Source organism: Companilactobacillus kedongensis, assembly GCF_003946625.1.
GTDB classification, from domain to species: domain Bacteria; phylum Bacillota; class Bacilli; order Lactobacillales; family Lactobacillaceae; genus Companilactobacillus; species Companilactobacillus kedongensis.
On record NZ_RHOR01000014.1, the window covers coordinates 1 to 57074 of the forward strand.

General features: G+C 36.9%; 64 protein-coding genes, 1 other RNA gene, 1 pseudogene, 1 riboswitch and 1 other annotated feature. Of the genes and pseudogenes, 14 read left to right on the forward strand and 52 right to left on the reverse strand.

All coding sequences use genetic code 11. The features are described from left to right. The 34 genes from EKM60_RS08405 to EKM60_RS08570 form a co-directional block, all read right to left on the reverse strand. The coding region (locus EKM60_RS08405) for a transposase (protein ID WP_191988853.1) at positions 1 to 147 on the reverse strand (147 nt) is incomplete at its 3' end. A 185-nt stretch (positions 148 to 332) separates the two neighbouring features. Next, positions 333 to 1346, reverse strand: a complete 1014-nt coding sequence (gene tsaD / locus EKM60_RS08410; RefSeq protein ID WP_125714404.1) for a tRNA (adenosine(37)-N6)-threonylcarbamoyltransferase complex transferase subunit TsaD — start codon at positions 1344 to 1346, stop codon at positions 333 to 335. Between the two features lie 10 nt (positions 1347 to 1356). After that, the gene (rimI, locus tag EKM60_RS08415; protein ID WP_164508371.1) at positions 1357 to 1893 is read right to left on the reverse strand and encodes a ribosomal protein S18-alanine N-acetyltransferase; all 537 of its coding nucleotides are present in this window, start codon (positions 1891 to 1893) and stop codon (positions 1357 to 1359) included. Continuing rightward, on the reverse strand, positions 1877 to 2599 hold the full coding sequence (tsaB, locus tag EKM60_RS08420; protein ID WP_125714406.1) for a tRNA (adenosine(37)-N6)-threonylcarbamoyltransferase complex dimerization subunit type 1 TsaB: 723 nt from the start codon (positions 2597 to 2599) through the stop codon (positions 1877 to 1879). The genes rimI and tsaB overlap by 17 nt, the downstream gene beginning before the upstream one ends. A gap of 78 nt (positions 2600 to 2677) precedes the next feature. Further along, positions 2678 to 3202 (reverse strand): folate family ECF transporter S component, encoded by a 525-nt coding sequence (locus tag EKM60_RS08425; RefSeq protein ID WP_125714408.1) that lies wholly within the window; start codon positions 3200 to 3202, stop codon positions 2678 to 2680. Between the two features lie 60 nt (positions 3203 to 3262). Continuing rightward, positions 3263 to 3370: riboswitch (THF riboswitch) on the reverse strand. A gap of 49 nt (positions 3371 to 3419) precedes the next feature. After that, a complete protein-coding gene (locus EKM60_RS08430; protein WP_125714410.1) occupies positions 3420 to 4169 on the reverse strand; it encodes an acyl-[acyl-carrier-protein] thioesterase in 750 nt (249 codons plus the stop codon). After that, positions 4162 to 5034: a 16S rRNA (cytidine(1402)-2'-O)-methyltransferase gene (gene rsmI / locus EKM60_RS08435; RefSeq protein WP_125714412.1), complete on the reverse strand. Its 873-nt coding sequence runs from the start codon at positions 5032 to 5034 to the stop codon at positions 4162 to 4164. Before rsmI ends, EKM60_RS08430 begins: the two co-directional genes overlap by 8 nt. A gap of 13 nt (positions 5035 to 5047) precedes the next feature. After that, positions 5048 to 5404: an initiation control protein YabA gene (locus tag EKM60_RS08440; RefSeq protein WP_125714414.1), complete on the reverse strand. Its 357-nt coding sequence runs from the start codon at positions 5402 to 5404 to the stop codon at positions 5048 to 5050. 11 nt (positions 5405 to 5415) lie between these two features. After that, positions 5416 to 6369: a DNA polymerase III subunit delta' gene (locus tag EKM60_RS08445; RefSeq protein WP_125714416.1), complete on the reverse strand. Its 954-nt coding sequence runs from the start codon at positions 6367 to 6369 to the stop codon at positions 5416 to 5418. After that, positions 6369 to 6692, reverse strand: coding sequence for a cyclic-di-AMP receptor (locus EKM60_RS08450; protein WP_125714418.1), 324 nt, complete (start codon positions 6690 to 6692; stop codon positions 6369 to 6371). Before EKM60_RS08450 ends, EKM60_RS08445 begins: the two co-directional genes overlap by 1 nt. 2 nt (positions 6693 to 6694) lie before the next feature. Then, positions 6695 to 7345, reverse strand: a complete 651-nt coding sequence (gene tmk, locus EKM60_RS08455) for a dTMP kinase (protein ID WP_125714420.1) — start codon at positions 7343 to 7345, stop codon at positions 6695 to 6697. Positions 7346 to 7588: 243 nt separating this feature from the next. After that, positions 7589 to 7876, reverse strand: a complete 288-nt coding sequence (locus EKM60_RS08460; RefSeq protein ID WP_125714422.1) for a DUF2508 family protein — start codon at positions 7874 to 7876, stop codon at positions 7589 to 7591. Position 7877: 1 nt separating this feature from the next. Further along, on the reverse strand, positions 7878 to 8477 hold the full coding sequence (gene recR / locus EKM60_RS08465; RefSeq protein ID WP_125714424.1) for a recombination mediator RecR: 600 nt from the start codon (positions 8475 to 8477) through the stop codon (positions 7878 to 7880). Between the two features lies 1 nt (position 8478). Beyond that, positions 8479 to 8784 carry a YbaB/EbfC family nucleoid-associated protein gene (locus tag EKM60_RS08470; protein ID WP_404811409.1) on the reverse strand — a complete coding sequence of 102 codons (306 nt, stop codon included), beginning with the start codon at positions 8782 to 8784 and terminating at the stop codon, positions 8479 to 8481. Positions 8785 to 8817: 33 nt separating this feature from the next. Further along, positions 8818 to 10515, reverse strand: a complete 1698-nt coding sequence (dnaX, locus tag EKM60_RS08475) for a DNA polymerase III subunit gamma/tau (protein ID WP_125714428.1) — start codon at positions 10513 to 10515, stop codon at positions 8818 to 8820. 81 nt (positions 10516 to 10596) lie between these two features. Further along, positions 10597 to 10679: signal recognition particle sRNA small type (gene ffs, locus EKM60_RS08480), an RNA gene on the reverse strand. 43 nt (positions 10680 to 10722) lie between these two features. Then, positions 10723 to 11199, reverse strand: coding sequence for a nucleoside deaminase (locus tag EKM60_RS08485; protein ID WP_164508372.1), 477 nt, complete (start codon positions 11197 to 11199; stop codon positions 10723 to 10725). Positions 11200 to 11205: 6 nt separating this feature from the next. After that, positions 11206 to 11523: a hypothetical protein gene (locus tag EKM60_RS08490; protein ID WP_125714432.1), complete on the reverse strand. Its 318-nt coding sequence runs from the start codon at positions 11521 to 11523 to the stop codon at positions 11206 to 11208. 52 nt (positions 11524 to 11575) lie between these two features. Beyond that, positions 11576 to 12178, reverse strand: a complete 603-nt coding sequence (locus EKM60_RS08495) for a class I SAM-dependent methyltransferase (RefSeq protein ID WP_125714434.1) — start codon at positions 12176 to 12178, stop codon at positions 11576 to 11578. Between the two features lie 73 nt (positions 12179 to 12251). Then, entirely contained in the window at positions 12252 to 12620 is a 369-nt protein-coding gene (gene rplL, locus EKM60_RS08500) for a 50S ribosomal protein L7/L12 (RefSeq protein WP_057765941.1), read from the reverse strand. Between the two features lie 34 nt (positions 12621 to 12654). After that, positions 12655 to 13161 carry a 50S ribosomal protein L10 gene (rplJ, locus tag EKM60_RS08505; protein WP_125714436.1) on the reverse strand — a complete coding sequence of 169 codons (507 nt, stop codon included), beginning with the start codon at positions 13159 to 13161 and terminating at the stop codon, positions 12655 to 12657. A gap of 47 nt (positions 13162 to 13208) precedes the next feature. After that, positions 13209 to 13326 (reverse strand) — a sequence feature (ribosomal protein L10 leader region). Between the two features lie 30 nt (positions 13327 to 13356). Then, a complete protein-coding gene (gene rplA / locus EKM60_RS08510) occupies positions 13357 to 14037 on the reverse strand; it encodes a 50S ribosomal protein L1 (RefSeq protein ID WP_125714438.1) in 681 nt (226 codons plus the stop codon). 88 nt (positions 14038 to 14125) lie between these two features. Continuing rightward, entirely contained in the window at positions 14126 to 14551 is a 426-nt protein-coding gene (gene rplK / locus EKM60_RS08515) for a 50S ribosomal protein L11 (RefSeq protein ID WP_125593755.1), read from the reverse strand. A gap of 123 nt (positions 14552 to 14674) precedes the next feature. Further along, positions 14675 to 15217 carry a transcription termination/antitermination protein NusG gene (gene nusG, locus EKM60_RS08520; protein WP_125714440.1) on the reverse strand — a complete coding sequence of 181 codons (543 nt, stop codon included), beginning with the start codon at positions 15215 to 15217 and terminating at the stop codon, positions 14675 to 14677. 94 nt (positions 15218 to 15311) lie between these two features. After that, the gene (secE, locus tag EKM60_RS08525) at positions 15312 to 15497 is read right to left on the reverse strand and encodes a preprotein translocase subunit SecE (protein ID WP_125714442.1); all 186 of its coding nucleotides are present in this window, start codon (positions 15495 to 15497) and stop codon (positions 15312 to 15314) included. A 13-nt stretch (positions 15498 to 15510) separates the two neighbouring features. Further along, positions 15511 to 15660, reverse strand: coding sequence for a 50S ribosomal protein L33 (gene rpmG, locus EKM60_RS08530; protein WP_125714444.1), 150 nt, complete (start codon positions 15658 to 15660; stop codon positions 15511 to 15513). Between the two features lie 73 nt (positions 15661 to 15733). Then, positions 15734 to 16291, reverse strand: a complete 558-nt coding sequence (locus EKM60_RS08535; protein ID WP_125714446.1) for a sigma-70 family RNA polymerase sigma factor — start codon at positions 16289 to 16291, stop codon at positions 15734 to 15736. Between the two features lie 158 nt (positions 16292 to 16449). After that, positions 16450 to 17220 carry a 23S rRNA (guanosine(2251)-2'-O)-methyltransferase RlmB gene (rlmB, locus tag EKM60_RS08540; protein ID WP_125714449.1) on the reverse strand — a complete coding sequence of 257 codons (771 nt, stop codon included), beginning with the start codon at positions 17218 to 17220 and terminating at the stop codon, positions 16450 to 16452. Further along, a complete protein-coding gene (locus tag EKM60_RS08545; RefSeq protein ID WP_125714451.1) occupies positions 17201 to 17614 on the reverse strand; it encodes a Mini-ribonuclease 3 in 414 nt (137 codons plus the stop codon). Before EKM60_RS08545 ends, rlmB begins: the two co-directional genes overlap by 20 nt. Beyond that, positions 17607 to 19010: a cysteine--tRNA ligase gene (gene cysS / locus EKM60_RS08550; protein WP_125714453.1), complete on the reverse strand. Its 1404-nt coding sequence runs from the start codon at positions 19008 to 19010 to the stop codon at positions 17607 to 17609. Before cysS ends, EKM60_RS08545 begins: the two co-directional genes overlap by 8 nt. An 82-nt stretch (positions 19011 to 19092) precedes the next feature. After that, complete coding sequence (gene gltX / locus EKM60_RS08555) at positions 19093 to 20589, reverse strand: glutamate--tRNA ligase (RefSeq protein ID WP_125714455.1); 1497 nt, start codon at positions 20587 to 20589, stop codon at positions 19093 to 19095. After that, positions 20570 to 21778, reverse strand: coding sequence for a PIN/TRAM domain-containing protein (locus EKM60_RS08560; RefSeq protein ID WP_125714457.1), 1209 nt, complete (start codon positions 21776 to 21778; stop codon positions 20570 to 20572). Before EKM60_RS08560 ends, gltX begins: the two co-directional genes overlap by 20 nt. Positions 21779 to 21788: 10 nt before the next feature. After that, complete coding sequence (gene radA, locus EKM60_RS08565; RefSeq protein ID WP_125714459.1) at positions 21789 to 23159, reverse strand: DNA repair protein RadA; 1371 nt, start codon at positions 23157 to 23159, stop codon at positions 21789 to 21791. An 18-nt stretch (positions 23160 to 23177) separates the two neighbouring features. After that, the gene (locus EKM60_RS08570; protein WP_125714462.1) at positions 23178 to 23720 is read right to left on the reverse strand and encodes a dCTP deaminase/dUTPase family protein; all 543 of its coding nucleotides are present in this window, start codon (positions 23718 to 23720) and stop codon (positions 23178 to 23180) included. Positions 23721 to 23851: 131 nt separating this feature from the next. Here EKM60_RS08570 and EKM60_RS08575 point away from each other — a divergent pair, with 131 nt between their 5' ends. Continuing rightward, complete coding sequence (locus EKM60_RS08575) at positions 23852 to 24154, forward strand: GNAT family N-acetyltransferase (protein WP_125714464.1); 303 nt, start codon at positions 23852 to 23854, stop codon at positions 24152 to 24154. Next, entirely contained in the window at positions 24151 to 24837 is a 687-nt protein-coding gene (gene rpiA, locus EKM60_RS08580; RefSeq protein ID WP_125714466.1) for a ribose-5-phosphate isomerase RpiA, read from the forward strand. Before EKM60_RS08575 ends, rpiA begins: the two co-directional genes overlap by 4 nt. An 83-nt stretch (positions 24838 to 24920) precedes the next feature. On the opposite strand, the gene EKM60_RS08585 is transcribed toward rpiA, so the two are convergent. Further along, the gene (locus EKM60_RS08585; protein ID WP_125714468.1) at positions 24921 to 26090 is read right to left on the reverse strand and encodes an RNA-guided endonuclease TnpB family protein; all 1170 of its coding nucleotides are present in this window, start codon (positions 26088 to 26090) and stop codon (positions 24921 to 24923) included. A gap of 162 nt (positions 26091 to 26252) precedes the next feature. Here EKM60_RS08585 and EKM60_RS08590 point away from each other — a divergent pair, with 162 nt between their 5' ends. The 3 genes from EKM60_RS08590 to EKM60_RS08600 all read left to right on the forward strand — a co-directional run bounded on the left by EKM60_RS08590 (position 26253) and on the right by EKM60_RS08600 (position 32657). Then, entirely contained in the window at positions 26253 to 27596 is a 1344-nt protein-coding gene (locus tag EKM60_RS08590) for a C1 family peptidase (RefSeq protein ID WP_125714470.1), read from the forward strand. A 432-nt stretch (positions 27597 to 28028) separates the two neighbouring features. Then, positions 28029 to 30452, forward strand: coding sequence for a Xaa-Pro dipeptidyl-peptidase (locus EKM60_RS08595; protein WP_125714472.1), 2424 nt, complete (start codon positions 28029 to 28031; stop codon positions 30450 to 30452). Between the two features lie 123 nt (positions 30453 to 30575). Next, the gene (locus EKM60_RS08600) at positions 30576 to 32657 is read left to right on the forward strand and encodes a KUP/HAK/KT family potassium transporter (RefSeq protein ID WP_125714474.1); all 2082 of its coding nucleotides are present in this window, start codon (positions 30576 to 30578) and stop codon (positions 32655 to 32657) included. A 38-nt stretch (positions 32658 to 32695) separates the two neighbouring features. On the opposite strand, the gene EKM60_RS08605 is transcribed toward EKM60_RS08600, so the two are convergent. Together EKM60_RS08605 and EKM60_RS08610 are read right to left on the reverse strand one after the other, a co-directional pair. After that, on the reverse strand, positions 32696 to 33367 hold the full coding sequence (locus EKM60_RS08605; protein ID WP_125714476.1) for a 2,3-bisphosphoglycerate-dependent phosphoglycerate mutase: 672 nt from the start codon (positions 33365 to 33367) through the stop codon (positions 32696 to 32698). Positions 33368 to 33491: 124 nt separating this feature from the next. Beyond that, positions 33492 to 33707: a hypothetical protein gene (locus EKM60_RS08610; protein ID WP_225420961.1), complete on the reverse strand. Its 216-nt coding sequence runs from the start codon at positions 33705 to 33707 to the stop codon at positions 33492 to 33494. Between the two features lie 205 nt (positions 33708 to 33912). Between EKM60_RS08610 and EKM60_RS08615 the strand changes: the two genes are divergently transcribed. Beyond that, positions 33913 to 34665 (forward strand): DUF5067 domain-containing protein, encoded by a 753-nt coding sequence (locus tag EKM60_RS08615; RefSeq protein WP_125714478.1) that lies wholly within the window; start codon positions 33913 to 33915, stop codon positions 34663 to 34665. A gap of 277 nt (positions 34666 to 34942) precedes the next feature. Here EKM60_RS08615 and EKM60_RS08620 read toward each other — a convergent pair whose 3' ends face one another. The 5 genes from EKM60_RS08620 to nagE all read right to left on the reverse strand — a co-directional run bounded on the left by EKM60_RS08620 (position 34943) and on the right by nagE (position 40906). Further along, positions 34943 to 35335: a DUF956 family protein gene (locus EKM60_RS08620; RefSeq protein ID WP_125714480.1), complete on the reverse strand. Its 393-nt coding sequence runs from the start codon at positions 35333 to 35335 to the stop codon at positions 34943 to 34945. A 109-nt stretch (positions 35336 to 35444) separates the two neighbouring features. Further along, complete coding sequence (locus EKM60_RS08625; protein WP_125714482.1) at positions 35445 to 36356, reverse strand: PTS system mannose/fructose/sorbose family transporter subunit IID; 912 nt, start codon at positions 36354 to 36356, stop codon at positions 35445 to 35447. A gap of 16 nt (positions 36357 to 36372) precedes the next feature. Then, positions 36373 to 37182 (reverse strand): PTS mannose/fructose/sorbose transporter subunit IIC, encoded by an 810-nt coding sequence (locus tag EKM60_RS08630; RefSeq protein ID WP_125714484.1) that lies wholly within the window; start codon positions 37180 to 37182, stop codon positions 36373 to 36375. Positions 37183 to 37218: 36 nt separating this feature from the next. Further along, entirely contained in the window at positions 37219 to 38193 is a 975-nt protein-coding gene (locus EKM60_RS08635) for a mannose/fructose/sorbose PTS transporter subunit IIA (RefSeq protein WP_125714486.1), read from the reverse strand. A 727-nt stretch (positions 38194 to 38920) separates the two neighbouring features. After that, the gene (nagE, locus tag EKM60_RS08640) at positions 38921 to 40906 is read right to left on the reverse strand and encodes an N-acetylglucosamine-specific PTS transporter subunit IIBC (protein WP_125714488.1); all 1986 of its coding nucleotides are present in this window, start codon (positions 40904 to 40906) and stop codon (positions 38921 to 38923) included. Positions 40907 to 41321: 415 nt separating this feature from the next. Between nagE and EKM60_RS08645 the strand changes: the two genes are divergently transcribed. Then, positions 41322 to 43961 (forward strand): HAD-IC family P-type ATPase, encoded by a 2640-nt coding sequence (locus EKM60_RS08645; protein ID WP_191988855.1) that lies wholly within the window; start codon positions 41322 to 41324, stop codon positions 43959 to 43961. A gap of 42 nt (positions 43962 to 44003) precedes the next feature. On the opposite strand, the gene EKM60_RS08650 is transcribed toward EKM60_RS08645, so the two are convergent. Next, positions 44004 to 44735: a winged helix-turn-helix transcriptional regulator gene (locus EKM60_RS08650; RefSeq protein ID WP_125714492.1), complete on the reverse strand. Its 732-nt coding sequence runs from the start codon at positions 44733 to 44735 to the stop codon at positions 44004 to 44006. Between the two features lie 251 nt (positions 44736 to 44986). On the opposite strand from EKM60_RS08650, the gene EKM60_RS08655 reads away from it, so the two are divergent. The 4 genes from EKM60_RS08655 to pstB all read left to right on the forward strand — a co-directional run bounded on the left by EKM60_RS08655 (position 44987) and on the right by pstB (position 48561). Further along, positions 44987 to 45877: a phosphate ABC transporter substrate-binding protein PstS family protein gene (locus EKM60_RS08655; RefSeq protein ID WP_125714494.1), complete on the forward strand. Its 891-nt coding sequence runs from the start codon at positions 44987 to 44989 to the stop codon at positions 45875 to 45877. 72 nt (positions 45878 to 45949) lie between these two features. After that, the gene (gene pstC, locus EKM60_RS08660) at positions 45950 to 46879 is read left to right on the forward strand and encodes a phosphate ABC transporter permease subunit PstC (RefSeq protein WP_125676325.1); all 930 of its coding nucleotides are present in this window, start codon (positions 45950 to 45952) and stop codon (positions 46877 to 46879) included. Next, the gene (gene pstA, locus EKM60_RS08665) at positions 46869 to 47756 is read left to right on the forward strand and encodes a phosphate ABC transporter permease PstA (protein ID WP_125714496.1); all 888 of its coding nucleotides are present in this window, start codon (positions 46869 to 46871) and stop codon (positions 47754 to 47756) included. The genes pstC and pstA overlap by 11 nt, the downstream gene beginning before the upstream one ends. 10 nt (positions 47757 to 47766) lie before the next feature. Then, positions 47767 to 48561 (forward strand): phosphate ABC transporter ATP-binding protein PstB, encoded by a 795-nt coding sequence (gene pstB, locus EKM60_RS08670; protein ID WP_125714498.1) that lies wholly within the window; start codon positions 47767 to 47769, stop codon positions 48559 to 48561. Between the two features lie 41 nt (positions 48562 to 48602). On the opposite strand, the gene EKM60_RS08675 is transcribed toward pstB, so the two are convergent. After that, the gene (locus EKM60_RS08675; protein ID WP_125714500.1) at positions 48603 to 50363 is read right to left on the reverse strand and encodes a thiamine pyrophosphate-binding protein; all 1761 of its coding nucleotides are present in this window, start codon (positions 50361 to 50363) and stop codon (positions 48603 to 48605) included. Between the two features lie 230 nt (positions 50364 to 50593). Here EKM60_RS08675 and EKM60_RS08680 point away from each other — a divergent pair, with 230 nt between their 5' ends. Next, complete coding sequence (locus EKM60_RS08680) at positions 50594 to 52003, forward strand: amino acid permease (RefSeq protein ID WP_125714502.1); 1410 nt, start codon at positions 50594 to 50596, stop codon at positions 52001 to 52003. 15 nt (positions 52004 to 52018) lie between these two features. On the opposite strand, the gene EKM60_RS08685 is transcribed toward EKM60_RS08680, so the two are convergent. From EKM60_RS08685 to EKM60_RS08710, 6 genes are all read right to left on the reverse strand, one after another. Next, positions 52019 to 52345, reverse strand: coding sequence for a hypothetical protein (locus tag EKM60_RS08685; RefSeq protein WP_125714504.1), 327 nt, complete (start codon positions 52343 to 52345; stop codon positions 52019 to 52021). A 36-nt stretch (positions 52346 to 52381) separates the two neighbouring features. Beyond that, entirely contained in the window at positions 52382 to 52714 is a 333-nt protein-coding gene (locus tag EKM60_RS08690) for a hypothetical protein (protein ID WP_125714506.1), read from the reverse strand. A 105-nt stretch (positions 52715 to 52819) separates the two neighbouring features. After that, positions 52820 to 53065: a hypothetical protein gene (locus tag EKM60_RS08695; RefSeq protein ID WP_125714508.1), complete on the reverse strand. Its 246-nt coding sequence runs from the start codon at positions 53063 to 53065 to the stop codon at positions 52820 to 52822. Between the two features lie 62 nt (positions 53066 to 53127). Beyond that, on the reverse strand, positions 53128 to 53718 hold the full coding sequence (locus tag EKM60_RS08700; protein WP_125714510.1) for a hypothetical protein: 591 nt from the start codon (positions 53716 to 53718) through the stop codon (positions 53128 to 53130). 26 nt (positions 53719 to 53744) lie between these two features. Continuing rightward, positions 53745 to 54047 (reverse strand): PadR family transcriptional regulator, encoded by a 303-nt coding sequence (locus EKM60_RS08705; protein ID WP_225427032.1) that lies wholly within the window; start codon positions 54045 to 54047, stop codon positions 53745 to 53747. A 72-nt stretch (positions 54048 to 54119) separates the two neighbouring features. Beyond that, entirely contained in the window at positions 54120 to 54704 is a 585-nt protein-coding gene (locus EKM60_RS08710; protein ID WP_164508373.1) for an undecaprenyl-diphosphatase, read from the reverse strand. A 154-nt stretch (positions 54705 to 54858) separates the two neighbouring features. Between EKM60_RS08710 and EKM60_RS08715 the strand changes: the two genes are divergently transcribed. Together EKM60_RS08715 and EKM60_RS08720 are read left to right on the forward strand one after the other, a co-directional pair. Further along, positions 54859 to 55203 (forward strand): alcohol dehydrogenase catalytic domain-containing protein, encoded by a 345-nt coding sequence (locus EKM60_RS08715; RefSeq protein WP_125714517.1) that lies wholly within the window; start codon positions 54859 to 54861, stop codon positions 55201 to 55203. 42 nt (positions 55204 to 55245) lie between these two features. Continuing rightward, the gene (locus tag EKM60_RS08720) at positions 55246 to 55845 is read left to right on the forward strand and encodes a zinc-binding dehydrogenase (protein WP_164508374.1); all 600 of its coding nucleotides are present in this window, start codon (positions 55246 to 55248) and stop codon (positions 55843 to 55845) included. A gap of 44 nt (positions 55846 to 55889) precedes the next feature. Here the strand turns inward: EKM60_RS08720 and EKM60_RS08725 are convergent, their stop codons facing one another. Both EKM60_RS08725 and EKM60_RS08730 read right to left on the reverse strand, forming a co-directional pair. Then, on the reverse strand, positions 55890 to 56849 hold the full coding sequence (locus EKM60_RS08725; RefSeq protein ID WP_125714521.1) for a sugar kinase: 960 nt from the start codon (positions 56847 to 56849) through the stop codon (positions 55890 to 55892). 54 nt (positions 56850 to 56903) lie between these two features. After that, positions 56904 to 57074, reverse strand: a pseudogene (locus tag EKM60_RS08730) (5-deoxy-glucuronate isomerase); the annotation flags it as partial.

A 57074-nucleotide genomic window follows, 5' to 3' on the forward strand; every position in this document is an offset into this window, starting at 1 on the left:
CTTATAACTACAAAGTAATCGTATATAATCTTGTAAATCTCTTCGATATTGATTATATATAATTTTTCTCCTATACTTTGGTATGAATACAATATGGTACTTACACATCCATTTAGTATGTGCAAGGCTATTGAGTTTATTCGCCATTTCAAAAGTCCCCCTTTAATTTTTTAATGTTTGGCTTCGACACCTTCATTTTAAAACTATTGGGGGCTTTTTCGTATAACTATTAACGCCCACCCGCATAGCGGGTGGTTTTTTGTTTCGCACGCTTATGCGCACTCAACTGGGCCTAAAGGCATAATAAAAAAGACCGAGGCAGCCTCGATCTTCTAAAAATCTAAACTAGGATCAGCATTAATGGTTAAATCAGCGAAATCCTTCTTATCATATTGAATCTGAGCGATTGCACCGATCATAGCGGCATTATCGCCACACAATCTCAATGGTGGGAAAATCAGATCCATATCTAAATTACGTTCTTCAATGTCTTTCTTCAAACGTTGACGTAAGCCTTGATTAGCAGCAACTCCACCAGCAACGACTAATTGCTTAACTGGGTGTTGTTTCAAAGCCCTAAAGATTTTATTACTCAAGATATCCAAAACAGCGCCTTGGAAACTAGCGGCTAGATCATCTTTATTGAGTTCTTCATGAATTTGATCCGCATGATGAACACGGTTAATAAATGAACTCTTCAATCCACTAAAACTAAAGTCTAGATTATCTTCTTGAACCATGGCGCGTGGAAAATCAAAGATATCATTTCCTCTGGCAGCCATTTCATCAACTTTTTTACCGGCTGGATAATTGATACCTAACACACGACCGATTTTATCATAGGCTTCACCTACGGCATCGTCACGCGTATCTCCAAGTGTTTCAAATTCGCCAGGTGCACGTACCAAAACAATTTCTGTATGTCCACCAGACACTAACAGTGCCATGAATGGATATTGTAGGTCAGCAACTAAATTAGCCGAGTAAATGTGTCCTGCTAAGTGATTAGCTTTGATCAAAGGTAGATCATGCGCAAAGGCAACTGTCTTGGCTGCCATAATACCGATCAATAATGAACCGACTAATCCCGGACCATACGTCACAGCTACTGCGTCGAGATCATCGTAACCCACTTTAGCCTCGTCTAAAGCAAGCTCAATACAGTGAGTAACTTCCTCAACGTGATGACGACTGGCAACTTCTGGTACAACTCCGCCAAATCTTTGGTGACTCTTGATTTGTGTTGCAATTATATTTGATAAAATTTCCTTACCGTTCTTAATAACAGCGACGCTTGTTTCGTCACAACTACTCTCAAACGATAATATTAATGTATCTTTTTTCACGATTCTCTCCCTATAAATCGACCACCATCTCTAAAGCATCGTGATGATTTCTAAAATAATATTTCTCATGTATTGTTCGTGTCTTAAAACCAAAGGCTTTATACAAATCAATCGCGGACTCATTAGTAATATCCACCTCTAATGACATTTTATGAAAATTATACTTACGGCAAAATTCAAAAACTTGATTCAAGAATAAATGACCAATACCGTCTTTTTGCAATTCAGGCAATACCGCAATATTAGTTATATGTGCCTCTTTAGGATTACTTAATGACACACCAATAAACGCCACACAGTGGTTACGTTTGAGCAGTGACAAGTAGAGGGCATTCTTATTTCTAAGCTCAGTATCGACCACGTCTTGTGGCCAAGGAGCGGGTTTAGAATAAATGACTTCTTGAATATTCATATAATCATTTGAATCACTTAATTCAGCTTTTCTTAAAACTAGTTCCTGACCATTGATAGTTACTGACTGTTTGTCAAACGGATATTTATCGGGTAAACCTGAAGGCCAAAAAGTATCTTTAAACTTCTTCAACATAGGAAATATTACCATCTTTTTTATGTCCTTTTTGATACCAATCATGTTCAGCTTGCGTCAAACGCAGATAGTTAGGAACAAAGTTATCTATATCTGACACAGCAGGTTTATTTTCGGCCAACTTAGCTAATTTATCAGCTTCGGGCAAACTGTCTTTAGTATCCATCACCATTGCTTCAGGATATACATCTTTGATCAGGTCAGTTAAGTGTTCAGTGGCATTGATAAACTCTAGTTTATCAGATTCATATTGTTTTAATGTATCCAACAACTTTTCCATTGAAGTATGGTGATCTTCAATTAAATTAACCAGTTCACCATCTTGATATTGATACACTCCGGCAAAAGCATTGTCGTTTCTAGCATCCATCAAAGGAACTAAAATTTTATCCTCAGATCCATCAGCAGCCAAAACTTCCAAGCTTGACACTCCCACCAAGTTTTTCTTCAAAGTGAAGGCCAAAGTCTTTGCTACTGTTACTGCGATACGAACACCGGTATATGAACCCGGTCCTTGAGCTACAGCTATCAAATCAATCTCATCCATCGAAAGCTTTGAATCTTTTAATGCTTGCTGGATATCTGGCAACAAACTAACACTGTGAGTCTTCTTTTCAGTTGACTCGATCGAAGCCAAAACATCCCCATCACAAACTACAGCAACGGTCAAAGGCTTATTCGAAGTGTCAAAAGCTAATATTTTCATAAATATCCCCTCATTCTTAATAGCATTATTCTACCACAAGTTATTTAACGTAAAAAAAAAGACCTTCCGGTCTTCTTATTAATCAATTTTGTTAAATCTTGAATTACTGATCCATTTAAGAATTATATACAAGATCCCGGTTTGATAAACCAAGCTGATAGCCTCTTTTAACAGTCTTGGTGTTAGCAATACCCAAAATGGTGCATTAGAAATCATCTGAATCCACAATGTATTCATCAAAGTATTAACAATTACAACTACTAAAATAGTTGTGATCAAAACTCTAATGACCGTTACCTTCTTGTTATGAAGCATCGCACCGTAAATGATTCCCGAAACAATTGCCGAGACGGTGAATCCCCAAAAGAATGCGCCAGAACTCGGTAAAATTACCATCTTCATTATGTCTGCGATCGCCATTGCAATCGCAGCTTTATACGGCCCAAAATAATATCCGATCAGACCCATGGCCACAAAGCTGAAACCAACCTGCAACGCATTACTTCCTATTGAAAAACGGCTCAAAACCATTTCCAATGAAATTAAAATCGCCATCCACGTAAGTTCATGGACACTTATACTACTTCTACTCTTACTTAACATATTGACATCTCCTAGGAGGAGCTGCCACAGAATATAACTAGAGGCAAATTAACTATATAAAGTGGCGAATGCGGAAACAAAACCGCGAGTAGAGATAACTCTCTGACTCTTTGTCCAACGTTCACATTCCGTTCCGTCGGCACTTCACGCTTTGAATCCTACTCCAAAATTATTACCCCAATATACTAGCACAAGTGTTTATTTTTACAAAGACTTTTTATTTATCTTCCCAAGTCATCTTCGCAACGACATTTAAATCATTGCCATTTTGGATCCAATGTGTAGTTTCTAATCCATCATCACTGATTTTGGCAAAAACCTCCGGATGACTGTTGATATCTAGCTCTTTTTCGTATTTTATATCCATTGTCTTAACACGATGCTTTTCGACAAATTCAATTCCTAAAGAATCTACCATCCAATCAAAATAATATGAATTATTAACATGACGATTGACGTCAATATTGTAATAACCGATCTGTTGATCACGCTTAATATCATATTCCTTAGGCGTTTTAACTCTTGGGAAACGCTTGATCTTAGTGATTTCTTCTGCCCCGAACATATAGTCTAACTTGTCAGCAGCGCTGACCATCTTACGCTCATTAACATCAATAATAACAAAGGCACTTTCCAATTTGACCATATTATTTCCATCTAAATCATCGATCCAAAAGTCACGATAGAAGAAATACTTATTATAACTAGTTGCACGAGTTCTAACATTTAATTTCTGACCAAGTTGTGGCATTGACGTAACGTCCATATGATATTGGACAACGACCCATCCTAAACCACGTTTGACCATTTCTGAACTGTCTGAATCTGACTGGTGCAATTGTTTCTCCGAAGTTAATAACATTGCGTCAACTAAAGACGACAAGCGCATATCCCCCGTTAAATTAGCAAAGTAAAAGGGAAATTCCATCTCTTGTGAAAAAATTTGTTCCTCGGACAATTTATTCATCCTTTCCAATTCCGTGATACAGGTTATAAACAACCTGCTTCTTCAATAAATTCTGATTGGCGATATCTTTGATGGCTTTATTAGGTTTTTGTCCACCCTGAATCTGCAGATCAATAGCATTAATGATCTCGGCGTCAGTCATTTCAGCATTTTGTTCAATTGTTTTACCAGAAATGATAATAACGAACTCACCTTTAGGATCATGTTCTTGATAATAATCCAATGTTTGAGCAACTGTTCCACGCAAAAAGGCTTCGTGGATCTTGGTTAATTCTCTAGCCAAAGTTATCTGTCGATCCTCACCTAGCGACTCTTTTAGGTCAGTTAAAGTTTTAACCACTCGTTTAGGTGATTCATAAATAATTGACGTTTCGGCTCGGTTAGAAAGATTCTCTAATGATTCAGTTCTTTCTTTACCCTTCCTTGGCAAAAAGCCAAAGAAATAAAATGGCTGTGGCTCAATCCCTGATGCGATCAAGGCACTGATCGAAGCCGTGGCCCCTGGTAATGGAATAACTGAAATATCATGTTCAATAGCGGCCTTAACCAACTCTTTACCAGGATCACTGATCGAAGGTGTTCCGGCATCACTGACTTGAGCAATATTAGTTCCTTTTTCTAACTTTTCAATCAATTCTGGAATTCGTTGAGCTGTATTATGCTCATGAAAACTGATCAAATCGGTATCGATCTCAAAATGGGTCAATAATTTCATTGTATTTCTAGTATCCTCTGCAGCAATTAAATCAGCATCTTGCAGAGTTTTTACACTTCTAAAGGTCATATCATCTAAGTTACCGATCGGTGTTGGCACCAAAAAAAGGCAGCCCTTAGAATTGTCGACAAAACTTTTTTGTTCTCTCATTCAATTAGCTCCCTTACTTTACTTTTTTATTTTTCTTTTCATGATTCCCATAAATCACACCTTGGCAGAAGACACATTCTTCATCTTCTTTTCGATGTGAACCATAAAATGGCTGACAAACGTGGAATCCTTTCAGATACAACTTTTCCAAGTTTAATCTGGAAGTAGATAATCCGTTTGCTCCAAAATCTTTATCTTCATAACCAAGTTTCTCTAAATGTTTACGAAGATTTTGATTTTCCATCTCCAATTCTTCTTTTTCCTCTAAACTCTTTGACAACTGTTCTTTTAACGATTCTAAACGATCATTCAAATTATTTAATTGATTAGAGATAGTCTCAAACTCATCGTATAAATCATTTTCTGCCATAGTTTCACCCACTAATCCACAAATTTTAACGATAAATCTTCTAAGACTGCTTGAAAGGCGACATTACTTTTCCACATTTCTTCTGCTTTAAATAACTCATCCGAAAGATCAACAATCTTTTGAATACTCTTGTTAGCTAGAATATCCTCTTTAATCAAAAGTGCTTTTTTAAAATTATACCTAATTGATAATATATCACTAAAAATTTGATTCATCATGTCGAATACCAAATGTTGCTGGTCTTTATTCTCTACTAACGGCATGATATCAGTCTGTATATCAATAAAACTACTTATTTTTTGACGGTTACATTCTTTTAACCAATTGATAACTGCTGCGACCAATAATTGATAATTATCTCCAGTCATCCCTTGTAAGAATTTAATATCCGAAACTTTTAACGCCGTTTTAGCTTGGGCATCTTTATACCCAGCTTCCACCAATGTGTCAACTTCTTCATCGTTACTCTGATCTGACAAATGAAAAGTTTGAACACGGGATCTAATAGTTGGTAAAAGTTGTTTGGACGAATCGGCCAGTAAAATAATCATCAGATTACCTTCCGGTTCTTCGATCGTCTTCAATAAATTATTGCTGGCCGCATTAGTCATCTTTTCAGCAGCGTCAATGATCAAAATACGCCTTTTACCTTGAGTTGCCGTCATACTAGCTTCTCTCTTGAAAAACTTAATATCATCAACACCAATACTATTTTTATCCGTCTTGATCTCTAGCACATCAGGATTATCCCCTAACGCTATTGTTTTACAGCGCTGACAGGTTTGATCCGGTACGCCATCTTGTAAATTGCTGCAAAATTGACTTTGAGCAAGCCAAATAGCAACCTCATGTCTTACTTTTGAGGATGCTTTATCGATCAAATAAGCATGCGATAACATATTGGCTTGAATAACTTTTTGAAATTCATCTAGTGTTTTAGATTGTGTTTCCAATAATTCATTCATTAGAATCTGACAAGCTTATCTACAGGCAAGATAAAGCAAGTTGCTCCTCCAACTTGGACTTCTACTGGATCACTCATATTGACAGCTTCAGGCAGAATAAACGAAGGCGTTACGTATTGAGTTCTCGTATGACAATTTTCCTTGATAACATCTAATGCATCGTCAACTTTTTCATCCTCTACTCCAAGAATAAAAGTTGAATTACCAGATTTCAAAAATCCACCAGTTGAAGGTAATCTAGTTGAACGAAATCCATCTTTAACTAAGTGTGACTGTAATTGTTGACTATCTTTGTCTTGAACAATGGCTAAAATAAGTTTCATAATTATTTTCCTCCATTAAATGTCTTAGGAAATCTCTTGATTATTGCGTCCAATGCATCAGCTACAACCTTTTCTGGTGTCTGCTCAGCATTGATCGTAACAATTCTATCAGGATTTTCTTCGATCAATTTTTGATAAGTATCATGAACTCGCTGATGAAAGTCAATTTTTTCTTGTTCGAGCCGATCCATTGCACCCTCGTGATCTTTTCTGATCCTTGCTAGACCGACCTCTGGAGTAACATCAAAATAAATCGTCAAATCAGGCATTGTGCCATTAATAGCAAAGTTATTTATCTCGGCAACTTCTTTCGTACCAATTTGACGTCCTCCACCTTGATAAGCAATAGAACTGTCCACAAACCGATCACTTATCATAATTTTACCGTCTTTTAGAGCTGGTAAAATAACATCAATCAAATGCTGTCTTCTAGCCGCAGCATACAAAAGCGCTTCAGTTCTATCATCCATTTCTTGATCGTGAATACTCAAAATTATTTTACGGATTTTTTCTGAAATGGGACTGCCGCCAGGTTCTCTGGAAACAATAACTTCTTGATTAGTTTTTTGCTTTAGTAAAGGTAATAGTGAGTTCAAAGCTGTTGTCTTACCAGCTCCATCTGAACCTTCAAATGAAATAAAAATTCCTGACATTAATTGACCACTCCTAATATATTATTTCTATTTTACTTGAATCAAGAGATAAATCCAAGTTGTGAACTTAGAGTTTATAACAAAGCAGCACACCTCATCAGAAGTGTGCTGCTTTGTTTACTACTATAAACGAGCTGCGGGAGGACAAACATCTGTGCTTGCTACGAATATCAAATATGGCACAAATCGCCATCTTTGATATCCTAGGCAATGCTCAATGTCTGACAGTCCTCCCTCCGCTCTCTACCAATGTTTCTCGGCTCGACTAGGTTGTCTCAAAAATGTATCTTCTTCACCGAAGATAATATTAGTCGTCCTCTTAGCGGCGGCCCTTCTTCTTCTAGCTTCTAAATATAGATATTGGTATTTAATTCGATCTAATTTCATTTCATCTTGCGTATCCTGTGGAAGATCAAAGGAACTATTCATTAACTTTGATGAATTATTAATTTTTTCTTGTAATTCATGAGTCTTACCTAATAGTCGATCGTCTTCTTCTTTTTGGACGCTTACTTTTTTTCTACCAAACATATTAGATCTCCCTGCGGCCTTGAACGGCACTCTTTAGAGTCATTTCATCAGCGTATTCAATATCTGATCCAACGGCTAGACCATGAGCCAATCTTGTCACTGTAATACCGGCTGGTTTAACTAATTTAGCTAAATACTGTGCGGTTGCTTCTCCCTCTGGAGTAGCATTTGTTGCAATGATCAGCTCTTTGACTGAATCATTAGTTCTTAAACGATTCAACAATAATTTAATATTAAGGTCTTCTGGTCCAATACCGTCAACTGGTGACAAAACACCACCTAAAACGTGATAAAGTCCATTATAACTATTCATGTCATCAAGTACCATGATATCTTTAGGCTGTTCTACAACCAAGATCGTCGATTGATCACGACCCTCATCGGTACAGATCGAACAAACTTCATCAGTTGTGATATTCCCACAGATCTTACAATACCTTAAATCTGTCTTAGCAGAGATAAGATTGTCAGCAAATTCTTGGACACGATTTTTATCCATGCCTAATGTAAAAAATGCCATTCTGGTTGCGGTTTTCTTACCGATACCAGGCAACATCATATAACTATCAATTAATTTAGAAATTGGTTCTGGATATTTCATACTACATCAACCCGTTCGTATATTTTCCTAACTTAGCCTGTTGGTCCTTGGCAACTTCATCAACACCATTATTAAAAGCATCAATCAGCATATCTGTCAATGTATCGGGATCATCAGGGTCAATAACTTTTTCATCAACTTTGATATCTAAAACTTTGTGGTCACCGTTTAATTTAACAGTTACCAAATCATCAACTGATTTACCAACGTATTCAGTCTTCTTTAATTCTTCTTGAGCACCTTGCATTTCTTTTTGCATCTTTTGGGCTTGGCGCATGAGATTTCCCATGTTTCCCATTCCACCCATATTAGGCATTCCTTTACTCATAAATAGTTCCTCCTAGTCGTCTTTGATATCTACAATTTCATTACCGAAAAGATTCAACGCTTCATCGACTGCTGGATCTTTTTTAGGTTCTGCTTTAGATTCTACATTTTCTTTCTTTGGTAAATCAATATTATTAGAAATATATTCTTTTCTAATTCCTGGCCATTGATCTTTTGGTACCAATACGATCTGACAATCCTTTTTCAAAAGCGTACCAGCACTACTACTCAACTCATCCAAAAATTCAGTATCTTCTTGAACCTGTTCATACCAGAGTTCGAAATCAAATGCTACAACGATTCCATCTACACTGGCAGCCACAGGATCAGCAACTCTCATTTTAGCACGTTGCGTCACCGAAAGCTTACTCATTAAATCAGGCCAAATATCCTTGGCTACGGCTAAATCCTTCTTTGTCGCATTATCCAAGACTTTATAAATGGCGGTCTTATTAAGGTGACTAGTTTTCGATTTATGTGCGGCTCTCTTAGGCTTTTCAGGTTGTGCTTGCATATTGCCTGTGGAAAGATTCTTGATTTCTTTTTGAAGTCTTTCGACTTGTCCACTGAGCTTTTCCATTTCTTGGTTATCAACTTTAACTTCTTTAATGTCCGGCTGATCCATGACTTGTGGTTCACTGATTTTAACAGTTAAAATTTCCATATAAACGTCAGTCTGGTTAGAATTTTTTAAATTCTTCTGTGCGGCACTGACTTGATCAACAATATAAAATAAACGTTTATTGTCGAATTTGTCAGCTAGACTCAACAAATCCTTAGTCATGATCGTATTGTCCATCTGATCTGATAAATCAGAGTTGGAGTTATACAGAATAAGATTTCGACAAACTCGAATGATCATTTCAGTGAATCTAACTGCTGAACGACCACTTTCTAGGATCTTATACAGACTCTCTAGCGCTTGTGCCGACTCACTATTAGCGATAGCTGCCATATAGGCCGTTATCTGGTCATTACTCAAAGCTCCGGTAACTTCTTGAGCATTCTTCAAAGTTAGCTGATCATCGCCATATGACAGAGCTTGGTCCAGAATACTCAAAGCATCACGCATACCACCTTCAGCAGAAGCAGCAATGATATTCAAAGCTTCTTCATCATATTCAATATGCTTATCATTTAGAATATAAACCATTCGTTCCAAAATATCCTGTCTGGAAATCCTTCTAAAAGTAAAGCTCTGTGTTCTGGAAATAATTGTTGCAGGGATTCTTTGAGGTTCAGTTGTTGCCAAAATAAACATGACATTAGCTGGTGGTTCTTCCAAAGTTTTCAACAAAGCATTGAATGCGCCTTGTGATAACATATGGACCTCATCAATAATATAAACTTTAAATTTAGCTTCAGTTGGTGCATATTTTACCTTGTCACGAATATCACGAATTTCTTCAACACCATTATTTGATGCGGCATCAATCTCAATAACATCATTTAAACGGTTCTCATTTGCGGCTTGGCAAATTTCACACTCATTGCATGGTTCACCATCATGTGGATTCAAGCAGTTAACAGCCTTAGCTAATATCTTGGCACAGGAAGTTTTCCCAGTACCACGCGGTCCGCTGAATAAATAAGCATGACTGGTCATATTACTTGCGACAGCATTCTTCAAAGTCTGCGTTATCACACTCTGACCAATTACATCTGAAAAAGTTTGGGGACGCCAAACTCGATAAAGTGCTTGATATGCCATTTTGTCTCCTTAGTGAATAGAATAAGTAAATTTTACCACAAAAAAACTCCTAACCAATTATGATTAGGAGGCTAATATACATAACAAAAGGCACATGGTACAACTCACTTAGTGCTGCTTTCTTCCGAACCTGACACGATTCGCAAGAGCACCATTGCCCTAAGGCCTTGCGGCAATAACTATAATACTATAAATTTACTTTTTATGCTACTTTTTGCCACGGATTTTTCTAAAGAAATTTCGTAATAAATCACCAGTTTCTTCGGATTTAACGTTGGCTAACACCTCTGGCTGGTGATTATAGCGCGTTTCCGCCAACAAATTATTAATTGATCCGACTGATCCAGCTTTAGGATCACTAGCACCAAAAATAACTTCTTCAATTCGACTGTTGATGATTGCCCCAGCACACATTGGGCAGGGTTCTAAAGTCACAAATAAACTCATATGCTCTAAACGCCAACTCCCGACTTTTGCACAGGCAGCTTCGATTGCAATAATTTCAGCGTGTTTAATGGCATTTTGAGTCTCTTCACGTTCATTTGAACCCACAGAAACAACTTCCTTAGTGCGATTATCCACAATAACACAGCCGATGGGAACCTCAGCTCTAGTTTCAGCACCCTTAGCTTCTTCTATTGCAAGATCCATAAAATGATCAATTTCTTCTTCTGAAAGCTTCATATTGTTTTAATCAACTAAATCTTTAAACTTCTGCTCAATTACCTTTGGTAGTTTAAGAGTTTTCCACTCTATTTCAGATTTATCTTCACGAACTTTGTTGATAATATCAATCAATATCCTAACTTCTTCATCTGATAATGTGCCTACAAAGACCAAAATTTTCTCATTACCTCGAAAATAATCTTTGATGTACGACTCCAATTGAATTCTTTCTCTTTTAACTCGAAGAGCTCTGACAGCTTTCCAAATTAAGATAACAATTAAGAAAACTCCACCTGTTATTAAGGCTAAGATTATACCAATAGCAATTTGTTTTTTGTCCATTGTAAACACCTCCAGCATGAATATAACATATTTAATCTAATTTAAAAATAAATTAGTTTAAACAACTTTTTAAGATATAATATCCCTTATCTCGAGTGACAACTTCGACATTACCAAATGTCTCTTTCATCAATTTTTTAGCAGATGGTGCGCCTTGTTTCTTCTGCAAGACGATCCAAAGTTCTCCTCCATCGACCAAATGATCGATCGAATTCTTCAAAATATCAGTAACGACTTTTTTACCAGCACGAACTGGAGGATTAGAAACTACAAGTGCATATTTATCAGTGATCTTTTCATATGCATCTGATTCTAAAATATCCACATTCTTGATACCATTAGCTTTGGCATTATCACGAGCTAGATCCAAAGCACGTAAATTAACATCTGCCATCACAACTTGACGCTTATTTTGTTCTTTAGCAAGTGCCAGACCGATTGGTCCATACCCACAGCCAACATCTAAAATATTCCCAGCTGGTATTTCATCGAATTTGATCGATTCAATTAAAACTCGCGATCCATAATCAATCGTTTGTCTGGAAAAAACACCGCTGTCTGATGTGAAGGTCAAATTATGACCACGCAAAGTGAAATTGAATTTTTTAAATTCGTGTTCTAAATCTGTTGAGTTTTCAAAGTATTGATTAGCCATATTATTCTCTTTCTGTATTTTTAGATACAAAAAAAGTCTGGGCTAAACCCAAACTTTTTAAAATTTGAAATTATTATTTCAAAGTAACTGTAGCACCAACGGCTTCAAGTTTTGACTTCATGTCATCAGCGTCTGCCTTAGCAACGCCTTCCTTGATAACCTTAGGAGCACCATCAACAAGGTCTTTTGAGTCTTTCAAGCCAAGTCCAGTGATACCACGAACTTCCTTGATAACCTTAACCTTTTCTTGACCTGCTTCTGTAAGTTCAACATCAAATGAATCCTTTTCAGCAGCAGCGTCGCCACCAGCAGCAGCACCTGCAGCAACAGGAGCAGCAGCTGTAACGTCGAATTCTTCTTCGATAGCCTTAACAAGGTCGTTAAGTTCTAGAATTGAAGCATCTTTTAAATCATCGATAATCTTTTGTGTATCTAAAGCCATTATTTTGTCCTCCGAATTATGTTTGTTTTTTTAATTAAGCAGCTGGTTCGTCGTCTTTCTTTTCAGCAACAGCTTTAACAGCCAATGCGAAGTCGCGAACTGGAGCTTGTAATACAGATACCAACATAGAAAGCATACCTTCTCTGTTTGGTAGTGTTGCAAGGGCTTGAATTTCTTCAAGAGATGCAGCTTTGCCTTCAATGATACCACCCTTGATTTCAACGGCGTCAACATCCTTAGCAAATTTAGCAGCAACTTTAGCAGGTCCAACTGGATCTTCTTCAGAATAAGCGATGGCTGTTGGGCCAACGAAGAATTCTTCGAGACCTTCTAGTCCAGCTTCTTCAGCAGCACGTCTCAAGACAGTATTCTTGATAACTTGCATAGTAGCACCTTGCTCACGTAATTCAGCACGCATTTCAGTAGCTTGTTCAACAGTAAGACCTAAGTAGTCAACAACAATAACTGACTTAGCGCCCTTAAGGTTCTTAGCAACTTCTGTAACGAGTGCTTCTTTTTGTGCTAGTTTTTCTTGCTTCATTATTACGTTTCACCTCCACAATTTATTTTAGTTAACTCTACAAATTTCGGCTAAAAATAAAATCTCTGCGCCCGAAGGACACAGAGATTATTTAACAATCTTCTGGCCTCGGCAGGATATTAAGATTTACATCACCTGAGTCTTCGGTAGAAATCAACTATTGTACATTATCATTATTTTGGTTATAAGTCAACATTAAGCGTTGATTGTTAGACCAGGGCCAAATGTTGATGTCATATTAACACTAACAATATAGTTACCCTTAAGTGATGCAGGACGTGCTTTAGCGATAACGTCGTAAAAGGCGTTAAAGTTTTCAGCAAGCTTGTCTGAATCAAATGAGATCTTACCGATAGGTGCGTGGATCAAACCATTAGGATCTACACGGTAAGTAACTTGTCCAGCTTTAACATCATTAACTGCCTTTGTAACATCCATAGTTACAGTACCAGTCTTAGGGTTTGGCATTAAGCCTTTAGGTCCAAGTACACGACCTAAACGACCAACTTTAGCCATCATTGGTGGTGTTGCAACAGCAACATCAAAGTCTAACCAACCATCTTGAATTTTTTCAACAAGGTCGTCAGAACCAACGATGTCAGCACCGGCAGCTTCAGCAGCCTTAGCTTGTTCACCTTCAGCGAAGACGATAACCTTTTGTGATTTACCTGTTCCGTTAGGTAGAACAACGGCACCACGAATTTGTTGATCAGCTTGTTTTGGATCAACGTCCAAGTTAACAGCAACCTCAACGGTTGCGTCAAATTTTGCGTAATCTACTTTTTTAAGTAAGTCAATTGCCTCAGTAGCAGTATAAGTCTTTGTCTTATCTACTTGCTTGAGAGCTTCAATATATTTTTTTCCATGCTTAGCCATGCTAAGTTCCTCCTTGCTTTGTGGTCTATTGGGGATTTTCCCCTCCCACTTGTTAAGAATACTTTCGTATCCCTGTAAACTGCTATGTCTAGTCTTCTACTTCAAAGCCCATACTTCTTGCAGTACCAGCAACCATACGCATTGCAGATTCAACACTTGCAGCGTTTAGGTCTTTCATCTTGGTTTCAGCAATTTCGCGAACTTGGTCTTGTGAGACTTTGGCAACTTTCTTAGTGTTAGGTTCGCCAGAGCCTTTTTCAACGCCAGCAGCTTTCTTTAATAGAACAGCTGCAGGTGGTGTCTTTGTAACGAAATCGAATGAACGATCTTCATATACAGAGATAACAACAGGAATGATCATTCCCTTTTGATCTTGTGTACGTGCATTGAAATCCTTTGTAAATGCAACGATATTGATACCAGCTTGTCCTAAAGCAGGACCAACTGGTGGAGCTGGAGTAGCCTGACCAGCAGGAATTTGTAATTTAACTACGTTAGCAACTTTTTTAGCCACGGTGCATACCTCCTTGTTCCGTGATGTGGTCATATTGAGAATAAATATTTTCTCTCCCACATGTATGATAAAAACATACCGTCTTATAATATCATCAATTATTTACTATATCAATGATGTTTTTTATTTTTCAACGGCATTAAAGTCAACTTCGGCACTTGTCATACGTCCGAACATGTCAACATCAACTTTTAATTTGCTGTGATCAGCATCAATTTCTGTAATTTTACCAGTCATATTAGCAAAAGCACCATCGATGATCGTAACCGTCTCACCAACTTCAAAGTCATTACCTTGATCTTTAATGCTAATACCTAGGTCATTTAGAATATGGTCAATTTCTTCTGGTAGAAGTGGTGCAGGTTTACTACCTGAACCGTGACTTCCAACAAATCCTGTAACACCAGGTGTATTACGAACTATAAACCATGATTCGTCACTCATAACCATTTCAACTAAAACATAACCTGGGAAAGTCTTCTTCATTTCTGTCTTAGACTTACCATTCTTTACTTCTGTTTCTTCTTCTTCTGGCACTACTGCACGAAAAATGTAATCCTCCATACCCATTGATTGAGCACGTGATTCCAAGTTTTCTTTAACTTTATTTTCGTAACCTGAGTATGTATGTAGAACATACCATTGTTTATCTCCAGCTTCAGCCATAATTTCCTCCAAAAAATCAAAATAAAAAAACTCCGAAATAATCCGAAGTTTTCGCTTAGTTCAATAGTAGCAAATTTCTCAATTAGTTACAAACCTATTTGCCCATTAAGAAATGTTGTAGTAGTGATAGCATGCCCCAATCGATCAGAGCTAAAAAGGCAGCATATATTAATGATGTAGCAATAACTGTCCATGTATCACGTTTGTTTTCTTTAAATGTAGGCCAAACAACAAGTTTCATTTCTTTTTTGACACTACCGAAAAATTTAAATAATTTCATTTAGTCCTCCAGTTTAGCGTGTTTCTTTATGTAATGTATGTTTTCCACAATGCTTGCAAAACTTCTTAACTTCAAGACGTTCCGTTCTATTTGGATTTTCAGAGATTGTGTAATTTCTTGATCCACAAACGCTGCAAGCTAGTGCTAATTTTCTTAGTCCCATTGAATTCTCCAGAATCTATGCAGTTTATTATCCTGTTAATTGTAGCTTTTTAAATATCAAAAGTCCAATAATTTTAGTGTAACTGACTTTTGATCTTGGTTTTACAACGACTAGTCGCTCTGACCATTTGTTCTTTACTGCACTGAGCGGATAAGCATGCATCTTCCAATCCGATTTTACCCAATAGAAACTGTAATGCCAACGCTTCTCGGTGACTCAAATCATTAAAATAACCTTCCAAACAGTTGACCAGATCGACCATTTTTGTGTGTTGATTGGAGATAAATGATTGATGATCTTCGACCAAATATACTTCAAATGAATGTGTATTCTGATTAGCTTGACGTTTATCAGTATTCTCCCTGCGAACAATATCAATAATGTGATTCTTAAATCTCATTTTAAAGAAACTGCCAAACTGTGATCCGTTACTGCCATTGAAAATCATACATGTTTCATGACAGACGATGAATGCTTCCTGATACCAATCGTTGCGATCATAACCGTGGATATAATATTGCTGAAATAAATTTTCTATCATTGGTTTATAACGTTTGATCAATTTTTGCAAAGAATCAGAATCATTTCCCCGCTTAACCATCGAAATCAGATCAGTCTCAGATATGTTCATAAAAGTTCCCCTCTTCTATGAACGATTTTTCTATTTAAATTTATCATTGGACAGTTAACAATATAAGAGAACGCTAGTTCATTAAAACTTCGTTAGACTAGATACTGAATTGATTATTTCAAAATATAAAAAAGCCAGATCCCAAAAGGATTTTGACTTTAATGTCTTGAAGCAAATGCTTGATACAATAAGACACCAGTAGCAACACTGGCATTTAAACTTTGAACATGTCCTACCATTGGAATACTCAAAGTCTGATCAACTTGTTTTTGCACGAGAGGTGAAACACCCTTACCTTCGTTACCGATAACCAAAGCAACTGCACCTTTAGCATTCCAGTTACGATAGTTGTCACCTTCCATAGCTGTACCAAAGACCCAAACATTCTCTTTCTTTAGGTCCTTGATAGTATTGACCAAGTTAGTCACACGTACGACTGGAACATGCTCGATCGCACCAGTCGAAGTCTTAGCGACAACTGAAGTCAAACCAGTTGAACGATGTTTAGGCACGATAATTCCGTGAACACCGACTGCATCTGCCGTTCTCAAAATTGATCCCAAATTATGTGGATCTTCAATCCGATCCAAAATCAAAATAAATGGATCTTCATTCTTATCTTTAGCAGCTTTAAAAATATCATCTAGCTCTGCATATTGATATGGCGCAATGTATGCGGCCATACCTTGGTGATTTCCACCATTGGTAATATCATCTAGCTTTGCCTTGGGAACTTCTTGCACGATCAATTTGCTGCGTTTGCCCAATTCAATAACTTCACCGATATGTGAACTCTTAAGTCCCTTTTGAACCAATACTTTATTGACACGTTGTCCCGCTGTTGGTGACTTTAATAGCTCAACAACTGAGTGATGTCCAAAAACTAATTCACTCTCTTCATTGTCATTATCATTCGAATTGTTCTGCATCAGTTTCCCCCGATTCTACTTTTTTAATACACCAAAGAATTAATTCTTCCAAACGTTTTTGATCTTTCTTTATATCTAAATAACCGATCAAAGCTTCAAATCCAGTTGACATGTGATATGTCAGAACACCGGTATTCTTAGCTTTAGTATACTTTTTTGCATTACGGCCATTCTTATAGATCCTGATCTCTTCATCAGATAAAATGTTTTCTTCTAACATCAAATTTATAAGTGCCGCCTGAGCCTTGGCCGAAACATAGTGTTTAGCCTTTTGCTGCAACAGATTTACCTTAGTGATATTCAGATCTAATAGATGTCTGCGAATATAAACCTCATAAGCAGCATCCCCTAAATATGCCAAAGTAACACCGTTTAATTGTTCAATTTTAACCATTAATGTGCCACCGTGTTCCCTGTGGAGTGTCTTCAAGAATGACACCCATTTCTTTTAATTTATCTCTTAATTGATCACTCGTTGCGAAATCCTTGTCTGCACGTGCTTGATCACGTCGATTGACCATCTTTTGGATCTCATCTGACAAATCTTGTTGTTCGTCAAATTTGATACCCAAAATACCGCCCAACAATGCCATTTCATCCAAAATAGCTTGAGCACTATCAGCGTTGATCTCATCTTGAGCACTGTAATTATTTGCTAAACTGACCAACTCAAAAATCTCAGTTAAACCATTTTGAACATTAAAGTCATCATTCATGGCTTCTTTGAATTTGTCAGAAATAACTGCCACTTTACTCTTGATATCATCGGCAGCACCACTAGCATCGTCCAATCTGAATTGCAAGTTATTGTAAGCTGTCTTGATCTTCTCAAGATTATCAGCTGCCTTTTGCAAATTAGATTGTGAATATTCCAAAGGTCTGCGGTAATGAGTTGAAGATAAGAAGAAACGCAATACTTGTGGATCTACTTTCGTTACAAGATCATGCACAGTAACAAAATTGCCTAGTGACTTACTCATCTTTTCGTTATTCTCAACCGTAACAAAACCATTATGCATCCAGTAATTAACAAATTTCTTACCAGTCTTAGCTTCACTTTGAGCCAACTCATTCTCATGGTGAGGGAACTCAAGATCTTGTCCACCACCGTGAATATCAAAGGTGTCTCCTAAATATTTAGTCGACATAACTGAACATTCAATATGCCAGCCCGGACGCCCTTCACCCCAAGGTGAATCCCATTTTATTTCATTAGGCTTAGCCTTTTTCCAGAGAGCAAAATCTACTGGATCTTGCTTCTTATCAAATTCAGCTTCACCGATATGTTCACTAGCACCTTGAACTAGTTGATCGATATCTTGATCTGATAATTCTCCATAATGTTTGAATTTACGAGCGCGATAGAAGACATCCCCCTCTGATTCATAAGCATAGCCTTTTTCAATCAAGTCAGAAATAAATTCAATAATTTCTTTTATATTATCTGTCGCACGTGGATTAATAGTAGCTTTTTGAACATTTAACTTACCTACATCTTCATAAAAGGCTTTGATAAATTTGTCAGCTACGGCAGGTACAGTCGTACCCTCACGATTTGCTTCTTTGATCATCTTGTCATCAACATCAGTAAAATTAGATACAAAGGTTACTTTGTAGCCTAAATACTCTAAATAGCGGCGAACCGTGTCAAAAGCTACGATCGATCGAGCATTTCCAATATGAATATAGTTATAAACCGTTGGACCACAGACATACATGTGAACCTCATTTGGGATGATCGATTTAAATTCTTCTTTTTGACGTGTCAACGTGTTGAATATCTTTAGCATGATTTCTCCTTCCCGTATTAACTGTTAAAAAAAAGAGGTCGAGGCAAATTGAGCCTTCAACCTCTTTTTTATTTATTCAAATTTAGTCCATTTGTGACAAAGTAGTATCAATATTAGCTAGAGCCTTTTTTCGACCAACTAATTCGATAGCTTCAGCAATTGCTGGACCATGCATTGTACGTGTGGCAGCGATTCTTGCTGGCATATAAAGTTTTCTACCTTTAACACCCGTATCTGCACGAACTGATTGGATAGCAGCCATGATTCTTGATGCTGTGAAGCGATCTAGTTTCTCAAGTTTAGTACGTAAGTCTTCGATTGCTGGACGAGCGTCATCGTCTGCTAATTCTTTTTGTTCATCGTCTGTCAAAACATCTGGTTGATTGAAGAAGACGTCTGATAGTTCAACGATTTGTTGTGTAAAACTCATTTGTGGCATATACAATTCTGTTAAATGTCTTACCCATTGAATAGTATTTGTATCAGGGTTTTCTGGAATACGTTTTGCTTCGATCAAGTTTTCAAGTGTTAAGTCTGTGATTTCACTAACATCAGCAGTCTTAACATATTGATTATTGACCCATTCCAATTTCTTTTGATCAAATTTAGCCGGTGATTTACTCAAACGATTTTCATCAAAGATCTTGATAAATTGTTTACGTGTGAATAATTCATCTTCACCAACTGGTGACCAGCCTAATAGAGTAATGAAGTTAAACATAGCTTCTGGCAAATAACCTAATGCACGATATTGTTCGATAAATTGTAGGATCGACTCATCACGTTTACTTAGCTTCTTACCAGTTTCAGTATTGATGATCAAAGTCATGTGACCGAATCTTGGAGCTTCCCAGCCAAGTGCTTCATAAATCATCAATTGTTTTGGTGTGTTAGCAACGTGATCATCACCACGGAGAACATGACTGATTTCCATCAAATGGTCATCAATAACAACGGCAAAATTATACGTTGGCATACCGTCACGTTTTTGGATGATCCAATCTCCACCGATAGTATCGGAATCGATTGAAACTTTACCCTTAACGATATCATCCCACTCGTAATCTTTACCCTTTGGAACATGAATTCTGACAACTGGCGTTAAACCGGCATCTTTAGCTGCTTGGATCTTAGCTGCCTTTTCTTCTTCACTCATACCAGCAAATTCATATTCATAGTGAGGCATTTCTCCGCGAGCTTCTTGATCCTCACGCATTTTAGTTAATTCTTCTTCAGTCAGATATGATTCGTAAGCTAGACCTTTATCAAGTAATTCTTGGATATATTTTTGATAAATTTCTTTTCTTTCAGATTGACGATAAGGACCGTAATCTCCACCGATATCAGGACCTTCATCCCAATCGACACCTAACCATTTAAGGTTTTCTAGTTGGCTTTGTTCTCCGCCTTCAACATTACGTTTTGTATCTGTATCTTCGATACGGATAACAAAAGTCCCCTTATGTCTTCTTGCAAACAAATAATTAAAGATTGCAGTTCTAGCGTTACCAATATGCAAGTGTCCTGTAGGACTTGGTGCATATCTAACTCGTACTTTACTATCTGACTTTTTTGCCATTTCTATTGACTCCCCTCTTATTTTGCGAATTATTCTTAGGATTTTTCTTTTCCTTTGAACCATTCTTGGTGCTTCCTTGGATACCATTCATAGAATGCTTAGGTTTTGCAAAAATCATTTTACCAGCATCTGTTTGCAGTGCACTAGTTACAACAACGTCGACCTTTTTATCAATGAAATACTTTCCATCTTCAACGACGACCATCGTTCCATCTTCTAGGTACGCAACACCTTGTTCTCGTTCAGTACCCTCCTTTATTACATTAACAGTCATTGTCTCTCCTGGCAAAACCATAGGTTTTAAGACTTTGGCTAGTTCGTTAATATTCAGGACTTGAACATTTTGAAATTCACTCACCTTACTTAAATTATAATCATTTGTAATTACAGCGCCACCAATTTCTTTAGCTAATTTAAGTAATTTCATATCAACTTCAGGAATATTATCATAATCTCTCGTTGTTGTTTCATAATTTATTGTTTGATCCATCTTGATCTCATTTAAAATATCCAAACCACGACGTCCACGTTCACGCTTTTGATTGTCACTGGAATCAGAGATCAATTGCAATTCATGAACCACAAAATCAGGGATCATTAACTTTCCTTCAAGGAAACCTGTCTGTGCTATTTGATGAATTCTTCCATCGATAACGACTGATGTATCAAGGATCTTATAGGGATAAAAATCTTTTTTAGATTCACGGCGAGTAATCTCACCATTGAAATCCAATCCCTCATTTTTATCATTATTTTTACGCTTGCTTATAGAAAAACTACGCCAATCATTTCTTCGACTTGTTCCCATTCTAAATCCGACAAATCCGAAAATGATCATTAGAATTGGGGGAATAATATTAGCGAACATATTATGCATCATATAGAAAGGAATCGAAATGATGTTTGCTAAGATGAGTCCTCCAATCAAGAAGAGTGCCCCAAAAATTATCCAGCCGGGTGAGCGTGAATTAAGGTACTTTTCAATTCTAGTATTTAGGTCAGATATCGGCTTAACAAATAAGAATGATAATAAATATAAAATAACTCCACCAATAAGTCCGTCAACATAACCGTTGTTTAACCAATTGATATCTGCCATACCAGTAACGATCCATAGCGCTGGCAAAAATGTTATACCAAATGCTATCCCAAGCAATGCGAAAATAGCGTTAATTAATATTTTTCGCATAGAAAACCTCCTAGTTAAAAACTTTATTCATTGCTTCTGTAACTGTAGAAACTCCAATAATTTGTATTGTATTATCCTTCGACCAATCACCGAGATTGTTCTTTGGAATAAAAATCCGTTTGAAACCTAATTTTTCAGCCTCATTAACTCTTTGATCGATCAGATTTACTCGTCTAACTTCTCCAGTTAGACCGATCTCACCAACAAAGCAATCTGTTGCTGGAATACCAAGGTTTTTATAACTTGATGCAACAGCCATAGCCAACGCCAAATCAATCGCTGGCTCATCTAATTTTACACCACCAGTTGATTTTAAATAAGCGTCTTGGTTTTGCAACATCAAGTTACCACGTTTTTCTAAAACAGCCATAATAACTGACACTCGATTATGGTCTAATCCCGTGGCTGTACGCTTGGCATTCCCAAAAATGGTTGGAGAGATCAAAGACTGGATCTCAACTAAAATAGGTCTAGTTCCTTCCATAGATACAACAACAGCTGAACCGTTGGTATCAGTTAATCTTTCCTCTAAGAATATTTCAGAAGGATTATCGACCTCGATCAAGCCTTGAGTCCTCATCTCAAAAATACCGATTTCATTAGTTGATCCGAAACGATTCTTAACTGAACGTAAAATACGATAACTATGGTGAGTATCGCCTTCAAAGTACAAAACTGTATCCACCATATGCTCCAAAACTTTAGGCCCAGCAATAGCTCCACCCTTGGTCACATGTCCAACAACAAAAACTGTAATATTCTGTTGTTTAGCAATATTCATCAATTCTGCTGTAACTTCTCTGATCTGCGACACACTACCGACCGCTGAAGTAATTTCTGGTTCATCCATTGTCTGAACTGAATCAATAACTAGATAGTCAGGTTTAATATCATTGATAGTTTCCCTGATGTAGCTCATATCAGTCTGCGGATAGACAAATAGATCATCCCCATTGATTCCTAAACGATCAGCACGCATCTTGATCTGCGAAGCACTCTCTTCACCAGAAACGTACAGAACTTTACCACCAGCGTCTTGTAATTGACCTGAAACTTGCATCAATAAAGTCGACTTACCAATACCAGGATCACCACCGATCAAAATCAATGATCCAGGTACGATGCCGCCACCTAAGACTCGATTAAGTTCTGACATTTTAGTTTTAACACGTTCCTCTTTTGAAAAAGAAACATTATTCAAACTGATCGGTTTCGACTCCAAATCACTTGTTCGACGACTAGGAGTAGCCTGAGCAACTTCTTTATGCTCGATTTCCTCTACCATCTGATTCCAAACACCACAGTTTGGGCAACGTCCCAAATATCTTGGAGAAACGTAACCACAATTTTGACAAATATATTTTGTTTTTGGTTTAGCCACTAAAAATTCCTTCCTTAACTAAATTCCAGATGAACCAAATCCGCCTTGTCTTTCTTTAAGACCGCCTTCATCATCATCAGTTGTTAGATACTTGATGAAAATGCCTTGAGCTAAGCGTTCACCCTTCTTGATTTTGTAATCCACAGGGAAGAAATTGATCAATTGAACAAACAATTCTCCCTCGTTTCCTTCATTATTATAGTAGTCAGCGTCAACCACTCCGATTCCATTAGGAATTGAAAGTCCTCGCTTCAACGGATTACTAGAACGACTGGCAATTATCAAAACCTCATCATCTTGCATATAAGCCTTAATTCCGGTTGGAACCAAAACTGGTTTGATAGATTTTTGAACTTTGTCTAATTCTAGATCTTCTATTTTACCCTTGTTAAATAAAAATTTTAAAACATTTAGTACTCCAAATTTCCAGATTGAAGGAACTACAAAATCGGCTGCACTCTCGATATCATACCCAGCAGCGTTTTTAGTCTGTCTCTTTGGCAAATTAATTCCCTGTTCACGATATTTCTCGACAATTTCAAAACCGCGTTTTTTATTCAAAATTTCAACCTCACCAAACTATTAGATACATAAAATGATAGCATTCTAATGGATATAAAACTATCCTGAACACTGACTTTCCTTCATTAATACGGTAATATTGAATTAAAAGTTTTTAAAGGGGGCTGTTTATGGAAATAAAGTCAGAAACTAATCGTTTTTACATCGAGGAAAACGATATTTTAGTTGGCGAAGTTGGGATCACCAAAATCGATGACTCCATAATTTCGATCGATCATACCTTTGTCAATGAAGACTATCGTGGTCAAGGACTGGCTAAAAAGTTATTAGACGCTGCTTTAGAATATGCAGAATTGAATGATCTAAAGATAGTTCCAGTTTGCTCATATGCTAAGGCGACTTTTAAAAGCACTCCAGAGATCCAGCACTTCTTAACTAAAAACTATCAAGAACTTCTAGGAGGAGAAAAATGAATCAAGATGAACTTAAAAAAGCTGTCGGTATTAAGTCAGTAGACTTCATTCAAAGTGATTCCGTCGTAGGATTAGGTACAGGATCAACTGTTTATTATATGATTGAAGAACTCGGCAAAAGATACCAAAATGGTGAGATCAAAAACATCGTTGGTGTAGCTACTTCATCACGTTCTCAAAAACAAGCTGAATCATTAGGTATTCCAATGAAGGACTTAAATGAAGTTGATCATATTGACTTAACAATTGATGGCGCTGATCAAATTGATAAAAATTTCCAAGGAATCAAAGGTGGCGGTGCTGCTCATTTGCTAGAAAAAATGGTTGCTACTAACTCACACAAGAACATCTGGATCGTTGATCAATCAAAACTAGCTGACGAATTAGGCAGTTTCCCACTTCCAACTGAAGTCATTCCGTTTGGATGTGAGAAGACCTTTGCTGATCTCAAAGCCGAAAACTTGCAACCAGAGTTCCGTTTGGACGAAAATGGAAAACGTGTATTAACGCATAATAAAAATTACGTAATCGACCTCAAGATGGGATCAATCAAACATCCACATCTTTTGGCTGATTGGCTAGATCACCAAGTGGGTATCGTTGCCCATGGATTGTTCCTTGACCTAGTTAACACGATTGTTGTCGGTTATGACGATGGTCCAAAAGTAATTGAGTGCAGGTGAATTACTCGTCACTAAAGTAACGAACTTCTAGGAACACTCCTAACTTGCCAACTGGCATTTCAACCAATTAGTAGAGGCTAGAGCTATTTTACTAAGGCTTGTCCCAAGCCTTTATTAAGAATGTTTTTACTGGCGTTAATATCACGATCGTGATGTACATGGCAATTTGGACACGACCAATCACGTACATCTAATTCATGTTTACCGTCATCATAGCCACAGTTTGAACATATCTGACTGGTCTTATATGGATCAATGACAACTAGTTGTTTGTCATACCAAGTACATTTGTACTCCAACATCAGGCGCAGTTGGCGCCATGATTGGTTGGCAATTGCACGTGCAAGATTATGATTTTTCAAGAGATTATTAGTCTTGATGTCTTCAATAACGATCGTATCGTAGTCGTGGACTAATTGAGTTGTGATCTTATGTAAGTAATCTTTTCTTTGATTACTTATCTTCTCACTGTATTTGGCCACCATGATTTTAGCCTTTTGATAGTTCTTATATTGATCGAGTGATTTTGGCTCAATAAGTCCATATTTCTTTTGTTTATGGATATCCTTGATAGCCAGTAATCTTCTTCTGGCCAATCTCTTTTCCCAATAGTGTTTCTTACGTTCTAGGTTTTTATCGAACCTGACCGTAGAATATTTAACACTATCAGACGTTATCAAGAGATCAGATACACCAACATCAAGACCAACTTGCCTTTTAGTCTTAGAGAATACTTGGTTCTCGCATTCAACTAAGACGACAGCATAATACTTGTTGGTAGTTGACTTACGTATTGTCACCGCCTTGATTTTGCCTGATATCTTTTGGCCAGACTTGTACCTTACTGATCCAAGTTTTGGCAAACGGATCACATGTTTGTCGGTCAAAGCTATATTGTTACTTATAAACTTGCATTGATAGCTCTGCTTAGGAAACTTCTTACTTTTAAATTTAGGTTGTTTCCTAATATGCTTGAAGAAGCCTTTGAATGCTTCAATCAAGTCATGATCCGTCGCTTGTAAAGCTGTGCTTTCAGCCAGCTTTAACCAAGAATATTCCTTCTTTAGTTGTGGAAGCAGGTAGTTAAGACTATATGCACTTAAGAATGTGGATTCAGGATTGTTTTCATATCTTTGTTGGATCATGTCTAACATTTGATTCCAAACAAAACGATTAGCGCCAAAGTTCAAAGCAATATGTTCAATCTGTTCTTGATTCGGATATATCCGAAGTTTAATACCTTTTAGTACCATATTTATCACCTCTTTTCTAATTTTTATTATACTAGAAAAGAACATACGTTTGTGCCGAAAAAATAAATAAAGAGAAGTTGCTCAAGATGATGATTCATCTATTAAATGAATTAACGAGGTTTCTCATCTAGCAACTCGTATAAAATTAGAGGGAGAAATTTTATGACAAAAGAAATAACATCACAAGAATTAGCCAAGTTTCAAGAAAATTTTGAACAAACTCCTGGATCTTCAGCTATCAAAAATTCCGTTGTAAATAATGGTCTCTACAAATCAAGTGAAACAATTGCTTCTAAAGTAGCGATGGACCCTATTTTCTCAGTTGATATTGATACTGGTGCCGTTGCCGATCAAAAACAATCTGGACTCTGCTGGGTCTTTGCAGCCTTAAATACAATGAGACATCCCCTACAAAAAGATTTCAAGATCAAAGGTTTTGAATTATCTGAAGGATACATGTTGTTCTGGGACAAATTAGAGAAATCTAACTTCTTCTTCCAAAACGTGATCAACACTGCTGACCTACCCGTTGGCGACAGAAAAGTTGACTTCCTAATGACAACACCACAACAAGATGGTGGACAATGGGATATGGTCATGGCACTTGTTCAAAAATATGGTGTCGTTCCTAAGAGCGTTATGCCTGATACTTTCAGCAGAACTAAGTCAAACGAACTCAATACTGTCTTGAATACTAAACTCCGTAAAGATGCTATCATTTTGCGCGACTTAGTTAACAAGAACGAATCAGAAGCAGATATTGAACGTCAAAAGAACGAAATGCTAAGTGAAATTTACAAGATCTTAGTTTATACAGTCGGTGAACCACCTGCCAAATTTGACTGGGCTTATCGTGATGACGATAAGAAATATCACAAGGAATCAGATATCACACCACAAGAATTCTTTAAGAAGTACGTTGGCTGGGACTTAGATAACTACGTTTCAACTATTAATGCTCCAACTGATGATAAACCTTACAACCACGTTTATACCGTTGAAATGCTAGGTAACGTTGTCGGTGGACGTCAGGTACGTCACTTGAATCTTGAAATCAATGACTTCAAGGACTTGGCCGTTAAACAATTGCAAAGCGGTGAAGTAGTCTGGTTCGGTAGTGATGTTGGACAAAGCTCTGATACAAAAGTCGGAATCATGGATACAAATATCTATGACCTTGAAGGACTTTTAAATACTGATCTTGGACTTACTAAGGCACAACGCCTTGATTACATCGAAAGTATGATGACACACGCTATGGTTATCACCGGTGTAGACCTTGATGAAAACGGCAAACCACTCAAATGGAAAGTCGAAAATTCATGGGGTGAAAAAGTCGGTACTAAAGGTTACTTCGTCATGAGTGATTCATGGTTTGACGAATATGTTTACCAACTCGTTATCAACAAGGATCTTCTTAGTGATTCCCTAAAAGAAACTTTTGATACTGAGTCTAAAGATCCTAAGGTTCTTGCACCATGGGATCCAATGGGCGCATTGGCATAGGTTTTGATTTCCGCCGAAGCGGGTGAGTAATTCCACCTGTTACGCGAACGTTCCGAGCCTCGGTCTCGAAACTCGATTTTGAGCTTTGCTTCGCAAATCTCAGAATCGTCGGTGGAGTAAAACTCCACTTGCACAACTGGCTCCATTACTCACCCACTTCGGCTATATATCCTTATAAATATAATAGAAAATAAAACTCCGTAGTTATACAGATTTAATAATAAATCTTGTATCTCTACGGAATTTTTTTATTTTTATTAATTAAATTCAGTGACCAAACAGCAGGCTAACTCCCGATCACTCATAGCAGACACAATTATCAAAACACCATCGACCCATTTTTTGACAACTTCACAAATCAAATAGTAATTGTGAATTAATTATCTTATACTGAAGACATGAGTCATAAATAGATTAAGGAGATGTTTTGTTATGCGTAATAATCAATTTGCTATTCGTCCCACTGATTTTGATACTCAAATTAAGGAACTGAAAGAAATCAGATTCTTAAACAAAGACAATGAGGCTGAGACTAGTCCAAGCAAACTTTTAAAGAGCTTTTTAAAACTTGGTTATCCCGAGATAAAATCTGACCAAGCATTTGCTCACAGATTGCATTCATTGCAAGCTACTGAAGATTTAGATGTTTACGATTATTTAGAAAACAACGAACAAGTATCTGTACCTGCCCTCTATAATATTGCTCTTCAACTTTTACAATTTAATCCTGATGTGGACTTTACTTTTTCTGATCCACTGGAAGCTATGAAAAAAATCCAACTCAAGGTCTCCGATCACAAAACTGATAACTTCGATCATGATGAGATTATTTCAGCTTGGTATTGGCTCTTAGCTACCCATACTAAAAATGGCCAATCCTTCATTGACAGATTGGCTACTCAAGGATATTTTGTTCCATTCTACAAAGATACGACTAAGCAATTGCTTTTCAACGGTAAAACATTGCCTGTCTTTGATCCACATAAATTGATCCGTGAAGTCGTCTATGTTGAATCATCACAAGACACTGATAACGATGGCAAATTAGACTTACTAAAAGCCGAAATAATCCGTCCTGCCCAAACAGAAAAAGGTCTAAAAGTTCCAGTTCTCTATACTGCTACTCCTTATCTACAAGGCACAAATGACGAGACAGGTTTGGAAATGACTCACAATGTCAACGTTCCTTTACGTCACAAGGAACCAAATGATACTAAATATGAAGACATTGAATATCACACACCTGACGAAAAGCTACCCGACAAACGTCCTATCAACGGTAGTACAACGGAAACTGAAGAAGGATTTATCAAAGATCTCTCTTACAGTTTGAATGACTACTTCTTAGCTCGTGGATTTGCTGTGGTTTACGCTTCAGGAATTGGTACTAGCGACTCCGATGGTATGCGCACTACTGGTGGTCCAGAAGAAACTACTTCTACGATTGCCATCATCGAATGGTTAGCTGGAAATCGTGTTGCTTTCACAAATCGTGTCGACAATATTGAGATTAAAGCTTGGTGGTCAAACAAATCAGTTGGTATGACTGGCCGCTCTTATCTAGGCACATTAGCCACTGCCGCCGCAACTACTGGTGTTGAAGGTCTAAAGACTATCGTTACAGAAGCTGCTATCTCTAGTTGGTACGACTATTATCGCGATGGCGGACTCGTTATTGCCGCTGGCGGATTCCCTGGTGAGGATGCTGACGTTTTAGCCGAAGAAACCTTCAGCCGTCGCCTAAACCCTGGTGATTTCCACCGTATTAAAGAAGCTTGGGATGAAAAATTGATTGAATTGAATCATGACCAAGATCGTGATACTGGTGATTACAACACTTATTGGGATGCTAGAAATTACCACAAGAACTTTAAGAATATTAAAGCTGATGTCTTAATGGTTCACGGACTAAATGATTGGAACGTTAAACCAAGAAATGTTGAAAGACTTTGGAATGGTATCAAGAATAACAACATTGTTCAAAAAGCTATCCTTCATCAAGGTCAACATATCTACATCAACAATTTCCGTTCGATCGATTATACAGACATGATCAACTTGTGGATGACACATGAATTGTTAGATGTCGACAATCAAGCTGAAAAGATCTTGCCAGATGTCATTATTCAAGACAATATCAAGCCTGAGACCTGGGATACTTACGACAACTGGAGTGACCCTGAAAACCCTCGCAAAGTCTTCAATTTGGCACCTAATAAACTGGCTGACAAGCCTTCTGATACAACCGTTTCCTTCAAGGATTCTCTACCAGATGATCAATACTGGGCATATTCAAAAGACAACGATGTTTGGCAAGCTGATCTCCTAAAAGATGACAGTCCTCTAAATGACAATCGTTTAGTTTTCAAAACTGATAAATTATCAGAAAACATGACTTTGGATGGAATTCCAAAACTTGATTTAACTGTTTCATCTAATCAAGATCTTGGTATGTTAAGTTTCCAATTAGTTGATTATGGTAAGGCAAAACGTCTCAACGTCTCTCCTTCTGTTCTGACACCAAATGGTATCGATGAAACATTTGACTGGAGAAAAGATGATCTCAGAGAATTTGAATTAGGTAAAGAAACGTCCTCAAAGATGATCACTAAAGGACATATCAATCTTCAAAATCGTCACAATCCATATAAGTCTGATGAATTAATACCCGACAAATTCTACGACCTCAGTGTTTCATTACAACCCAACTTCTATCACCTACTAAAAGATCACCAATTAGGCTTGATTATATACGCAACTGACTTTGGCATGACAGTCCGTGGCAATCAAGATTTGAAATATAGTTTTGAATTAGAGAATGCAAAACTATCAATTCCACTTCACAAACAGAATTAATACCAGACTTCAGTAATCCTCATCAACAAAGCGCTTACTAACTAGACCAAAATTAAAAGGTTTCATGTGCTCTTTTCTAATGTTATAATCACGCTTGAACTGTTTATTTGGAGATTATTTATAATGGAAAAACGTGAATTGAATTCTTTAAAAAATAATCCTCGTTCAAAAATGAGTTTAGCGGGATTTCTGATTGCCTTAGGAATTGTCTATGGAGACATCGGGACCTCGCCTCTATATGTTATGCACTCATTAATGGTGGGGAATGGTGGATTAAGTAAAATGTCCACCAATTTTATTTTAGGTAGTGTTTCCTTAATATTTTGGACACTGACCATAGTAACCACGATCAAGTACGTTTTGATTGCATTACGTGCTGATAACCGTGGTGAGGGTGGTATCTTTGCCCTCTATACTTTAGTTAGGAAGCGTGCTAAATGGCTGATAATTCCAGCTATGGTCGGAGGGGAAACCTTCTTGGCCGATGGAATGATGACACCAGCTGTTACTGTTACGGCTGCGATTGAAGGTTTAAAGGGGATAGCCTTTAACAACAACGTTCTGATTCATAATCAGACACAAGTTATCATCATTACTTTGATAATCTTGTCGACGTTATTCTTCATTCAAAGATTCGGAACACAATTAATCGGTAAAGCTTTTGGACCGATCATGTTAGTCTGGTTCGCCTTTTTAGGCTTAATGGGACTGTATAATATCTCCTTTGATTGGACTATTATTCGTGCCCTAAACCCTTACTACGCTTTTGAATTATTGCGCAGCCCGATCAATATTCGTGGTGTCTTCATTTTAGGAAGTATCTTCCTAGCCACAACTGGTGCTGAAGCTCTGTACTCTGACATGGGACACGTTGGCCGTTCTAATATTTATACTAGTTGGCCTTTTGTTAAAATCTGTCTCTTGTTAAGTTATTTAGGTCAAGCTGTTTGGTTGTTACGTGTCAAAGATAGCGCTGCTATGCAGGCAATGGATTCAATGAATCCGTTCTATCAATCAATGCCTGGCAATTTACGTATCTTTGGTATCTTCCTATCAGCTATGGCCGCTATCATTGCTTCACAGGCTTTGATCTCTGGATCATATACCTTAGTTTCAGAAGCTATCAAACTGAGAATTTTCCCACGTTTGAAGACTTACTACCCTACTAATTTCAAAGGACAGTTATATATTCCAACTGTTAACACAATTATTTGGGTCGTTTGTATGTTTATCGTTGTTTATTTCAAAAATTCCGAGAACATGTCAAATGCTTACGGTTTGGAAATCACGATCACAATGCTGATGACGACTATCTTGCTCCATCAATGGTTATTGATGAAACGATTCAATCGTCTATTAACATCCTTAATCATTGGCTTCTTCTTTGTTATCGAGAGTATCTTCTTTGTAACAAACAGTAGTAAATTCATTCATGGTGCCTATATCACAATGTTCATCGCCGCTGTTTTGATCAGTGTAATGTTCATCTGGAGATACGGTGACCGTCTAATGGATGACAATACCTTTAGAAGCCACTTCGCATCATTACTAGCTTTCAAACATCAATTAAATGATCTTAGAAAAGATCCAAGTTATCCGCTTTACACAACTAACCTGGTTTACTTGACTAAAGTTCACGATGGCTACCGGATCAAGAAAAATATTCTTTATTCGATCTTAGACAAACGGCCAAAGCGTGCTGAAGTCTACTGGTTCGTAACAGTAAATGTTACTGATGAACCATATACTGCAGCGTACAGCGTTGAAACTTTTGATACTGACTACATGGTCAGTGTTCAATTGTATCTTGGCTTTAGAGTTGATCGAAAGGTTAACGTCTATCTAAGACAAGTCGTACAAGATCTTATGGCTAGTGGTGAGATCAAATCACAACCGCAAAAATATACCACCATCCCTGATCGTCAAGTTGGTGACTTCTCATTTGTTCTTATCAAAGAAGTTCTCTCGCCTGACACTAAGATCAGCAATGTTAAAAAAGGTATTATCAGACTTCGTCTATTACTACAGAAATTCATTTCTCCTGCTAACTGGTTTGGATTATCCTACAGTGACGTATTGGAAGAACGTGTTCCGCTAGTTCTAGGCAAAGTATCATTAAACCGTCTCAGATTAGTTAGAAAAGATAGCTCAGCATTACGAGATATCCCAATCGACCAACCTATTGATGACGATGATGATGAATAAAAAAATGGACCGATTATTTAAAATAATCGGTCCATTTTTTATTCCATTCGATTTGATTTAATAATATTTAGCTTACTATCCAATTCATAAATCAGTGGTTTACCATTAGCAACTTCTACACCATCAATATCTTTATCACTAATGTCTTCAAGATATTTGATCAACGCACGGATAGTACTGCCATGAGCCACTACCAATTGATTTTTGCCCTCTAAAAGACGTGGTGCAATCGTATCAACATAGTAAGGTATAATCCGCTTATAGGCTTGAAACAAGCTCTCAGACAGCGGCATAACCCTTGGATCGAGATATTTGTATGGTCCCACATTTTTATCTGGTTTGGCTAACTTAGGTGGCATCGTGTAATAACTTCTGCGCCACAATCTAACTTGTTCAACACCATATTCAACACGCGTCTCATCTTTGTTCTGCCCACGCAATGCTCCATAGTGTCGTTCGTTTAAGCGCCAACTCTTAGTGATCGGCACATAATTGATATTAAGATCATCTTGAATCAAATAAGCAGTCATAATAGCTCGTTTTAAAACAGACGTGTGTACGTGTTCGATCTCTATACCTTGTAATTGTTTTGCAGCTTGATGTGCTTGCTGCTCTCCCATTTTGGTAAGGTCAACGTCGCTCCAACCAGTGTAACGATTTAGGGCATTTGCAATACTTTCCCCATGTCTTACCATAATTAGTTTTACCATATTTGTGATGTTACCAACTTTCTTGAAAGATACCTATTATATATTATCACAATCGTTATTTTCATTTATTAATGAAAATAAAAAAATCGCCCCAAAGGCGACTTATGTATATTATTCTTCTGTATTATTTAGAGACTGCTGGCTTAGCAACAACTCTAATGGGCTGAGCTACATCAATAGTATCAGAGAATCTATTTGTAATATAATCCCTCATACCGTCACGTGCTTCTTTCTTAGAAACGTTGTGACAGACGCGCTTCTTAGCAATTCGCTGGCCTTCTTTATTCAAAAACTTGCAAGTGACCTCATAGTCGCCATGATTACCAAAAAACAACATCATTGTTGACCCCCTTTTATATTGATAGAAACCCCACATGTTTCGACCAGATATTTATACCATTTTTTAAGAGGGCGTTCAATACTTTTTGTCTTTTTTCCTCGAAAAATATTTTTCTACTTTTAGTTAAAAAATTATGACAAAATGACTATGATAATTACTATCAACTAAGTTACTATAAGGGTATATACTTTGGGGGTTTTAGACCATGAATAGACGTCACCAAAAAAATAATTCTAACTTAACTCGTCGCGCATTCCGCAACCGTAAAAAGCCTTTCTACAAGAAGAAAAGTTTTATTACCATCATTTCTCTGCTGTTGATCTGCTTGATCGGTGGTGGAATTTACTTCTTTAACAACAGTAAATCAGATGCTACTCCAAAAGTTGAGAACAAAGCTTCCAGCAAAAAAACTGATATAAAGCTAAAAAAAGTTACACCTAAGAAAAAAACTACTGATAAGCCAAAGAAGCAAGATCCACAAACTGTAAAAGACGAGACAAAAGCTGAAGAAAAAAAGGACGAAACTAAAAATGCTGGTTCTGATGATAAATCGATCAAGAATGCTGGGACCTACAATGAACTCTCATATACTAGCGATTGGTTCGCTTTCAAGCTGTCAAACGACGTAAAATTAGTTAAGGATGCCAATGGTGACGCAGCGTTAATGATCAATTACAATTACACCAATAAAACACAGTCACCTCAAAATCCTTCTCAGATCCAATCTAAGTACATGATCCTAAAACAAGACGATCAACAATTATCAGCGACTCAAGCTACCGGTGATTATGCTGGTATTGTTAATTCAAGCAATAACGACCAAGTACAACCAGGAAAAAGTTTTGACGGCGCACTCTTAGTTAAAGTAAATAGTACTGATGACGACGTTATAATGTCATTCTTGAACATTCAAACTAACCAGCCAATTCAAACAACGCAACCATTTAAGCTCAGTTAATACTTTTAAACATAGCTAATAGGCTCTAGAAAAGACGATCAACATTATCTTGGACAATTGGTCGTCTTTTTTAATACTCTCTTAAAACGTCAAATATTAAGCTTTTGGAATATGGTGAATTATTTTCAAAAAACACTTGCTGTGGAACGCGTTTCATAACTTAAAATAAAGCTTGTAAGGTAATCGAGTTACTTACACCCTTCTTATTCAAATGACCATTCAAATTGGTCCAAAATAAAAAACGTCTATCGAATAAAAATTGATAGACGTTTTTCTATTATTTCTTCTTGTTTTTCTTTTTACGTGTGAAAAGATTCTTAACACCACGTTTAACAACATCATTGAAACTTAGCGATTGGACAATGTCTTTCGGTGCAATGTACTTTCTGATGGTTCTAAGAACCTTTTTAGGATCTTTGGAAGAGAATGCATACATTCCGTTTTTCTTTGTTTTCAAAGCATAGCGAGGTATCCATTTACCCTTAAAAACTATGGAAACAATAACCTTGTCGACTTCTTTCCAGGGAATTTGAATATAATTTTTAGCGTCTCTATCACTATAAAATTCAAATCCTCTGTCACCGACCATGATCTTGCCGTACTCCGACATACCAACGTGTGAAGTACCATCTATGACAAGATCAGACTTTGTATTGATTGACTGGACCATTTGATTTACTCCATTCTTTCTCTAATTAATTGTCATTATACACCTATGAATTTTTTGGTAAAAAAAAAGATGAACTCCAAAGAGTCCATCCAATTTATTAACCCAATTATTACATAACGTGGAGTACGTGTAGGATAACACCGACAACGAACAAACCAAGAATGATAATGATTGGTGAAACTTTCTTCTTTAGTAACCACATACATAAGAATGTTAGTAGTAAAGCAGCTAAACCAGGTACTAAACTATCTAAGTTATCTTGTAATGTTGTAACTTTATGTGCAGTCAATGATAGACCTGCTTTTTGTTGGATCAATGCTTCTTTGACACCTTGTGCACCTGCTGGTAAATGAGCCCAGTCGATGAAGGCACCTTTGTCAAGTTTAACTGATGAAACAGTCGGTGTGAACTTAACAACAACCCAACGGTTGATCAAGGACCCTAGGATAAACATACCTAGAATTGAAGCACCTTTAGTAATGTCTTGTAGCAAACCACCAGACATATCTTCTGTGATCTTTGAACCGGCCTTGTAACCAAGTTCTTGTGTATACCACATGAATCCCATACGAATAGCATTCCATACAACGAAGTAAATGATTGGTCCTAAGATATTACCTGTCATAGCAAGTGATGCTGCTAGAGCACCAACGATAGGCTTAACAGTGAACCAGAACACTGGATCACCAATACCAGCTAGAGGACCCATCATACCAACTTTAACACCTTGGATAGCAACGTCGTCAACGGGTGCGCCGTTAGCACGTTCTTCTTCAAGGGCCATAGTAACACCTAAAATAGGTGAAGCTAAGTAAGGGTGAGTATTAAAGAATTCCAAGTGACGCTTCAATGCTGATGCGCGGTCTTCTTTAGTAGAATATAATTTTTTAAGTGCTGGGATCATTGAATATGCCCAACCACCGTTTTGCATACGTTCGTAGTTCCATGAACCTTGAATGAAGGTTGAACGCCACCAAACGGCTATACGATCTTTTTTAGATAACTTTAATTCTTCAGCCAATTTTTCTTCCTCCATCCTAGTAATTGTCTATTATATCGCCAACTGGATCACCGGTATTTGAACCACCGCCGTCATTTGATCCGCCGCCAGTTTTTTCAAGCTTAAGATAAATGAGTGCCATAGAAATACCAATAGTACCAAGTGCGATCAATGTAAGATCTGTAACAGTTGCTAGAACGAAACCAATAGCAAAGAATGGCCAAACTTCTTTAGAAGCCATCATGTTGATAACCATTGCGTAACCAACAGCAACAACCATACCACCACCAACGGCAAGACCGTCAGTTAACCATGAAGGCATAGCATTTAGCATACCTCTAACAGGACCAGCACCGATTGCCAAGATCATAGCGGCAGGAATAGCGATACGGATACCTTGTAAACAGATAGCAACAATTTGCCAGAATTCAATTTTTCTAAAACTACCTTCTTCGGCAGCCTTATCCATAATATGAACAATACCAGTTGTAATTGTACGAACAATGATTGTTAGTAACAAACCGGCAACAGCCAATGGAACAGCGATAGCGATAGCAGATGAAACACCTTTTCTACCTTCGCCACCAAGAACAAGAATAATTGCGGAAGCAACAGATGCCAAAGCAGCATCAGGAGCAACAGCAGCACCAATGTTTGCCCAACCAAGAGCAATCATTTGTAGTGAACCACCTAAAATCAAACATGGTATTAGGTTACCTGTAACTAATCCGATTAATGTACAGGCGATAACTGGCTGGTGGAAGTGGAATTCATCCAAAATACCTTCCATACCAGCTAGAAATGATACTAAAACGACTAATATCATTTGAAAAATGTTCAAGTCCATGATTATTAATCCTCCAATTTTCCTCTGATAATTATTTTACTTTTTCTTGTTAAGCTCTTCTTGAGCCTTATTCAAGATTGAATCCATGTTGTCTTTTGAGTCAGCGGGAACTTTACGAACATCAAATTCTACGCCCTCTTTTTCAAGTTTCTTGAATGTATCAATGTCATCTTGGTCAAAAGCCAAAACCTTGTTAGGTTGAACTTTACCAGTTGAGTGGGCCATTGAACCAACATTGATTTCCTTCAAAGGAACTCCCCCCTCGACAGCACGTAATGCATCTTGTGGGTCTTCAAATAGTAACAATGCACGTTGACCACCGAAATGTTTGTCATCTTTGGCGATCTTGATCATTTGATCAACAGGAACAACGTGGGCTTTAACACCTGATGGAGCAGCTTGTTGGATCAACTTTGTACGAAGTTCATCCTTAGCTACGGCATCAGAAACAACGATAATACGTGTTGGGTTTGTTGTTTTTGTCCAAGCAGTTGCAACTTGACCATGCAATAAACGTGAGTCAATACGTGCAAGAACATATTCAAATGATCCTGCTCTACCGGCACTACCAGTAGATTTAGCAGCTGCAGGTTTTGCAGCCTCTTTTGGTTGAAGTGCTTCAGGACGAACCTTAACACCTTCTTTTGCTGTTTCAATAATATGAGCAGCAATTTCGTGCGCGCTGTCCATAGACATGCGTGATGCATATGCTTCGATCAACATAGGTAAATTCAAGCCGGCAACAATTGCCCACTTGTCTTTATGTGCTTCAAACAAGTTATTAACTTGGTTGAAAGGTGTACCACCCCAAAGATCGACTAAGAATAATACTTCGTCTTGGTCATCGAAAGATGCAATTGCAGCTTCCAGATTAGCTTTTAAGTCGTCTGGGCCTTGACTAGGCATAAGTGTAACGGCTTTGACGTTTTCTTGCTCTCCAAAGATCATTGATCCGGATTGCAATATACCGTCGGCAAACTTACCATGACTAGCAATGATAATCCCTACCATCTTTAATCCTCCTTATGAATTAGTGACTAAAGCGCTTACTTAAACTAAACAATGATAGTCCCTTGATAAAAATTAAAATGGAATAATTTCGTAATAAGGCACTTTAATCGAGCTCACCCTTCTTTGTGAACCCTTACATAATATCATTTTTTCTGAAAAAAAACACCTTTTTATATAAAAAAATATAAAACGTAATGAATCTTTAAGGTTTTTTAAATTTTCTTTTTTTGATAAAGCGATAATAATTATCATCTAAAAAGGCTCTAAATCAAGCTATCACTTACGCACCAGTGGTTTAGACCAATGATGTACCAAGGGATTGACGGTTTTTTATATAAATTGCACAGATAATGAAAGCGAATTCATTTGCTACTTTTTTCATAGTATTTCTAATTTCTACCTATTGGATTAAAGTCTTTTCAGGCTATTAATTTATTCAGCCCTTGCCAACTTCATTATTTCAATATGGTCAATTAAATAAAGCCAGTCCTACAGTGTTTATCTTGTAATTACATTTTAAGCTTTTCACCCCCACTTGCTGAAACTCAAGCGTCACAGTAAAATCAACTAAAGTTAAGAAATAGTCTTCACTAGCCTGATTCAATGACGTTTGGTTTTGTAATATCTTTATATCATAAAATAATCAGACAAGTTTGCCACGTTTTTTGATTATTTAATTACAGTAAAAAGGCCCCAATCGATATTTTCGATTAAGGTCTTTTGCTATTTACTTAGTAGTGATTTTTACGACATCGTCGTCTTTGGTAACTTGTCGATCTAAATTTTTAAATTTCATCATGGAGACAACTGACATATTAGTAACAATAACCATCATGTCAGTTTTCTTTCCTGCTGCAATTATGGCATCAAGATCAACTGATGCTAGTAGATCACCATGACGAACCGCTTGTCCATCAGTTACTTTAACATCAAATGGTTCACCCTTTAATTGCACAGTATCGATTCCCATGTGCAAAAGGACTTCCAAACCATCTTCAGTTTTGATTCCCATTGCATGTTTAGTTGGGAAAATGGTTGTGATCGTTCCATCGACTGGTGAAACTATTTGTCCATCAGTTGGAACAACTGCATATCCATCCCCTAACATTTTTTGTGAGAATGTATCATCTGGAACTTGTTCAATATCTTCAAGTTTTCCATTAGCTACACTATAGAAGGTTTCTGTTCCTGATTTAACATCAGAAACTGGTTCTTCTTTAGCTGGTTCAGACTTTTCTTCTGATTCTGTAGTTGATTTAGCCTTAGTCAAAGGTGTTTTTGCATCATATAATTTTGTTAATGCATCAGCTACGAATTGTACTTCTGTTCCTATAATAATTTGAATGTTGTTCTTATCTAAAATATTAACTCCGGCAGCACCTGAAGTTTTAATAAGTGATTGATCTGCTTTATCAGTATCAAATAATTGTAAACGTAAACGCGTTGTACAATTATCGATTACTTTAATGTTCTCATATCCACCAATTCCAGCATAAACTTTCTTAGCTACAAGTGAATACTTATCGTCATTATCTGAAACTTCAACTTCATCAACAGCATCAGTATTTAAAGGTTCACGTCCCGGTGTCATTAAATTGAATTTCTTAATAGCAAAATTAAATCCGAAGTAGTAAATAACTGCCATAAATATTCCTTGCACTAGTAACATCAAAGGCATGTTGGCAATCGGCATATGAATACTCAATAAGTAATCGACCAAACCTGCACTAAATGTAAATCCGGCTGTCCAATGCATAAAAGCAGCAACGCCAAGTGAAAGTCCTACAAAGACTGCATGTAGAACATATAGTGGCCATGCCACAAACATAAATGAAAACTCTAATGGCTCAGTAACACCCGTAAAGAATGAAGCAAAGGCTCCGGCCATCATCAATCCGGCTGTCTCCTTTTTACGTTCTGGTAAAGCATTACGATAAATTGCATATGCACCAGCTGGTAATCCAAACATCATAACTGGGAAAAATCCAGCTTGATACATTCCGGTAACACCTTTAACACCCTTGTTAGCCCAGAAATTACCAATATCATTGATACCAGCGACATTGAACCAGAAGACTTGATTAAGTGCTTGATGTAATCCAGTTGGGATCAGCAATCTATTGAAGAAACCATATAATCCAGCACCAACGGCACCTAAATTAATAAAGAACTTACCAAAGTTTACGAGTGCATCATAGATAGTTGGCCAGGCAAACAATAATACTGCACTTACTAATAACATAACTAATGAAGCTATAATCGGTACTAATCTTTTTCCACTAAAGAATGAAAGTGCCATTGGCAACTTAGTTTCATGGAAACGATTATACAAAGCACCAGCAGATAGACCAGCAATGATACCTACTAGTACATTACCAGAGACAAAGTTAAATGCTGGATCAACTGATTTAACACTTATACCCATCAACAATGAAACATTAGCTGGAGTTAAAATTCCAACTGGAATAATGTAGGCAACCAAACCTGCTAAAGCAGCTGCTCCATCTTTATCCTTGGACATCCCAAAAGCCAATCCAACCGCAAATAATAGTGCGATTTGATTAAGTATCGCAACACCTCCAGCCTGCATAAACTGAGCAAGACCCCAGCTTTGTGGCATTAAGTGTCCGATACCCTGTAAAAGAGCTGCGGCAGGAAGTACCGCAACGGGTAGTTGCAATGAACGCCCCATTTTTTGAAGATATGTTTTCATTTTCCTATTTTCCCCTTACAAAAAACATTTTATATCAATGAAACCAATAATAATGGTCTACCTGTTACTTTGCAAGTACAAATTCTTTATATCAGTTAATGTAAGTGGAGTATAGGCTTTCATAATCTAGATAAATAATCTGATTACAATAATTGGTATATTCCAAAAATCATATTAAACATAAATCAATATCTCCATATTTGTCATGTATAATAATTAGAATCTAATCAATATATTAAAATTGACATAATAGATAAAACCTGTTATTTTATTATTAACATATTTTAAGGAGTGAATTGAAACTGAAGGCTAATACCGACACTGTCATCATTAAAAGTTAATCACGTTTGTTTGCGGCGCACTGCTATATATTAAAGCAGCCGTCTTTTTTTTACACAAAAAACAGGAGATGAAAATGGATAAAAAATATTATCAAAAAAATTTGGAAGAATTACAAAAACAAACAAAACTTAAAGATTTCAAAGATGGCTTAACATCAAAAGACGCTAAAGCACGTCTTGAAAAATTTGGTCCCAATAAATTGGAATCAAAAAAAACACCTAAATGGAAAATCTTTTTCCGTCAATTTAAAAGTATGGTGATCTATGTCCTATTGGCTGCAACACTGATCACACTCTTGATGGGACATTATTCCGACTCAATAATCATCGGTATGGTGGTTATTATCAATGCCTTGATCGGTTACTACCAAGAAAATAACGCTTCAAATGCTTTAGAGAAGATCAAGGAAATGCTGTCCACTGATGCCACTGTCTATCGTGCTGGTGCCAGAAAAGACATCCCTGCTGAAGAAATCGTAGTTGGAGATGTAGTCTTCTTGGAAGCTGGTGACAATGTTCCGGCTGATCTTAGGATTGTCGACTCAGATAACTTACGCATTCAAGAATCGGCTTTAACTGGTGAGGCAAACTCGGTCGAAAAAACTACTGATGCCTTAACTGGTGACAAAGTGGCTTTAGCCGAACAGACTAATATGGCCTTTGCATCGACAGCCGTTACTAATGGTAGTGGCTCTGGTTTAGTTATTGCGACTGCTGAAGAAACAGAGATCGGTAAGATATCACAAGAAGTAAGCTCCGTTAAAAAACGTAAAACTCCATTGATTCAAGTTATTGACCGACTGGGTACCAACGTATCCTACTTTATTGTCTTTGCTTCAATCGTAATTTTCTTGATAGGTTTGTTCTTTGAAACCTATTCATTATCAGTTCTTACTTTGGCCGTTGTTTCAATGATGGTTGGTGCCATCCCCGAAGGTTTGCCTGCTACGACCTCAGTTATTTTGGCAAAAGGTGTTAGCGATATGGCCAAGAATCACAACACTATTGTCAAAACTTTACCCGCAGTTGAAACATTGGGTTCTGTTGACGTTGTGGCTACAGATAAAACTGGTACTTTAACAAAAAATGAAATGACCGTTACAGATATTTTGATTGATGATAAAACTTATTCTGTATCGGGAACCGGTTATGAACCAACCGGCCAAATTAACTTAAATAACCAAAAGGCAGAAATTGATCCTAAACTAAAGCTGTTTTTAGAGGCTGGATTCCAGGCTAATGATACTGACTTACTATATGAAGATAATAAGTGGATCATTAATGGCGAGCCAACTGATGGGGCCTTCTTAACCCTCTATCAAAAAGCTCTCGGAACAGTTAACGATTATACAGAATTGGATATTTTACCATTCGATTCTGACTACCGATACATGGCAAAATTAGTTAAGGATAGCTCTGGTAAAAAATTCTTATTTGCCAAAGGTTCTCCAGATAAATTGTTAAAAATGACTAATGATAAAAACTTCGACTACGATTATTGGTTAGATAAAGTCTCTACTTACTCAGCTCAAGGTAAACGTGTCATAGCAGTTAGCTATGAAGAAGTACCTGAAAATATCAATGAGATAACTCACGAGCAGATCACAAATGGTATGAATTTCTTAGGACTTGCTGCCATTATCGATCCACCTCGAGAAGAAGTCATCGATGCGCTAAAGGTAATGAACGACGCTGGTGTTCAAGTTAAAATGATCACTGGTGACAGCGCTATTACTGCCAAAGCAATCGGTGAACAATTAGGTTTATCTGACGAAATAAATGCTATTACTGGTCTTGAATGGGATCAACTGACCGATGAAGAAAAAATTCAGGCAGCTGATAGTAATCAAGTCTTCGCCAGAACTACTCCTAGTAACAAGCTTGAAATTATTGATGCTCTACAAAAGAACAATAAAGTCACTGCTATGACTGGTGATGGTGTCAATGATGCACCTGCTCTTAAAAAATCAGATATTGGTGTAGCTATGGGTATCAAAGGTACTGATGTAGCTAAAGATTCAGCCGATATGGTTTTAACAGATGATAACTTTGCTACTATGTCCACAGCCATTAAAGAAGGTCGAAGAATCTTTGATAACATTAAGAAAAGTATTCTTTACCTCTTACCTATCTCCTTCTCTGAAGGTTTGATCGTAGCGTACGCTGTTCTTACTAAGAGTGAAATACCTCTTCATCCAACACAATTGCTTTGGATCAATATGGTCTCAGCGATTACGATTCAATTTGCTTTAATTTTTGAACCAGCAGAAGAAGGTATCATGAAGCGAGCTCCTCGAAAGACCGGTGCCAAATTCATGAACAAACACGATATTTTCCAAATGGCTTACGTGGCTATCTTGATTTCTGGTGTCAGTCTGATCGTTGACGCATATCTTAACGCTCAAGGCGTTGGTGAAGTCATCTCAAGTACAACCATGGTCAACGTCTTAGTTATTGGTAAAATATTCTACCTATTCAATATTAGAACTAAAAAGCTTGCTTTCTCTAGAGACTTTTTCTCTAATTCCAAGGCATTCCTATTTATTGGATTGATGATAATCCTACAGTTAATTTTAACTTATGTACCATTCATGCAAGGTGTCTTCTACACTGGCAATATTGGACTAAAAGAATGGGGATTTGCCGTAATCGGTGGATTCATCGTTCTGATAGTTGCCGAAATCGATAAAATGATCCGCATGAAGTTAAACTAATTTTGAGTATTTAAAAAGCCAAGTCGCTAGACTTGGCTTTTTTTAATTTCCCGAAACTAATGGATAATCATTATCTAAAATATATCCGAATCCTCGAACTGTTTTGATCCATGTTGGTGACTGCGGATTTTCTTCTAGTTTATCTCGCAAGTGACTAATATGAATATCAATTGTTCGTGTCGATCCGGCAGCATCATAACCCCAGACGCCCTCAAGTAACTGATCACGACTGAGTACTTGGCCTCGATGCTGCATTAAATACCAAAACAAACTAAATTCCTTGGGAGTTAACCCAATATCATTTCCCTCATGTATAACACGATAATGTTTGAAATCAACTGACAAGTCATCGCATTTGATCAACTTATCATTCTTTAACTCTGGTTGCTCTGGCTTATCATTACGAAGTTTATCGTATAACCAGAAGAGTTGACGTATTTTGGCTATAAATTCCGTAAAATCAAATTTCTCTAGGAAATATGCATCGATCTTCAAATCATACAAGATCTCTTTTTCTTTCTTGTCATGCTTCTTTGCTATTACAACTATTGGTCCTGTTATCTTGTTACGTAAAGTTTTAACAGTTTCAATTGTTGACGATATATCTATTGTAGATAAATCTATGATCAATCCAGCAACATCATTTTCATTTACAATTTCAATTGCTTTCTCGTGGTCCATTACATTGTGTACAAACCAATTTTGACCATTACAATAGCGGTTAATTTCTAAGAACAAAGGCAATCTGTTGCTTAACAATATCAACGGTCGCATCCAATACTTCCTTCCAGCATTCATAATTAGCTATGGCCAGCCAAGTAAATTGATTATAACAGCATAATTTCATTTAGGTCACCTGATAAGCGTAAATTATCCATTGTATTTTTATATATGCTAATACAACAAGATAAATACAAAATTTACTCTTTCTTTACAATAAATAGACAAAAATAATATAAGTTTAAGTTACTTTATAAGAGCTTGATAACAGAGCAATAATATATTTTTTGTTAAGGGGTTTCTTTATGAAAAAGAAAACAATTATTTCATCATTACTTGCGCTAGGCGCTTTAATGGCGATCACGACTGGATGTAGCAATAGTTCAAGTGCTACTAAATCATCTTCATCTGAAGTATCAGGTAAGATCACAGCCGTTGGATCGACTGCACTTCAACCATTAGTTGAAAAAGCTGCCGGTGATTTCCAAAAGGATAACAGCAAGATCAATATTACTGTTCAAGGTGGAGGTTCTGGTACAGGACTTAGCCAAGTTCAAGATGGATCAGTTAAGGTCGGTAACTCAGATATCTTTGCCGAACAAAAAGATGGTATCGACGCTAAGAAACTTGTTGACCATAAAGTTGCCGTTGTTGGTATGGCACCAGTAGTTAATAAAGATGCCGGTGTTAAAAACGTTACTATGGATCAATTGAAACAAATCTTTACTGGCAAGATCACTAACTGGAAAGATCTTGGTGGAAAAGACGAAAAGATCACCGTTGTTAACCGTGCTGAAGGTAGTGGTACAAGAGCTACATTCGAATCAGCTGTATTAGGTGGGGAAAAAGCCGTTAAGTCACAAGAACAAGACTCAAACGGTACTGTTCAAAAAATCGTTTCTACAACACCAGGTGCTATTAGTTACCTAGCCTTCTCATATATCAACGACAAGGTTGAAGCACTATCGATCGACGACGTTAAACCAACAGACGATAACGTTGCTGATAACAAATGGAAAATCTGGTCATACGAACATATGTATACAAAGGGTGATCCTAAAGATGCAACAAAGAAATTTATCAACTATATGAAGTCTGATGATGTTCAAAAGAAACTTGTTAAAGACATGGGCTACATCAGTACAAATGATATGAAAGTACAAAAAGACGCAAAAGGAACTGTTACAGACAAATAATTAATTTAAAAAGAGCTTTGACTCCACAGTTAATTAGTCGAAGTTCTTTTTTTCTGTCCTCAGGAGGATTTCATGGACGATATTCAAACTAGATTACAAAAAAGTTCTCGAGCAACACGTCAGGACTACTTTGGGAAAGTTATTTGCTATTCATGCATTGGCTTGATCATTCTATTGGTTGCCTGCATTCTCTACTTTATTGCTTCTAAAGGTCTCGCGACTTTTACCAAAAACGGAGTAAACTTTTGGAATTTCTTAACCCAATCAGACTGGAAACCTGGTGATGTAGACAAATATGGTAATCCTCAAGTTGGGGCTTTGCCGATGATCGTTACTTCATTCAGCGTTACCATTTTAGCAGCTTTACTAGCTACGCCTTTTGCCATAGGAACGGCTATCTTCATGACTGAGATTGCCAACAAGCGAGGTGCAAAATTTTTGCAACCTGTTATTGAATTACTAGTCGGTATCCCTTCAGTTGTTTATGGTTTTATCGGACTATCATTGATCGTACCATTCATAAGAGGAATCTTTGGTGGAACAGGATTTGGGATTCTTTCAGGGACATTAGTTTTATTCGTTATGGTATTACCTACTATAACTTCATTGTCAGTTGACAGTCTTAAATCTGTCCCCATGCACTATCGCCAGGCATCCCTAGCATTAGGTGCCACTCGCTGGCAAACAATTTACAAAGTAATCCTAAAAGCTGCCGCTCCGGGACTACTTACTGCTGTTATCTTTGGTATGGCTCGCGCCTTTGGTGAAGCTTTAGCCGTTCAAATGGTTATCGGTAATGCAATCTTAATGCCAAAGAATTTAATTTCACCGGCTTCAACTTTAACTAGTAAATTAACAACAGAAATTGGAAACACAGTTATGGGAACCTTACCAAATAATGCGCTTTGGTCTCTTGCACTAGTTCTATTATTCATGTCACTATTATTCAACTTGATCGTTAGATTTATTGGAAGACGAGGTAACATCAAAAATGAACGCTAAAAAATCTGATAAACTCGCCACAGGAATGATCTATGGACTAGTCGGAATAGTCGTTGCCATTCTAGTTGCTCTACTTGGTTACATACTCTATAACGGAGTACCTGATATCAATTGGCATTTTCTGACATCAGAGGCACAATCATTTAGTGCTGGTGGTGGTGTTCGAGATCAGCTTTTCAATTCTCTTTACCTATTAGTATTAGCTCTAATAATTTCTTTCCCAATTGCTTTAGGTGCAGGTATCTACTTATCTGAATACGCTAAAGATAATTGGATAACTGACATTATTAGAACTTCGATCGAAGTTTTGAGTTCACTACCTTCAGTTGTTGTTGGATTATTCGGTTACTTATTACTAGTTATCCAGCTTAATCTAGGATTTTCAATCTTAGCTGGAGCAATTGCCTTAACATTCTTCAACTTGCCTTTGTTAACTAGAAATATTGAAGAATCTCTTCGTAGCGTTCCTGACCTTCAAAGAGAAGCTGGTACATCCCTAGGATTATCAGGTTGGAAAACCATCACCAAAATTATTTTACCAATGGCACTGCCAGGGATATTGACTGGATTGATCCTCTGCTCAGGAAGAATTTTCGGTGAAGCCGCCGCTTTGATTTATACGGCTGGTCAAAGTGCACCTAGCGTGGACTATGGAAATTGGAATCTATTCACTGAAACAAGCTTTCTTAATCCTATGCGCCCTGCTGAAACTTTAGCTGTTCACATTTGGAAAGTTAATACTGAGAGTGTTACTCCAGATTCCAGCGTTATTTCCAGTGCATCATCAGCTGTTTTGATCATCGTTATCTTGATCTTTAATCTGGGTGCCAGATATCTCGGTAACAAACTATTTAAGAAAATGACTGCCGCAAAGTGAGGATAACTGCTTGAAAACTTATGACTTTAATCAACAATACATCAGTAAAATAGAACAAGAAGTTGCACTTTCAACTGAGAATGTCCAAGTTCATTATGGTAAAAGCCATGCAATTTTTGACGCTAGCTTAGACTTTCCTCGTTTCCAGATCACTTCATTGATCGGAGCATCAGGTTCAGGAAAATCCACATACTTAAGATGTCTCAATCGAATGAACGATCGAATTGCTCAAGTCGACGGTAAAATTTTATATCGAAATACTGATATAAACTCCAAAAACATCAATGTTTATGAGGTTAGACGACACATCGGAATGGTATTTCAAAGACCAAATCCCTTTGCTAAGTCGATACGTGAGAATATTCTTTTTGCACTAAGGAATAACGGTATTAATGATAAAAAGGAACTTCAGGAACGCCTTGAAACTAGTTTGCGTGATGCCGCCCTCTGGGATGAAGTCAAAGATGACCTTGACAAGAGTGCCTTAGCATTATCCGGTGGTCAGCAGCAACGTCTCTGTATTGCTCGTTCAATTGCCATGCATCCTGATATCCTACTACTGGATGAACCGGCTAGTGCTCTAGATCCAATTTCAACTTCTAAAATAGAGGAAACCCTCAAATTACTTAGTAAAAATTATACGATAATTATCGTGACCCACAACATGCAACAGGCTTCACGAATCAGTGATTACACGGCCTTCTTTCACATGGGACATATAATTGAATATAATCAAACAAAAAACATTTTTACTGCTCCAGAAATCAAAGCCACTGAAGACTACATCTCCGGGGACTTTGGATAAAAAAAGATTGAATCCAAATGGATTCAATCTTTTTTTGTACTTTATTTATTGTCACCCTTAGATCTCAATAACTCACCTAATGATGGTTGTTCTGACACATCAATACCATACTTCTTAGAATATGCATCAACTGCATCTTGGCCATATAATTTTTCATCAAGTGGCATGAAAGCTGTAGCAACAGGATCATCTTGCTTAATCACAGCGTTAATAACGATTGGCTTATCATTGCCGTTTGCTTGTAATTTTTGAACTTTCTTAAATACTTCATCAACATCTTTGATTGATGAAACTGTGAAGCCAATTCCGCCTAAACCTTCTGCAACTTTGGCCCAGTCAGCACCAGTTAAATCTACACCATACAAATGTTGTTTAGTGGCAACTTGTTCATAATAGATGAAACCTAATCTTTCATTTGAGAATACAACATTAATTACTGGCAACTTGTAACGTGCTTCAGTGATTAAATCTGGTGCGACCATTGAGAATCCACCGTCACCAGAAAATGACCAGCTTTGGGCATCAGGAACACTCAATGCACCTGATAAACCTGCTGGCAAACCAAAGCCCATTGTGGCAAATAATCCTGACAAAGCAAAACGTTGGTTCTTGTTCATTGGTAATCCACGAACGCTCCATTCTGAAACGTTACCTGTATCCACACCAAAAGTATCATTGGGTCCAGCCATTTCTTTTACTTTGGCCATAACTGTTTCAGGATTCAAACCTTTACTATCATCTTTTGAAAGTTTAACTAGCCAATTATCCCAATTTCTCTTGTTTTCTTGGTTGGCTTTTAGCCAATCACCTGCTGGCACTGTATCACCCGTATCGATCAAGGCTTGCAAATAACTCTTAGCATCAGAAATAACTGCATAGTCAACATCAACCGTTTTACCAATGTCATAAGGATTATTGTTTACTTCAATGATCTTCAAACCCTTAGGCCAGAATCCGGCAAATGGAAATTCTGAACCAAGGAACAAAATAAGATCGGCATGTTGCAATGCTTCAAAGCCTGACTTGCTTCCTAAACGTCCAAAAGTACCAATAAAGTTAGGGTGGTCAGTACTAATAACTCCAGTTGCAGGAACAGTGTTCATAATTGGCAAATTGAATTGTTCTGCAAACTTTTCCAAAACATCTTTAGCACCTAGTAGTCCACGACCAGCATAAACTAATGGATGTTTAGCTTCTTTTAACATTTTTAAAGTATTTTCAACATCAGCTGCATTGATAACTTGTGAGAAATTATTTTCAACAACTTTTGGCGTCTTAGGTGAAACATAATCAATCTCTTTATTAGTTAAATCTTCGGGTAACGTAACAACAGCTACACCCTTTTGACGATAAGCTTCTCTGATTGCTTGATTAATAACATATGGAATTTGTTCTGCGGTTGTAACGGTACGATTATAAACCGATACATCCTCAAACATTGGTGTTTCATCCATTTCTTGGAAATAGTTAGTGTTCATAACTGTTTGCGGTACTTGACCCACTAAAGCTAAAACTGGAACATGATCCATTTTTGCATCATACAAACCATTGAACAAATGAGTTGCACCAGGACCGGCTGAACCAAATGTTACACCGATCTTTCCTGTGAACTTAGCGTCAGCCGATGCAGCAATAGCACCAACTTCCTCATGACGCACTTGGATATATTTAATATTATCTTTCTCTAAATACAATCCCTCAACGGTATGATTGATTGATCCCCCTGGAATACCATAGACTTGCTTTACTCCCCACTCTTCTAAAACTTTTACTAAAGCTTGTCCTGCGATCATTTTTGTCATAATTCCACTTTCTCTCTCTGAAATTAACGAGATATTTCTCGTTTGAAAACGAATACAATGATCATTTTTATTCTAATGAGGTACATTTGTCAACTATCTTTCCTCGGCGGTAGAAAAGTATTTATTCACTTTTACAAAATATTTTTTTCAATTATAGAAATTCATTATTCTGGAATAATAAATTATGAGGCCTTAAACTATCGGCAATAAAACAAAGGCGGTGTTGCTTCATGAATGTATTTGAAAAAAAAGACATTAATGAATTGCTTAATAGAACTTCCCCCTTGAAACGAACTCTCCATACATGGGATCTAACTTTTTTGGGGATCGGCGCTATCATCGGAACTGGTATTTTTGTTCTAACTGGCAAAGGTGCTTTAACGACCGGTCCCTCACTAGCATTATCCTTTTTACTCGCAGCTATCTGTTGTGGTTTTGCTGGATTATGCTATGCCGAGTTTGCTTCTATGGCACCCGTTGCCGGATCAGCCTATACATATTCCTATATTTCATTTGGTGAAATCATTGCATTTATTATAGGCTGGGATTTAATTTTGGAATATGCCTTAGGAGCTGCCACAGTTGCTGCTGGTTGGTCAGGTTATTTTGTCAATCTGATGAGTAATTTAGGGATTCATATTCCGAGTGCTTTAACTGCAGCTGCTGGGACTACTCCCGGTGTCAAAACTTACTTTAATCTTCCAGCATTTTTGATCGTAATTCTAATTACTTGCATCATTGCAATGGGTATCAATCAGACAAAACGTGTCAACGATACTATGGTTGTAATTAAATTAGCTGTTATTCTGTTATTTATTATTTGTACCGTTTGGTTCGTAAAACCTCAAAATTGGAAACCATTCACACCTTACGGAATTTACTCATTCCACAATGGTACAGCTTCAGGAGTAATTCCAGCAGCATCAATTGTCTTCTTCTCATTTATCGGATTTGATTCTGTATCTTCCAGCGCTGAAGAAACAGTCAACCCAAGTAAAACTCTTCCAAGAGGTATTCTCTACTCACTAGGAATTTCTACTGTTCTATATATCGTTATGACTTTGATCATGACTGGTGTCGTTAAATACACCGTTTTTGCAAAGTTCCTTGATGCACCAATTTTGGCAGTATTAAAAGCAACTGGTCAAACATGGTTGAGTATCATTGTCAGCATTGGAGCTATTCTAGGAATGACAACCGTAATCCTAGTGCAACTATATGGACAATCAAGAATCACTTACTCAATGTCTCGTGACGGACTATTTCCTAAGTTCTTTGGTGATGTCAGTTTACAACATCAAACACCTTATAAAGGTACATGGTTCTTCGGTATCATCACTGCCTTAGCCGCTGGTGTCGTTAACCTAAATATTCTATCTGAACTTGTTAATATTGGTACTCTAACCGCATTTATCCTTGTTTCAGCCGGTGTTCTTTGGATGAGACACAAGCATCCAGAAATCCATCGTGGATTCAGAGCACCATGGGTACCAGTTACACCAATCATTGCCATTCTCTTCTGTATCATGCTAGTAGTTGGATTAAACTGGGAAACATGGCTAAGATTTATCGTTTGGTTTGCTATCGGACTCTGTGTTTACTTCGGTTATTCATATAAACATTCTAAAATTAGAGCATAATAAAAAGCTGACGAATCAAATTTCGTCAGCTTTTTGCTTGTTCAAGATCATACCCCAGATAGCAGGTATTAAATATAACCAGTTACTGATCAAACCAATTGCAAATAAAACAACTGGCCAGTAAATATTTTTATGTAACTTTTTTATTGCAAATCCTACTACAACTTGAACAATAATAACTAATATCAAAATAATAATTGCCAAAATAGTTGATGCTGTGTCATACGGGATCGATGTTCTATATTTAGGATGGATCAGAGAAACTAAAGTGATACTTACTATACATAGATTAGTTAGCCATAAAGCGATCCAACCACTTATTTGTGCTTTACTATTGCCCATAATTTTTGCCCCAAATTTAGTTTACCATTCTATTAATTATTTAGTGTCACCTGATTTTTGATTTAATGACATACCCCAGATTGCCGAAACAACATAGAACCAATTGAAAAAGATTCCAATTATTAATAGTACGATCGACCAATAACTCTCATCATGCAGCCTTTTTATTGCCACACCTGCCATCCCTTGTATAAAAACCACAAAGAATATAAACATTCCCAATGCAAAACTAGCTGAAAGAAAATCATGTGGAATAATAGTCGGATCATTCGGATTTGTTGAAGATATAATTGTCACTGCAACTATCGCCAAATTATTGACCCAAAAAAATATCCAGCCAAATATCTGTGCACCACTTATTTTCCTCATATAATTTGCCCCCGTTATCAATAATAGAGTACCATGAATTAATAAATAATCCGATTGACGTTGTGGCAATAAAAAAAATCATATCTATTCGATATGATTTTTATACTAATTATTAAAAAATGATGTTAGGACTAGGAAGACTATCCCGCCGACAATGACACCAATTCCGACGATGAAAAAGTTCCACAGTCCCAAAAAACCACATACTATTAAGATTATTCCGATGATCGGATGTCGTAATAAAGCCGCTCCGGTCTTAATAAGTAGCCAAATAATAACTAAAATTGCTACTCCAATCGCTATCAACAAAGGTGCGCTACTAGCGGTGTTTGTCGCCATTAATGTGAGCATTCGACTCCTCCTTATTTAGACTAGATTATATCATTTAAATTATTAAAGTGTACTAATGACAACTATTTTCTGATCAGTATTTTATTCAGAATATTGTACATAAAAAATGACAAGTAGAATCCTAATGCATAACAGAGATTCGTAATTTCCAAGACGATAAAGAACTTATCTTGAAAGACTGAACTAAGGACACCTAACAAATAAATTACGCCAGTTATCGCTAAAAGAATTAAGCCTAACCCAAGCAAATATTTATGAATATGAACAAAGAAAATATCTTTCTCCGTTAATTCACCACGCTTGAATTGTTGAATAATATCTTTTATAGCCCGATTCTCATCATTCCCTAATTTCTTTTGGTCAGAAACATAGTCGATCATCATCGTCTCAATTTCATTTTTCTCATCTAACGATACTGATAGATCACTAATAAACTCTTCTATAGAATGATAGCTTTTATATAGTGGATTGATCCGCAAATGATCTATATAATTCAAAATCGACCAAAAAGCTGCCAGCATAATAGCAAACATATACCCGGCAACAAAGACTGACTCGGTTTTCGAAGGGTCAATAACTGTATCTAAATAGTAGCAAATAAAAAATAGTATCGCGGAAATCGCCAATATCGACTTATAGCTAATTTGTTTCATTGAAAAATACTCCATTTAATAACACCTCATATAAATCTTTTGACAATATCAGACAGATTATTAAAGTCCTTTTTTAACGATGTTAATTGTGATAAACCTTGATGAGTTATTTTATAGTATTTCCTCTTACCACCGTGAGACTGTTCACCCCAATATGATTCAATACATTCTTGCTTTTCTAATCGTTTCAACGCTAAGTACAGCGTTGCTTCTTGAATTTCAAAAGTTTCGCCTGATATATCAGTTATAACTTTAGATATTTGATAACCATAATTATCATTCTCTTTTAGAACTGATAGAATCAGTAAATCGATGGTTCCTTTTAACATCTCTTTATTCATCAGTTTGATTCCTCTATCTATATTCTCACTGACAATTCTACACAAGAAAAAATGTAATTACTATTCAAACCCTAATCTATTAGTGATTTTCTTTTCCATCCTATTATATTTATCAACAAATGAGTACATAATTTGTGAATTAATAAAAACTTGATACCAAATATTCCCCATTATTATGGCGATCATCATACCGGCCAATACATCTGACGGATAATGAACACCAACAAAGATCCTCGACAATGCTACTAATACTGCAATAACTAAATAATTATAGCGACTCCAAGTTTTTGTTATTAAAAATAAAATGATCATAAAGCTAAAGAAAATTATCGTGTGATCGCTAGGGTAACTATTCCCAACATTTTTAGGGATCAACTGATGGACATCATTCAGAACAGTAAAGGGCTGTGTGTGATAATACAATTTTCCAGCGATCAACTTACCAACCAATTCGGAACTAAATGCCGTCAGAATAGATATCAAAAGACCCACTCGATACTTATCATCATTACGTTTTTGAATCCATTTAAAAATCAAAAATATTGCTAACACATAAACAGAATAACGTGCCAAAAAAATTCCCATTGGATCAAGAATTTTAATACCGGCCAAATTATTAATGGATCTGAAAATAAAAATATCCATTGTGTTCATTAAATTACCTCTACTAAATATTATTGAGTACTTTATTACTAAATAATATAAAGTAATCTAATAAATAAAACAAGTTTTTATTTACTACCTTATCTTAAATAAATAAATATTGTGACATAATATTATTAAAGAGAGGTATCTAATCATGAAGGCACTGACCATTCAAAAGAATTCTGAAAAAGGCATCAACAAAATTAAATTAACTGATATGCCATTACCAAATATCAATGGAAACGAAGTTTTAGTTAAAATTCATGCTGTAGCTTTAAATCCTGTCGACTATAAACTTGCCGAAGGTCACAATCCTAAATGGAGATACCCACATATTCTAGGATTAGATGGAGCCGGTGAAATTTTTAAAGTTGGAGTTGATAATCCCAAGAATTTTAAAATTGGAGAACGCGTCTTCTTTCATGGTGATCTATGTGTAGATGGCACATTCGCAGAATTCGCCAAGGCAAAATCAAATATCATTACAAGAATTCCGTAAAATGTATCGTTTGAATCTGCTGCGGCTATACTTTGTAGTGGTTTGACTGCCTATCAGGCGATATATCGAAAACTAAGCTTGGCCAGAAAAAAGAATATCTTGATTCATGCTGGTGCCGGCGGTGTCGGCGGTATGGATATTCAACTAGCAAAGCATTCAGGATTGACCGTTATAACGACAGTATCAAAACATAAAATTGAATTTGCAAAAAAGTTGGGTGCCGACTATGTTATTGATTATCATAGTGAGAATATTGATCAAGTGATAAATAAGGTTACAAATAACCTTGGTGTTGACCTAATTATCAACCCCGTCGGTGGATCGACCGTACAAGATGATCTAAATCGTCTGGCTTACAATGGCGGATTAGTTACCATCTTAAATACTCCCGATGTAAGTAACTATGATCTACGTTCTAAAGGTCAAAGTATCTTAACCTTGAATCTCGGAGGCGTACACCAAAGCAATAACGAATCTCAATTAAATGATATTGGCATCATGGAAGACGAACTAGTTAAACTGGTTTCTAACAATATTATTGATCCAATGGTTTCTGAAGTTATTGATTTTCAAGATATTCCCAAAGGATTAGAAAAATTAAAACAACATAGTCTAGTAGGAAAAATAATTGCCACCATATAAAAAGATGACCATTTTGATAAATCTCAAAATAGTCATCTTTTTATTTATTCTGTTACGCTCTCTTTTTCGTAGAAAGCTTTTAATTCATCTGGAGTTGGATAACCGTCATTATCACCAGGCGTTTGAACTTGTAACGCTCCAACGGCATTACCACGTAGAACTGCTGATTTCAAGGGTTTCCCTTCGAGCAAAGCACTTATAACGCCTAAGGCAAATCCATCACCAGCACCGACAGTATCAACAACATGATCAACTTTGAAACCACGAACAGTAAATGTTTCACCATCCTTATTTTTAACAAAGGCACCATCTGGACCAACTTTAACAATGACTGTTTCCGTTTGTTCACCTTTAAGATAAAAATCAGCGATTTCTTCAGGATCTGAGCTACCCATCAAAATTTTTCCTTCATTAATACCAGGAAGCACAATATTAGCCATTCCAGCTAAATCATTGATTGTCTCACGCATAACATCCTCACTAGCCCATAATTGTGGACGCAAGTTTGGATCAAAAGTTGTTTTTACGTTATTATCGATCAATTTCTTAAATAACTTTCTAAATGTATCTTCGGCAGTGGCTGAGATTGCTGGGAAAATACCTGACATATGTGCAAACTTAACATCACTTAAATCAATTTTATCTACAACGTCAGCATTCAAATATGATGCGGCTGAATTTTTACGGTAATTATAAGTATCAGGATCTCCGCTAGATACTAATTGTTTAATTTGATGTCCTGTCCAATGTTCATTGTCTTCGAGAATATAGTCAGTTCCGACATTATGACCATTAATTTCTTTTTTAACATATTTACCAAATGGATCATCTCCAACTTGAGAAATATATTGAACTGAATGTCCTAAACGACTAATACCAATAGAAACATTTAATTCTGCTCCACCAAGAAGACGTTGGAAAGTTTTAACATCTTCTAATTTTTTATCCATATCTTTTGAAGCCAAGATAACTAATGGTTCTCCAATTGTAATTACTTCACTCATGCTTACCCTCTCCTTATAAAAAAAGGGGCGTCCCAAGGACTCCCTTTTAATGTCTTATCTTAATTCGTCCATTGCAACTGCATCCATATCGTCATATGTTTGGTTCTCACCACACATTGCCCAGATAAATGCATAATTTGTTGTACCAACACCACAGTGAATTGACCAACTTGGATTAATTACTGCTTGTTCTTGTGACATTACAATATGATTTGATTCGTCTGG

Bases quoted from the DNA above. Each gene is read 5' to 3' on its own strand.
- rimI (WP_164508371.1), bottom strand. From the start codon at position 1,893: ATGTTGAAGAAGTTTAAAGATACTTTTTGGCCTTCAGGTTTACCCGAT.
- tsaB (WP_125714406.1), bottom strand. From the start codon at position 2,599: ATGAAAATATTAGCTTTTGACACTTCGAATAAGCCTTTGACCGTTGCT.
- EKM60_RS08425 (WP_125714408.1), bottom strand. From the start codon at position 3,202: ATGTTAAGTAAGAGTAGAAGTAGTATAAGTGTCCATGAACTTACGTGG.
- EKM60_RS08430 (WP_125714410.1), bottom strand. From the start codon at position 4,169: ATGAATAAATTGTCCGAGGAACAAATTTTTTCACAAGAGATGGAATTT.
- rsmI (WP_125714412.1), bottom strand. From the start codon at position 5,034: ATGAGAGAACAAAAAAGTTTTGTCGACAATTCTAAGGGCTGCCTTTTT.
- EKM60_RS08440 (WP_125714414.1), bottom strand. From the start codon at position 5,404: ATGGCAGAAAATGATTTATACGATGAGTTTGAGACTATCTCTAATCAA.
- EKM60_RS08445 (WP_125714416.1), bottom strand. From the start codon at position 6,369: ATGAATGAATTATTGGAAACACAATCTAAAACACTAGATGAATTTCAA.
- EKM60_RS08450 (WP_125714418.1), bottom strand. From the start codon at position 6,692: ATGAAACTTATTTTAGCCATTGTTCAAGACAAAGATAGTCAACAATTA.
- tmk (WP_125714420.1), bottom strand. From the start codon at position 7,345: ATGTCAGGAATTTTTATTTCATTTGAAGGTTCAGATGGAGCTGGTAAG.
- EKM60_RS08460 (WP_125714422.1), bottom strand. From the start codon at position 7,876: ATGTTTGGTAGAAAAAAAGTAAGCGTCCAAAAAGAAGAAGACGATCGA.
- recR (WP_125714424.1), bottom strand. From the start codon at position 8,477: ATGAAATATCCAGAACCAATTTCTAAATTAATTGATAGTTATATGATG.
- EKM60_RS08470 (WP_404811409.1), bottom strand. From the start codon at position 8,784: ATGGGTGGAATGGGAAACATGGGAAATCTCATGCGCCAAGCCCAAAAG.
- dnaX (WP_125714428.1), bottom strand. From the start codon at position 10,515: ATGGCATATCAAGCACTTTATCGAGTTTGGCGTCCCCAAACTTTTTCA.
- EKM60_RS08485 (WP_164508372.1), bottom strand. From the start codon at position 11,199: ATGAAGCTTTCAGAAGAAGAAATTGATCATTTTATGGATCTTGCAATA.
- EKM60_RS08490 (WP_125714432.1), bottom strand. From the start codon at position 11,523: ATGGACAAAAAACAAATTGCTATTGGTATAATCTTAGCCTTAATAACA.
- EKM60_RS08495 (WP_125714434.1), bottom strand. From the start codon at position 12,178: ATGGCTAATCAATACTTTGAAAACTCAACAGATTTAGAACACGAATTT.
- rplL (WP_057765941.1), bottom strand. From the start codon at position 12,620: ATGGCTTTAGATACACAAAAGATTATCGATGATTTAAAAGATGCTTCA.
- rplJ (WP_125714436.1), bottom strand. From the start codon at position 13,161: ATGAAGCAAGAAAAACTAGCACAAAAAGAAGCACTCGTTACAGAAGTT.
- rplA (WP_125714438.1), bottom strand. From the start codon at position 14,037: ATGGCTAAGCATGGAAAAAAATATATTGAAGCTCTCAAGCAAGTAGAT.
- nusG (WP_125714440.1), bottom strand. From the start codon at position 15,217: ATGGCTGAAGCTGGAGATAAACAATGGTATGTTCTACATACATACTCA.
- secE (WP_125714442.1), bottom strand. From the start codon at position 15,497: ATGAAATTATTTAAATTTTTCGGTAGTGTCAAAAAAGAAATGAAACTT.
- rpmG (WP_125714444.1), bottom strand. From the start codon at position 15,660: ATGGGACTAAGAAAATTAGCACTAGCTTGCAGCGTTTGTGGATCAAGA.
- EKM60_RS08535 (WP_125714446.1), bottom strand. From the start codon at position 16,291: ATGAACATATCTGAGACTGATCTGATTTCGATGGTTAAGCGGGGAAAT.
- rlmB (WP_125714449.1), bottom strand. From the start codon at position 17,220: ATGCAGAACAATTCGAATGATAATGACAATGAAGAGAGTGAATTAGTT.
- EKM60_RS08545 (WP_125714451.1), bottom strand. From the start codon at position 17,614: ATGGTTAAAATTGAACAATTAAACGGTGTTACTTTGGCATATTTAGGG.
- cysS (WP_125714453.1), bottom strand. From the start codon at position 19,010: ATGCTAAAGATATTCAACACGTTGACACGTCAAAAAGAAGAATTTAAA.
- gltX (WP_125714455.1), bottom strand. From the start codon at position 20,589: ATGGCAAAAAAGTCAGATAGTAAAGTACGAGTTAGATATGCACCAAGT.
- EKM60_RS08560 (WP_125714457.1), bottom strand. From the start codon at position 21,778: ATGCGAAAAATATTAATTAACGCTATTTTCGCATTGCTTGGGATAGCA.
- EKM60_RS08575 (WP_125714464.1), top strand. From the start codon at position 23,852: ATGGAAATAAAGTCAGAAACTAATCGTTTTTACATCGAGGAAAACGAT.
- rpiA (WP_125714466.1), top strand. From the start codon at position 24,151: ATGAATCAAGATGAACTTAAAAAAGCTGTCGGTATTAAGTCAGTAGAC.
- EKM60_RS08585 (WP_125714468.1), bottom strand. From the start codon at position 26,090: ATGGTACTAAAAGGTATTAAACTTCGGATATATCCGAATCAAGAACAG.
- EKM60_RS08590 (WP_125714470.1), top strand. From the start codon at position 26,253: ATGACAAAAGAAATAACATCACAAGAATTAGCCAAGTTTCAAGAAAAT.
- EKM60_RS08595 (WP_125714472.1), top strand. From the start codon at position 28,029: ATGCGTAATAATCAATTTGCTATTCGTCCCACTGATTTTGATACTCAA.
- EKM60_RS08600 (WP_125714474.1), top strand. From the start codon at position 30,576: ATGGAAAAACGTGAATTGAATTCTTTAAAAAATAATCCTCGTTCAAAA.
- EKM60_RS08605 (WP_125714476.1), bottom strand. From the start codon at position 33,367: ATGGTAAAACTAATTATGGTAAGACATGGGGAAAGTATTGCAAATGCC.
- EKM60_RS08610 (WP_225420961.1), bottom strand. From the start codon at position 33,707: ATGATGTTGTTTTTTGGTAATCATGGCGACTATGAGGTCACTTGCAAG.
- EKM60_RS08615 (WP_125714478.1), top strand. From the start codon at position 33,913: ATGAATAGACGTCACCAAAAAAATAATTCTAACTTAACTCGTCGCGCA.
- EKM60_RS08620 (WP_125714480.1), bottom strand. From the start codon at position 35,335: ATGGTCCAGTCAATCAATACAAAGTCTGATCTTGTCATAGATGGTACT.
- EKM60_RS08630 (WP_125714484.1), bottom strand. From the start codon at position 37,182: ATGGACTTGAACATTTTTCAAATGATATTAGTCGTTTTAGTATCATTT.
- EKM60_RS08635 (WP_125714486.1), bottom strand. From the start codon at position 38,193: ATGGTAGGGATTATCATTGCTAGTCATGGTAAGTTTGCCGACGGTATA.
- nagE (WP_125714488.1), bottom strand. From the start codon at position 40,906: ATGAAAACATATCTTCAAAAAATGGGGCGTTCATTGCAACTACCCGTT.
- EKM60_RS08645 (WP_191988855.1), top strand. From the start codon at position 41,322: ATGGATAAAAAATATTATCAAAAAAATTTGGAAGAATTACAAAAACAA.
- EKM60_RS08650 (WP_125714492.1), bottom strand. From the start codon at position 44,735: ATGCGACCGTTGATATTGTTAAGCAACAGATTGCCTTTGTTCTTAGAA.
- EKM60_RS08655 (WP_125714494.1), top strand. From the start codon at position 44,987: ATGAAAAAGAAAACAATTATTTCATCATTACTTGCGCTAGGCGCTTTA.
- pstC (WP_125676325.1), top strand. From the start codon at position 45,950: ATGGACGATATTCAAACTAGATTACAAAAAAGTTCTCGAGCAACACGT.
- pstA (WP_125714496.1), top strand. From the start codon at position 46,869: ATGAACGCTAAAAAATCTGATAAACTCGCCACAGGAATGATCTATGGA.
- EKM60_RS08675 (WP_125714500.1), bottom strand. From the start codon at position 50,363: ATGACAAAAATGATCGCAGGACAAGCTTTAGTAAAAGTTTTAGAAGAG.
- EKM60_RS08680 (WP_125714502.1), top strand. From the start codon at position 50,594: ATGAATGTATTTGAAAAAAAAGACATTAATGAATTGCTTAATAGAACT.
- EKM60_RS08685 (WP_125714504.1), bottom strand. From the start codon at position 52,345: ATGGGCAATAGTAAAGCACAAATAAGTGGTTGGATCGCTTTATGGCTA.
- EKM60_RS08690 (WP_125714506.1), bottom strand. From the start codon at position 52,714: ATGAGGAAAATAAGTGGTGCACAGATATTTGGCTGGATATTTTTTTGG.
- EKM60_RS08695 (WP_125714508.1), bottom strand. From the start codon at position 53,065: ATGCTCACATTAATGGCGACAAACACCGCTAGTAGCGCACCTTTGTTG.
- EKM60_RS08700 (WP_125714510.1), bottom strand. From the start codon at position 53,718: ATGAAACAAATTAGCTATAAGTCGATATTGGCGATTTCCGCGATACTA.
- EKM60_RS08705 (WP_225427032.1), bottom strand. From the start codon at position 54,047: ATGTTAAAAGGAACCATCGATTTACTGATTCTATCAGTTCTAAAAGAG.
- EKM60_RS08710 (WP_164508373.1), bottom strand. From the start codon at position 54,704: ATGGATATTTTTATTTTCAGATCCATTAATAATTTGGCCGGTATTAAA.
- EKM60_RS08715 (WP_125714517.1), top strand. From the start codon at position 54,859: ATGAAGGCACTGACCATTCAAAAGAATTCTGAAAAAGGCATCAACAAA.
- EKM60_RS08725 (WP_125714521.1), bottom strand. From the start codon at position 56,849: ATGAGTGAAGTAATTACAATTGGAGAACCATTAGTTATCTTGGCTTCA.